The following is a 57,007-nucleotide window of genomic DNA, read 5'->3' on the forward strand; positions in this document are numbered from 1 at the left end:
TCCCGGTGGCCTCTGCGGCGGCCCAGTCGGCGGGGTCGGTCTCACGGGTGTCGCGCAGGTCGACGATGGTGCGGATGTCGCAGGCGCGCAGCTGGGCGACGGTGGCCTCGTCGGCGGCCGGGAACGGCTGGGCGGAGCGGTACAGCACGCCGGGGCGGATCCGCCGGCCCTCGGGGTCGCCGAGGACGGCGGAGTCGCGGAAGTTGACCAGGGACATGCGCGGGGCCTTTCGGTGGGGCCGTGGGGAGGGGCCGGGCATCCAGACGTGCATCAAGACATCTAGATGTCTAGTCCCTCCCCGGGGTGCGGGGCAAACCACGGCCGCCCGCACCCCTCCATCCCACCCCCGCCGACCGGTCCCGTCGACCGGAGGGAGGGGACGGGGCGGGCAGGCTGCGGGCCCGGCCGTGGGCGGGCTGCGCCCCCTGCCTTGGGCAGGCTGCGGGCGGCTGCGGGCTCGGGGTTCGTAGGATCGGGCGTGTGGCGACGAACCCTCCCAGCACCCCGCTCTACCGACGGCTGGCCCGGCGGCTCCAGGAACGGATCGACGCCGGCGCGTACCCGGCGGGCGCCCGGCTGCCGAGCGAGCCCGAGCTGAGCGCCGAGTTCGGGGTGAACCGGCTGACCGTCCGGCAGGCGGTGGCGGAGCTGGAGCGGGCCGCCGTGGTGGAGATCCGGCGGGGCGTGGGCACATTCGTCCGCCCGCCGGCCGTCCGCGTCTCGATCGCGGTGGACCCGCGCAGCCAGCGCTTCGACCTGGGCAGCGTGCACGCCGCGCTCCCCGACACCGGCGACGGCGAGTTCGTGCTGGGCACCCCGCCGGTGGCCGGGTCGGCGGAGGACGAGGAGGCGGCCCGGCAGCTGGGCCGGGCGCCGGCCGAGCTGTCCCGGGTGGACACGGTGATCCGGCTCGGCGGGCGGGCCCGGGCCGCGTGCAGCTACTGGGTGCCGTTCGGCCCGCTGCCGGACGCCCTGGTGCGGCCCGGCCGGCCCGGGAACCTGGTGCTGGACCTGGCCCGCGCGGCCGGGGTGGAGCTGGAGTACGACTGGCGGGCGTTCGGCGCGATCGGCGCGGATCTGGCCGACGCCGAGCTGCTGGGCGTCCCGCCGGGCACCCCGCTGCTGGTCCGCGAGGGGGTCAGCTGCACCCCGGACGGTGCCCCGGCGCTGTACGTCCGGCGGCGGATCGACGGCAGCAGCGCGCGCTTCGTCCTGAACTTCCGCGAGCCCCGGCCGGAGCCCCCTGCCGACCCTGCGGCCGACCTGCCGCCCGGACCTCCGTCCGGCCCGCGATAGCACCAGGTCAGCCGCCCACCCCGCACCGTTCGGCGTCGTATCGATCCTGCTAAAGTTCCGCGCCGGATCATCACGCGTCACGGGGGGCGGAGTACCGCGGTGTCCGAGGGGACCGAGCACGACATACCCACCGAACTCGCCGAGGCCTACCTCGGGCTGCTCGCCGACGCCTCCCGCACCGGGAGGCTGCTGCGCCGGGACGAACTGGAGTGCCTGCGCACGCTGGGCGAGCACTGCGCCGAGGCCGGGTACGGGCTGCGCGACGTCGTCGCGCACTGCCTGGCGGCCACCCGGCGGGCCTGGCAGACGCTGCCGGGCATCACGGCGGCGGGCGGCACCGGGGAACTGCGCCGGATCGGCGACGCCGTGCTCGCGGCGACCGAGGCCGCACTGGCCGCGCTCGGCGAGGGACACGAGCGCGCGCAGCGCATGGCCGTGCGCCAACAGGAGTCCGCGCGGCGCGAGTTCATCGACGACCTGCTGTACGGCCGCAGCGACCTGGGCCTGCTGGCGGAGCGCGCCGAGCGGTTCGGGCTGCGGCTGGCGGGCGCGTACGCGGTGGCGGTGGCCGTCGGCGACACGCCGTACGCGGACGTCCACCCGCTGGTGCACCGGGTGGAACGGGAGCTGGTCGGGCGGTTCGGCGAGCGGGACGTCCTGCTCGCCGGCAAGGACGGCCGGCTGGTGTGCATCGCCCCGGACACCGAACGCGCCCTCCTGGAGGCCTTCGCCGACCTGGCGCTGCGCCCCGGCCCCGGCTACCGCCCGGTGCTGCGGGTGGCCACCGGGCGCCGGCACTCGGGGGCCAGCGGGGTGCTGCGCAGCTACGAGGAGGCGCTGGGCGCGCTGGACTACGCGGACCGGCTGGACCTGCCGGCGCGGCAGCTGAAGGCCGAGGAACTGCTGGTCTTCCCCGTGCTGATGCGCGACCGGGCGGCGATGGCCGACCTGGTGCGCAGCGTGCTGGGCCCGCTGACCGAGGCGCGCGGCGGCGCCCGCCCCCTGCTGGACACCATCGCGGTGCAGGCGGAGGCCGCGTACGTGAACGCGGAGGCGGCCCGGCGGCTGGGGCTGAGCGTGCGCACGCTCGGCTACCGGCTGGAGCGGATCAAGGCGCTGACCGGCTACGACCCGTCGGACGCCCTGCAACGGTTCACCCTGGAGACGGCGGCGATGGGGGCCCGGTTGCTGAACTGGCCGGAGCAGCCGCTGTAGGCGGCGGCCAAACGCCCCCCGGGCGGTGCGTTCCAGGGTGTCAAAGGGCCGTAAAGATTGCCGGATCCTGGCAATGTGCGAACGGCCCCTCCGCTGTCACGATCTCCATGGCGCCGAGGTGCGGTGCCGTGGGAACAGCGGGGGAGCGTGGCCGGGATGGGGGGATTCGTCGCGGCCGCGCTGGCTTTTCCGACGGCGCTGTTCAGCTTCGCGCTGGTGGTGGTGGTCGGGTACTGGCTGCTGATGCTGGTCGGCGGCCTGGGGTTCGACGCCCTGCACGGGGGACACGGCGTCGGGCATGCCGGTCACGCCGGTCACGCGGGCGACCTGGGCCACGGTGCCGGGGGGCACGGGGCCCACGGGGGACACGGGGGGCACGGCGCCGACGGCGGGGGCGCCCACCACCACGGAGGCGTGCTGGGCGCGCTGGGGCTGGGCGGGGTGCCCGTGACGGTGGCGGTGTCGCTGCTGGTCGCGCTCGCCTGGTTCGTCAGCCTGGCCGGCACCGTCCTCACCTCGGGGGCACCGGCGCGCGGCGGTGTGTTCGCCGTCGCGCTGGTCGCCTCCTGGGCGGGCACCCGACTGCTGGTCCGGCCGCTGTCCCGGCTGTTCCCCGAGGACCGTCCGGCGACCCGGGGGGACTTCGTCGGCCGCGTCTGCGTGATCCGCACCGGCCGGGTGACGGCCGACTTCGGGCAGGCGGAGGTCACCGCCGAGGACGGCTCCACCGCGACCGTCCAGGTCCGCACGCTCACCGAGGAGCCCGGGCTGGCGGCCGGCCGCACCGCCCTGATCTTCGACTACGACGCCGACGGCGAGCACTTCCTGGTGGCGCCGTTCGACCCGGCGCTACCGGGCGGCTGACTCCCCCGGGCGTCCCCTTACCCCCTTTTCACCCTCTTTGTCCCGCTCGTTCCGCTTTCGTCCGCTCGACTTCGCACCATCTCGTCATCTCGTCAAAGGACTCCGTGATGGACACCATCGCCGTGGGTTTCGGCATTCTCGTCGCCGTCGTACTGCTCATCGTGCTCGCCATGCTGCTGTTCGTGGGCCGCTTGTTCCAGAAGGTCGAGCAGGGCAAGGCGCTGATCGTCTCCCGCACCAAGAAGGTGGACGTCACCTTCACCGGCGCGATCGTCCTCCCGGTGCTGCACAAGGCCGAGTTGATGGACATCTCGGTGAAGACGGTGGAGATCCACCGCGCCGGCCGGGACGGGCTGATCTGCCGGGACAACATCCGGGCGGACATCCGGATCTCCTTCTTCGTGCGGGTGAACAAGACCGTCGAGGACGTCATCAAGGTCGCGCAGGCCATCGGCACCGCCCGCGCCAGCGACCCGTCCGCGATCCAGGAGTTCTTCGCGGCCAAGTTCGCCGAGGCGCTGAAGACCGTCGGCAAGCAGCTCGACTTCACCGACCTCTACACGCACCGGCACGAGTTCCGGGACCAGATCATCGCGGTCATCGGCACCGACCTCAACGGCTACACCCTTGAGGACGCGGCCATCGACCACCTCGAACAGACCCCGATGAACCAGCTGGACTCCGACAACATCCTCGACGCCCAGGGCATCCGCAAGATCACCGAGCTGACGGCGATCGAGCACGTGCGCACCAACGAGTACCAGCGCACCGAGGAGAAGGAGATCACCCGGCAGAACGTGGACGCCCGGGAGGCCGTCCTCGAACTCCAGCGCCGCCAGGCCGACGCCGAGATCCGCCAGCGCCGCGAGATCGAGACCCTGCGGGCCACGGAGGACGCGGTGATCGCCCGGGTCCAGGAGGAGGAGCGGCTGAACGCCCAGACCGCCTTCCTCCGGACCGAGGAACTACTCGGCGTGCAGCGCGAGAACCAGGCCCGCGAGGTCGCGGTGGCGCAGAAGAATCGCGAGCGGGTGATCGCGGTGGAGAACGAGCGGATCGAGAAGGACCGCCTGCTGGAGGTCATCGGCCGCGACCGGGAGACCGAACTCGCCACCATGGCCAAGCAGAAGGAGGTCGAGTCCCGCCGGCGGGAGGTCGCCGACGTGGTCCGCGAGCGGGTGGCGGTGGAGCGGACCGTCGCCGAGCAGGAGGAGGCCGTCAAGACGCTGCGCGCCACCGAGGACGCCGAGCGCACCCGCCTCGCGGTGATCATCCAGGCCGAGGCGCAGGCGCAGGAGAAGCTCGTCAAGGACATCAAGGCCGCCGAGGCCGCCGAGCAGGCCGCCTCGCACAAGGCCCGCGAGTCGCTGGTGCTGGCCGAGGCCCGCCAGCAGGCCGCCGAACTGGACGCCACCGCCAAGATCCGGATGGCCGAGGGCATCCGGGCGGAGGCCGCCGCCGAGGGGCTGGCCCAGGTGCAGGTGCGCGAGCAGGAGGCCGCGGCGGTGGAGAAGGTCGGCCGCGCCGAGGCCGCCGTCCAGGCCGAGAAGGCGAAGGCCGCCGCGCTGGAGATCGGCGCCAAGCTGAAGGCCGAGGCCGAGGGCCTCACCGAGAAGGCCGCGGCGATGGCGAAGCTGGACGAGGCCTCGCGCGGGCACGAGGAGTACCGGCTGCGGCTGGCCGCCGAGAAGGACGTCCGGCTGGCCGGGCTGGACACCCAGCGACAGATCGCCGAGGCGCAGGCCGCGCTGGTCGCGGCCGGGTTGGAGAAGGCGAAGATCGACATCGTCGGCGGGGACGGGGTGTTCTTCGACCGCCTGGTGCAGTCGGTGACGGCCGCCAAGAGCGTCGATGCCTTCGTCGGGCACTCGCAGACCGCCCAGGCCCTGGCCGGGCCCTGGCTCGACGGCAGTGCCAGCTTCACCGAGGACCTGACCCGGGTGCTGTCCTCGGTGTCCACGGCGGACGTGCAGAACCTGACGGTGTCCGCGCTGCTGATGCGGATGATCGGCGCCGGAGGCGGCGAGCAGGCCGGGCAGTTGCGGCAACTGCTCACCTCAGCGCAGAAGTTGGGGATCGCCGAGACGTCGATCGGGGCACTGGCGTCGGTCAACGGCTCCAAGTGAGCGCCGAGTCGCCTGAGTCGTCTGAGTACCCGATCTCCTGAGCAGTCGAGAAACCGAGTAGTTGAGGAACTGACGTGGTGGACGCCCTCGACGCCCGGCTCGACGCCGGCACCTATGAGGTCCTGCGCGGCCGACTCGCCCGGTCCGCCGCCGAACTCGCCGACCGCGCGCAGGCGTTGAACGCCCGCCGGGTCGAGGAGTTCGGCGGCGGGGAGCTGCGGCTGGTCGGCACCGGCCGGCTCACCACCGGCCGGGCCTGCCTCCCGCAGGACCTCACCGCCGCCGGTGGGCTGCTGCTGCTCGGCACCCGCCCGGGCAGCGCGCCCGACACCGCCGTCTCCGCTTCCACCGTCTCCGCCACCATCTCCGCCTCCGGCTCCGTTTCCGCCGGCGCCCCGTCCGAGGGCTCCCCGGGTGCCGGGCCGCTCGGCGAGGTCCTGAGCGTCCACCACCCCGACCTCACCCCCGCCCCCACCGAGGGCACGCTGCTGGACGACCCGCGCGTGCGCCAGGACCTCGCCGACCTGCACCGCTACTTCCGCGACGCCCGACTGGAACGGCTGCGCCCCGTCGGCGGCCGCCTGCTCGCCGTCTTCCGCACCGGCCCCGCCGCCGCCGACGTCCGGGTGCTGCGCTGGCGCCCCGTCGACGACCTCGCCGACGACGGGCACCCCGCCTACCAGGACGGGCGCGGCGAACGCGACCACACCGCCGCCGACGGCCAGCAGCTCGCCTGGACCACCCTCACCCGGGACGACCAGCTGCCCGCCGCCCCCGGCAGCCCACCGCGCGCCGACCTCGGCGGCGAACTCCGGCTCGGCATCGACGGCGGCCGGTTGACCGTCACCGCCCCCGACGGCCGCGAGCTGCACCGCGAACCCCTCGCCGAGGCCCTGCAGACCCTCGCCGACGCCCAGATCGCCCACGCCCGGCTCGGCACCCTGCTGCTGGTGCGCGTGCGCCCGTACCAGGAGGAGACCGTCCGGCACCTGGTCTGCCACCTGCCCACCGGCCGGGTCACCCGGATCGACGCGCTCGGCCAGGCCTGCCTGCGGCTGCCCGCCGACCAGGGCGTGGCCTTCCCCGGCGGCTGCCACCTCGCCGACGGCACCGTGCGCAGCTACGACCAGCCGGTGGACGGCCTGGCCTACGAGCGCACCCTCGTCTCGCCCAACGGCGAGGACGTGCTGTACGAGTTCCGCTCCCCCGCCGACGGCCGCGCCCTGCTCCAGCCGTACAACAGCGTCCGCCAGGAGGCCGCCGCCCCGCTGCCCTGCCAGGGCTACGCGCTGCTCGCCGACGGCACCCTGATCGCCCTCCGCCCGGCCGAGGACGGGCCCACCCGGCTGCACCCCGTCCAGCTGTGGCAGACCCCGTTCACCAGCGAGCGCCACGCGGCCGCGCAGCCGCCCGGCACCGGCCCGCTCGCCCGGATCGGCAACGCCGACCTCGTCCGCGGCCTCGCCGACTGCCTCTCCCTGGCCCGGCTCGCCGCCGCCGGCGCCGACACCCCGGCCGGCCACCAGGCCGTCCTCGCCGCCTGCACCCGCACCGCCGACCGGCACCACTGGCTGGGCCAGCCCGGCCTCGGCGACCTCGCCGCCCCGCTCGCCGAGATCCGCGACAGCGCCCGGCAGGTCATCGCCGAGTACGAGGCCGTCGCCGAACTCACCGCGCACGCCGCCCGGCAGACCGAACAGGCCACCGAACACGTCGAAGGCCTGCTGCGCACCGCCCGCGGCGAGACCCTCGCCGACGCCGCCGAATGGGTCGACCGGCTCGCCGGGCTGCGCCGCGCCCAGGGCCGGATCGAGGCGCTGCGCGACCTGCCGCGCGCCGACCCCGCCCGGATCGACGCGCTCGCCGCCCACCTCGCCGAGGGCCTGACCGAGGCCGCCGCCCGCGCCGTCGGACACCTCGCCGAACCCGAGGCCTTCGCCCCGCACCGCCGGCGCGCAGGCGAACTCGCCGACCGCTGCGCCGCCCTCGCCACCGCCGCCGAAGCCGAGCCGCTGGGCCTCCAGATCTCCGAGCAGAGCGAGGCGTTGCAGACCGTCTCGGAGCTCGTCGGCACCCTCGACCTGGCCGACGCCACCACCCGCACCGCCATCCTCGACCGGCTCGCCGACGTCCTCGGGCTGCTCAACCGCGCCCGCGCCGCCCTCACCGTCCGCCGCCGCGACCTGCGCACCCGCGAGGCCGCCGCCGAGTTCGCCGCCGAAACCGCCCTGCTCGCCCAGGCCACCACCGCCGCGCTCGCCGCCGCCGACACCCCCGAGGCCTGCGACGACCAGCTCGGCCGACTCCTGCTGCGGATCGAGCAGTTGGAGACCCGCTTCGCCGACGCCGACCCGGCGCTGGGCGAACGACTCGCCGACCGGCGCACCGGAATCCACGACGCCCTCACCGCCCGCCGCCAGCACCTGCTGGAGGAACGGGCCCGCCGCGCCGACCGGATCGCCGCCTCCGCCGAACGCATCCTCGACACCCTGCACCGGCGGCTCACCGCCCTCGACACCGCGGCCGAGATCGACGCCGCCCTCGCCGCCGACCCGACCGCCGTCAAACTCCGCGACCTCGCCGCCCAGTTGACCTCACTCGGCGACCGGGTCCGGGCCGAGGAGCTGACCGGACGGCTGCGCGCCGCCCGCAGCCGCGCCCACCGGGCCCGGCGCGACCGCGCCGAACTCGCCGGCGACGGCCCCGGCACCCTGCGGCTGGGCCGCCACCTGTTCGCCGTCACCACCCAGCGGCCCGAACTCACCCTCGTCCCCTGGCGCGGCCGCCCCGCCTTCACCCTCACCGGCACCGACTACCGCTCCCCCGTCACCGACCCGGCGTTCGCCGCCACCGAGCGCTACTGGGGCCGGCCGCTGCCCTCCGAGACCCCCGCGCTCTACCGGTCCGAATACCTCGCCGCCAGCCTGCTGCTGGCCGCCGAACCGGACGGGCTGGACGCCCTGCGCGACACCCTGCGCACCGAGGACGACCTGCTGGAGTTCGTCCGCCGCGCCGCCGAACAGCGCCCGGACGAGGGCTACCAGCGCGGCGTCCACGACCACGACGCGGCGCTACTGCTCCGCGCCCTGCTCGAACTCCACGCCGAGGCAGGCCTGTTGCGCCACCCGGCGGCCGCCCGGGCGGCCGCGCAGCTGTACTGGGCGCACGGCGCCGACGAGCGGCAGCGACTGGTCTGGCACACCCGGGCCCGCTCGCTCGCCCTCGCCCTCACCCTCGCCCGGCAGGCCTTCGTCGCCGTGCCGAAGCCGACCGCACCGGACCCGACAGCATCGGACCCGACCGCGCCGGGCCCGACCGCTCCGAACCCGACCGCGCCGGCCCCGGCCGCACCCGCGGCCCTGGCCGCGCTTTCCGACCTGTCCGACGAACTGAGCTCCGCCGTCTCGGAGTTCACCTCGTACCCGCAGCCCGCCGGCCCGTACCTGGTGGCCGAACTCGCCGCCGCCACACCCACGTTCGCGTACGCGCCGGGGGCCGCCGCACTGCTCGACAAGTTCCACGCCGCACCCGAGTCCGCCGGCCTCACCGAAGCGCTGGCCGCACTGCCCGCCGAACCCGCCCTGCTGCCCGCCCGGCGCCAACTCGCCCAGGCCTGGCTGGAGTCGAGCGCCGCCGACGCCGACCCCGGCGACCTCGCCGAGGCCGCCGCCGCGCTCCTCTGCCCGTCCCTGCCACGCCGACCCGCCGAAGGCGCCGCCACCACCCGCCTCACCGGACTGCTCGGCGACCACCCCCGGCTCCCGGGCGGCGCACTCGACCTTCGCCTCGACGAACTCCTGACCCGCGTCGCCGAGTTCGCCGCCACCGAGGCCCCCGGACACCGCGCCTACCAGCGGCTGCGCGCCGACCTGCTGGCCGCCGAGCACACCCGGCTACGACTCGACCATTACCGGCCGGCCCCGCTCAACGGCTTCGTCCGCAACCAGCTCATCGACCAGGTCTACCTGCCGCTGGTCGGCGACAACCTCGCCAAACAGCTCGGCACCGCCGACGCCGGCGGACCGGTCGACCGCAGCGGCCTGCTGCTCCTGGTCTCCCCGCCCGGCTACGGCAAGACCACCCTCGTCGAGTACCTCGCCAAACAGCTCGGCCTGCTGCTGGTCACCGTCAGCGGCCCCGCGCTCGGCCACCGGGTCACCTCCCTCGACCCCGCCGAGGCCCCCGACGCCACCTCCCGCCGCGAGATCGAGAAGCTCAACTTCGCCCTGCACGCGGGCGACAACGTGCTGCTCTACCTCGACGACGTCCAGCACACCTCGCCCGAGCTCCTCCAGCGCTTCATCCCGCTCTGCGACGCCCAGCGCCGGATCGACGGGGTGTGGGACGGCGAGGCCCGCGAATGGGACCTGCGCGGCAAGCGCTTCGCCGTCGTCATGGCCGCCAACCCGTACACCGAGTCCGGCCGCCTCTTCCGGCTGCCCGATATGCTCGCCAACCGCGCCGACGTCTGGAACCTCGGCGACGTCATCGCCGGGCGCGAGGACCTCTTCGCGCTCAGCTTCGTCGAGAACGCGCTGCCCGCCAACCCGCACCTGGCCCCGCTCGCCACCGCCGACCGCGCCGACCTGGACACCCTGCTGGCCCGCGCCACCGGCACCCCGGGCGGCACCCTCGCGGGCGCCTGGCCCGCCGCCGAGGTCGAACGGATGACCGCCGTCCTCGCCGGACTGCTCCACCTGCGCGGCACCGTCCTCGCCGTCAACCGCGCCTACCTGGCCTCCGCCGCCCAGGACGACCGCACCCGCACCGAACCCCCGTTCCTCCTCCAGGGCTCCTACCGCAACATGGCCAAACTCGCCCAGCGCCTCGATCCGGCCCTCACCCGCCCCGAACTCGACGCCCTCCTCACCGACCACTACCGCGCCGAAGCCCAGCCCCTCGGCGCCGACGCCGAAGCACAGCTGCTGAAGCTGGCCGAACTCCGAGGCTGCCTCACCCCCGCCCAGGCCACCCGCTGGGACGAGCTCAAGCGCACGTGGCGGGGGTGACAGGCCCGGCGGCCGACCCGGATCCACCGGAGTCGGCCGCCGACGAGGACCGGCCGGCTACGCCCGGCCGAGGACGTCGTCCACGAGCTCCAGCCACAGGTCGAGTTCAGGCGCCGCGAGCTTGAAGATGTGCTTCGAGCCGCGCAGCCGCTCGTAGGAGGCGACCAGTTGGTGGGCGACCCGCTCGGTCTCGGCCGGTAGGACACCGTGGATCAGGTCGGTCCAGCGCGGCGCGTTCCTGCCGCCGTCGTAGAGCTTCTCCAGCGGAAGGGCCCGGCAGGCCGTCCAGGTCACCAGTTCGGGCGCGTACTCCAGCAGCTTGTAGCAGCCCGTGTTGTGGCGCTTTCGGATCCGGGCGATGGCCTTCTGCGTCTCGCGCCTGGCCTCCACCGCGACCTGGACGCTGGTCGCCCGCAGGTGCTCGTGCACGATGCTCCGGTAGGAGGCACCGGTGATGTCCGACCAGAGCGCGTCCAGGCCTTCGGGGGTGTGGAGTTGATGGCTCAGATAAGGGCGCGGCGCAGCCGAGAGCGCCGCGAGCGAACGGAACACGTCCGCGGGCGTGAATCCCACCGGGTGCGGCCCGGCCACGATGCCTCGCCGGGGGTCGAAGTAGCTCCCTTCCGCCTGGAACTCGGCCTGCACCGCAAGCAGGTGCGGACAACGGGCGAGGTTGTCCTGCGGCACGGCGGAGTTGACGTAGCGGTCGGTCTGGTCGCAGAGCTCGCGGACCCGGTGGCGGTCGTCGCCGGTCACGACGATGACCGACAGGACGGCCTTGGCCAGGTCTGCGGGCGGCAGTTCGCGGGAGATGTGGGCGATCGTGACGAGTCGCTGGAACCCGTCGAAGCACTGCACCCCCGCCAACCCGAGCCGCCCCGTCCCGGCCGCCCGGTCCGGTTCCCAGTGCAGGCTCTGCGCACCGAGGATGACGGGACCGACCAGCCCGAACTCCTCCGGCCGTTCGCGTAGCAGGGCCGCGAGGGCCTGGTTCCCCGGACTGTCCGCCAAGTAGCCGCGTCGGCTTCCGAGCACCACGGCCGCATCGGGCATGGCGGCCAGGCCCGCCAGCTCGGTCGCGCTGATCTGGGTGAACCACCGGTTGCCGAACGTCGTGGCATGAAGCGCCCTGAGGATGTGGCGGTCGGGAACCCAGGCGGTCTCTGCCGCCAACGAGAGTCCTCGCCAAGCACCGAACGGTGCGGCATTGTTGTCCATGGCCGGTTCAACGTCGTAGCAGCGACCAGGTTGCGGCGCAGGGCGCCCCCGCGCGGGAGAGTTTCGATCAAGCCGAACTGCGCCGGTTCGGCGTCCCGGCGAGTGAGGTGACTCAACCTCCGTTCCACGATGCACGCCGGCGGCGGGGGTCATTTTGCTCCCGGGAAAATATGTAGACCGGTCTACATTTGGCTGCTCGATGGAACCCGCGCACAGGAAGTCGGCCTGTCCGACTTCCTGTGCGCAACCCGTTCAGATTAAGTAGACCGACCGACATATTCTTCCCGCTCCGCCCTCACGCCCCGCCGACTGCCCGCCTACCGCCGACGGGCAGCCGCCAGCAGGGCGGGGACGGTGGCGAGCTTGACGCGGGGGCGGCCCTCGGCCTCGCCCCGGGCGCGCTCCGCCCGCTCCACGGCGCGCAGTCCCTTGAGCCCGACGGCGTCCGGGCGACGGTGGCGGACGAGGCGGTCGAAGTCCGCGCGGCTCGCCGCCGGGGCGGCCAGCGCGTGGGCCGCCGCGTCGTCCAGGAGCGCGTCCACGGTCTCGCGGGCGCACGCCCGGTTGGCGCCGATCCCGCCGGACGGCCCGCGCTTGGCCCACCCCACCACGTACGTCCCTGGCAGCGGCCGCCCCGTCTCCGGGTCCACGACCCGCCCGCCCCGGTGCGCGACCGTCGCCGCCCGCTCGTCGAAGGGCAGCCCGGGCACCGGTACGCCCCGGTGCCCTATGGAGCGCACCACCAGGCCGGCCAGCAGCGTGTCCGTCTCCCCGGTCGGCTCGGCTGCCCGGCCGCCCGCGAGGGTGGTCCGGGCGACGGTCAGGCCCGTCACCCGCCCGCCCCCGGTGGACGCGCCGGGCCCGCCGGGTTCACCGGGTTCGCCGGGTTCGCCGAGTTCGCCTGGCGGGGTGAACGCGGTGAGCGCGGTCGGCGCGGACAGGAAGCGCAGCACGATCCGCCGGCCCGGCGCCGGCCCGGCACCCCCGTCGAACGGCACCAGCGGCAGCCCGGCGAGCAGTGCGGCCCGCGCGTCCGACGCGGTCGGCGCAGCGGCCGTTCCGGCGGTCGGCGCAGCGGTGGTCCCGTCGGCCGTCCCGTCGGCCGGCGCGGCGATCGCCCTGGTGGCCGCCTCGATCGCCGCCCGCACCTCCGGGTGGTCCTCGACCACCACCTCGACGCCCGGCAGTTGCCGCAGCGCCAGGAACTCCGCCTTGGTCCAGGCGGCTTCGGCGGGCCCGCGCCGGGCGAGCAGCACGACTTCCCGCACCCTGCTGCGACGCAGTGCGGCGAGGGCGTGGTCGGCGATGTCGGTGGTGGCGAGCCGGTCGGGGTCGGTGAGCAGGATGCGCGCGATGTCGACGGCGACGTTGCCGTTGCCGATGACGACCACCCGTTCGGCGCCGGGCCCGGACAGCTCCACCGCGTCGGCGGGCACGGTCGGTTGGGCGTTGTACCAGCCGACGAAGGTGGTCGCGGGAAGGCTGCCTGGAAGGTCCTCGCCGGGGATGCCGAGCCGCCGGTCGGCGGCCGCGCCGACCGCGTACACGACGGCGTGGTGGTGGGCGGCGAGTTCCTCGTGGGTGAGGTCGGTACCGATGTCCACGTTGAGATACATCCGCAGCCTGGGGTCGTGGAAGACGCCGGCGAAGCTGTCCGCGATGCGCTTGGTGGACTGATGGTCGGGCGCGACCCCGTGCCGCAGCAGGCCGCCGGTGACGGGCAGCCGGTCGATCATGGTGATCTCGGCGCCGGTGCTGCGCAGCAGTTCCTGCGCGGTGTACCCGGCGGACGGGCCGGTGCCGATGATGGCGACGCGCAGCGTGCCGATCCCGCCGGGCAGGCTGCGCGGGAAGGTGGGAGCGCGCCAGGCGTGGTCGTTGGGGTGGTCGCGGTACCAGTCGCGGTTGAGGTCGCCGAACACGGTGTCGGGCCCGCGCAGCCGGTCGACGGGGAACACCGCGTCCACGGGGCAGGCATCGGCGCAGGCGCCGCAGTCGATGCAGGCGGCCGGGTCGATGTACAGCATGTCGGTGGTGCCGAACTCCGGTTCGTCCGGGGTCGGGTGGATGCAGTTGACCGGGCAGACGGACACGCACGAGGCGTCGCTGCAGCAGGTCCGGGTGATCGCGTAGGCCATGGCCGGGATGGGGTCCCTCGCTACAGGTGGTGAAGTGCGGGAGTCGGAGCCTTTGTTGACGTGCCGCGTTTGACGGGTCGCGCTAGACGTGCCGCATTTGACGCGCCGTCAGAGCATGTGGATACGCCGGTAGATGGCGGCCGATCGGCTGGTGAGCAATCCGGTCTCGGCGAGGAACGCGATCAGGTGCCGGGAGCTGGTGCGCATCATCGCCTTGCGGTGCTCGTTGGCCCGCACTTCGGCGATCGCCCGCTGGGTGTCGAGCCCGGCGGCCCGGTAGACCCCGGGGTGCACCATGCTGGAGACGATGACGTACGCGCCGACGGCGATGCCGGTGGCCGAGGTGCGGCGGCGGGCAGGGCCGGCGTGGCGCACCCGTTCGCGGATCTCCTGCCGGGCGAACTTCATGTGCCGCGACTCCTCGACGACGTGGATCCGGGAGGTGCCGCGGACGATGTCCAGGACGTTCTCGCCGCGCATCCAGTCACGCTGCATGACGTCGAGCACCTCTTCGGCCACCAGGATGCCGCCGTAGGCGAGTTCACCCTTCGCCAGGGCCTTGAACGCGCGCCCGGCCTGGGCGATGACCTTGTTCGGCCGGTACGCGGGGACGCCCATCTTCTCGCAGGCGCGGGCGAACATGATCGAGTGGCGGCACTCGTCGGCGATCTCGGTGAGCGCGAACTGGAACTCGGCGTTGGCGGGGTTCTTCAGGTACTGATCGCGCAGCACCATCTGCTGGAGGATCATCTCGAACCATATCCCGGTGTTCATGATCGAGCAGACCTCGTGCCGGGTGAGGGTGACCCGCTGGTGCTCGGTCATCTCGTCCCACAGCCGGGTGCCGTAGAGGGTGCTCCACTCCGGGTTGAGGCCGTAGTGGTCGGCTGGGAGCGGTGCGTCCCAGTCGATCTCGGTCGAGGGGTCGTAGGAGAGGGTCGCGGCGGACTCCAGCAGCCGCTTCGAGACGTCGTCGTCGGCCGCGGTGTGGCCGTGCGCACCCACCGCCCGCCCTGCCGCCGCGTTGGTGAGAGCCATGGCTGCCTCCAGATGCCTGCCCCTACGGGTGCCCGCTCACCCGCTTATTAGACGGACAGTACAATAAGAGCCCGCCGACGAGAACCCCCCGCGCAGCACCGGACGGGCGCACGACCACAACTCCCGCGTCCTTTCTCATCCATGGCCTCCCCCAGCCGCCCCCAGCCACCCCCTCCGCCCCCGGATACAGTGAGACGTGATCACCAACCAGCCCGAGGCGGGTCCGGAGCGCATCGCCCCCACCGGCGTACGGAACTTCCGCGACGCCGGCGGCGTCGGCTCCCTGCCGCGCGGCGTGCTGTACCGCTCCGCAGCCCTGCACAGCCTGCACGGCCTCGCGGCGGAGGGCGCGGACACGCTGCGGCGCCTCGGCCTGCGGACGGTCGTCGACCTGCGCAGCGACCCGGAGGTGGCGGAGCGCCCGGATGCCGTCGACCTCGTCGACGCCCGGTACCTGCACGCACCGGTCTTCACCGAACGACGCTGGCCAGCCGACCAGTTGGAGCTGTACCCGCTGATGGCCGAGCGCGCCGGCGCGGCGGCGGTGACCGTCCTGCGCCGACTGCTCGTCGGCGGGGGCGAGGCCGCGCCGGTCCTGGTCCACTGCGCCTCGGGCAAGGATCGCACGGGAGTCGTCGTCGCCGTCCTGCAGACGCTGCTGGGCGCCTCCGAGGCGGAGGTCCTCCAGGACTTCCTGCGCTCGAACGACGAACTGGGCCTGGCCAAACCGCCGCCGGCCGGGGCTGCGCACAACGCCCTGCCCGTACGCGAAGTGCATCTGCGGCGCGCGCTGCTGTCGATCCGGAGTCACCACGGATCGGTGGCGGAGTACCTCCTCGCGCACGGCGCGCAGGCGTCGGAGCTCGCCGAGGCACGGCGGATCCCAGCCTGAACGAGCTGCCGGGCAGGGGCCGTTGAGTCCTCCGAACGGGCCCCCGCCCGGTGCTGCGCCGAGCCGTACCGCCCCTGGTTGCGCGCTACGCGGCGCCCAGCGCCTGCCGCAACACCTCGGCCGCCTCCGCCGTCGCCTCCCGGAAGCGGCGGCCGATGCCGAGGTAGCTGGCGTAACCGTGGATGAGGTCCGGCTGGCGGCTCAGGCGCACCGTCACCCCGGCCGCTTTCAGCGCCTCGGCGTAGGCCTCGCCCTCGTCCCGCAGCGGGTCGAAGCCCGCGGTGCCGACGTACGTGGGCGGAAGCCCGGACAGGTCGGCGGCGAGCAGGGGCGACAGGCGCGGGTCCGTCCGGTCGGCCGGCGCGGGCGCGTAGCGGTCCAGGAACCAGTCCATGTCCGCGCTGGTCAGGAAGAACCCGTCGGTGAACAGGTCGCGCGAGGGCCGCCGGACGGAGGCGTCGACCGCCGGGTACAGAAGCAACTGGAACACCGGCGCCGGACCGCCCCGCCGCACCGCCGCCTGTGTGGTGACGGCCGCCAGGTTCCCGCCCGCGCTGTCGCCGCCGATCGCGATCCGCTCCGGATCCGCGCCCAGGTCCGCCGCCTTAGCGTACGCGAAGTCGAACGCGGCCAGCGCGTCGTCCGCAGCCGCCGGGAACGCGTGCTCGGGCGCGCGCCGGTACTCCACCGACAGCACCCGCACCTGCGCCCGCCGCGCCAGGAACCGCACCACGTGGTCGTGGCTGGCCCGACTGCCGACCACCCAGCCCCCGCCGTGCAGGTACACCAGCAACCCGGAACCCGCCGCCAGCCCGCCCGGCGTGTACAGCGTGGCCGCCAACTCGCCGTACTCCTGCGGGATTCCGACGTTCCGGACGGCTACCGGCTGGATCGTCGCCCCGCCCACCAGGTACCGCGCGTGCTCCATCGCCTCCCGCGACGGCCCGACCCCGGCGGGCAGCACCAGGGCGGCCTTCGACAGGCGCTGCAACTTGAGGATCAACTGCGCGTCCAGCGAGAGCACTTGACCGTCCCGCACCACCGGCGCGCCCGCGATCGCCCGCCGCAGCCCCTCCGGCAGCGCGTACGCACCCCGGACGACGGCGGACTGGATCCGGACAGGGAAGGGAATCGCCATCTCTACTTGCCTCCTGGAGCCTCGCCCGGAGCCCTCGACCGGGGGCTGGGGCCGGGAGCCCATGATGGGCCCGGCCCACCCCGGGCGGAAGCCCCTCTCGACGCCCCCTTCACCCACCCTCGACCACCGACGCCCTCTCCGGCAAGAAATATGTAGACCGGTCTACAGTTTCTCCATCGCCGCCACTTCCACCGCCTCCATCCGCGCAGGAAGTCGACCAGGCCGACTTCCTGCGCGCGCACCACCCGGGCGGCGGCAAGGAATCAGTAGACCGACCGACATATTCTTCCGGAACACCCCTCCCACCTCAACGCCCCACCCACCCTTGCGCTGTCACCCTTCGGTCGGAGCCGGCGACGGGCCCTCCGCATGGGCGGGCGACTTCCTTCAGGAATCCTTCCGCGCCCGACCGGCCTGACCAGCCCGACCGCTCAGCCCGTCAGCCCCTCGGCCCCTCGGCCCCTCAGCCCCTCAGCCCGTCAGCCCCGGCCCGGCTCGTCGGCGAGCGCCGGTCCTCGGCGTCGAACGCCGCCAGGGAGCGCGCTCCGGGCCCGAGGGCGGCTTCCAGCGCGCGCAGGACGTCACCGTCCAATCCCCCCACCGCCCCGGCGAGTTCCTCCGCCACGTCCCGGGTGAGCTCCGCCGCCACGACGTCCTCGGGCGCACGCGGACCGAGCTTGCTGACGGCGGCGGCGGCGCGAGTGGGGGTGAGGAGTGCCGCGGCCTGGACCAGGAGCCAGGCGGGGACCCCGGCCGCGCCCTGCGGCGGCGGCAGGTACGGGCGGGCACCGTCGTAGCGCTCGTCCTCGGCGAAGGCCTGCTGCTTCACCTTCACCACCGGACGCGCGCCGGCCCCCTCGGAACCCGTCTCCCGCCAGGTGCCGGCGGGTTTGAGGACGTAGCCCTCGGCGAGGTTGTCGGCGAGTTCGGGGAGCCCGAGGAGCGCGGGGACCAGGGTGGGAAAGGCGGCCGGCAGTTCCTGGAGCACGGTGAGCGCACCGTGCCCGATCGAGGGGGCGCAGGCGAGTCCGGCGGTGCCCGCGGCGTCACGCAGAGCACGGTCGGAGATCCAGGACCGGCCCTCGGCGGTGTCGACGGTGGCGTCGAAGAGCAGCCACTCCAACCCCGGCGCGTACCAGACGCCGGTCTGTACGGGCTCGACTCCGGCGACGGCGGGCACATCGGGGTGCGGGTAGCACCCGCCGGCCAGTTCACCGTAAACAGTCACCACAGCGCCCCCACCTGCGCCCCCGCCCGCACCCCCGCCCGCCGCCTCGCGCACCGCCGAGGCGAACCGGGCGGCCGCCACCGCCAGCGCCGGCCAGACCCGGCTGACGCCGAAGAAGCCGTCCAGCGCGTCCTCCCCCAGGAGCTCCCGCCGCTTGGCCGGACGGACCGCACCCCCCTCACAGACCACCGCGAAGTGCGCCCCGTGCACCTTCTCCACGGCAACCCACTCCCGGTTCCCGGACACGGAGAGCCGCCCCCTCGCCGAGATCTTGGGGTACGGCCGCAACGCGGAGCCTTCGAACCTGGTGTCAGCCACACCCGAAATCATCGCCGCGAGCCCCACCCCCGGACAACGGAGTTTCACCTCCCCCCACAACCCCCGCTACGCGCAGCCCCAGCCATCACAGAGCGCCCGCGCCGGGACAATCCTTGGAGCAAACGGCAACGTCAGCAGACGAATGCCGCACAAGGTGGCAGATTGACCACGCCCTCCCTACCAGCACGGGAATGAGCCGCCCTGGCCGCGCTGGAACCGTTACCCGGGTAGACAGCGCCAACGTAAGGCGATCCAGGAAGTGCGGTAGCCACCATCGAAACCCGAGGGTCGCTGAGCCCGGGCGAGGTTCAGGGTTCGTGTGTCTACAGCGTCGAGGGGACCGCCAGCAGGCGCCCGGGGTCGGAGGCGCGGCCGGTGGAAGCTCCGATGTGCCGCAGGACGGGTGGGACCGGTGGGGCGTCCAACTCCGCGCAAAGATGGGCGATTTACGCAAGGGCGGGCAGGTGGAGGTGGGGGTGTCCGGGTGGGGGGCGTGGGCGGCGTGGCGGGTGCGACCTGGGGTGGAGGGGGTTACGTCGCGGGCAGGACGCGGTGGGGGTGGGGGCGGGCCTAGCGTGGCGGTATGTCGACAACTTCTCGGTGGCGGAATGCTGTTCTGCTCGCCGCGCCTATTGCCGTCCTGGTTTCGCTGGCCGGTCCGCAGGCCGCGCTGGCGGCTTCCCCGACGGTCGGAACGCTCTCGTTGAGTGCGGCGGCCGAGGTGCCACAGGTACCGCAGGTGCCCGCGCCGACGACGCGACGGGCGATCGGTGCCACGTCCGTCCACTTGGTGGACAAGGCCCGGCACGACCCCTGGCGGGCGGACGCCGCCAGCCGTGAACTGATGGCCACCCTCTGGTACCCGGCGCAGTCCGCGCGCGGGGAGCACGGGGAGCAACTGCCTTACGTCTCGCCAGAGGTGTCGTCCGCCCTGTTCGGCACTCCGGCTGTCAGCGAGGTGCGGACGGGCGTGAAGGCCCGTACGGTGCCCGCGCCCGGGCGGCACCCCGTGGTGGTGCTCTCCCCCGGTTACGGCTACAGCCGCACCTCGCTCACCGCCCTCGCCGAGGACCTCGCGGCCCGGGGCTACGTGGTGGCCGCGCTGGACCACACGTACGAGACGGTCGTGCAGTTCCCCGACGGGCGGGTGGAGACCTGCCTGATCTGCGATCAGGTGGACGACCGGCGGGCGGCCGAGGTCACCCGCAGTCGGGCGAAGGACATCAGTTTCCTGATCGACAAACTGACCGCGCCCGGGCCGGGGCTGGTCCGCGGGTTGCAGGTCGACCGCTCCCGGATCGGCGCGGCCGGCCACTCGATCGGCGGCGCGAGCGCCATCGAGGCGATGAGCGAGGACCGGCGGATCCGCGCCGCCGCCAACCTGGACGGCGACTTCTTCGCCCCGCTGCCGGCCGACGGCCTCGCCCGCCCGGTGCTGCTGCTCGGCGCCCAGCGGCACGCCGGCAGGCCCGCGACGGCCAACTGGGACGAGACCTGGCAGCGCCTGACCGGCTGGAAGCGCTGGCTGGACCTGCCGGAGGCCGGCCACCTGTCGTTCTGCGACATGCACTGGCTGGTGGACTCCCTCGGCGTCCGTGACCAGTTGCCGCCCGACACCACCCCGGAGCAGTACGGCACCATCAAGGGTGACCGCGCGCTCGCCGCCACCCGGGCGTACCTCGGCGCGTTCTTCGATCGGCACCTGCTCAACCGCCCGAGCCGACTGCTGGACGGGCCCTCGACGGCCTTCCCGGAGGTTCGCTTCGCCAAGTAGCAAGTGGCGATTAGCGAGTGGCAAATGGCGGGTGGCGGGCGGCGGGTGGGCCGCAAACCGCGCGGCGGGCCGGGGCACCCGATCAGGTGATTCGGCCGCCGCAGGGCCGTGACCTGCGGCGAATCGGGGCAGTCCTCCGGCGCAGCCGCCATCCGCGGCGGTTCCCCGGACACTCTGGAGTGACGACATGCGACGGATCAGCAAGGCGCTCGGCGCGGTGGCCCTGGCCGCGGTGGTGGCAGTGGCGGTGCCCGGCTCGGCCCAGGCGGCCACCGGTCAGCTCCGGGTCGGCTTCAAGTCCTACAACAACCCCTCGGGTTGCTACGGCAGCGACATCTGGCCCCTCATCGTCGAGAACCGCACCGACAAGTCCGCCCAGGTCTACGACCAGCCGGGCTGCGCGGGGTCCGTCATCGCTGTAGTACCGCCGGGCGAGAGCGGGACGTTCGAATTCGGCGCGAGCGTGAAAATCGACTGACCCTTCCGGACACGCAACGAGGCCGGTCGACCCGACGTGATGTCGGGTCGACCGGCCTCCTCGGTTCGCTCCCGTCGTCGCCGGGGCGGCGACATCATGACGTGTTCATGCGAATGGGCCGATACGCAGGTGGGTCGCAGGGGAACTGTCTGCGGAGTCCCGTCCCCCACCCAGGAGGTCCCCTCATGAAACGACTGCTCCTCGCCGCCGGCATGGCCACCGCCGTCCTGAGCCTGACCGGTGTCGGCGCCGCCGGCGCGGCCGACGGGGCCGACGGGGGCGTGCACGGCGCCCCGGGCAAGCGGGTCGGTGGAGTGATCCGGTGCGATGAGGTGAGCAGCGAGCCGCCGAACGTGTTCGGCCGCTCCTGCGACAGCACCACCTGGGGCCCGCTGAGCGACTTCGTCGTCATGGACCGGACGACGCGCGCGGCGTACCAGTGTCAGACCGGCTGGGCCGAGGGCTCCCTGTGGGTGAACGGCCAGAACTGCCGCCCCATCCCCGCCTGATCGGCGGTCGGCTCCGGGTGTCGGCGCGATCGACACCCAGTCGCCACTGTGGAACCAGAACGGCCGGTCGGCTGTCGAGTCGACCGGCCGTTCTGGTGCGGCGAATCGGCACAATCCTTTGACCAGCAGCGATCCACCCCCGCGCCGGATCAGCCGCCCAGGGCGTCCTTCAGCCAGGGGGCGATCACGGCCATCGCCTCGCCGAAGCGCGAGATGGCGCAGTGGCCGGTGTCCGGGATCAGTTCGACCCGGGTGTCCCGGCGGCCCTGGAACACCAGGGTGTCGTCCAGGGGGACGTGGACGTCCTCGGTGCCGTTGACCACCAGCATCGGCCCGTTGGCGTCCTGGTCCAGCAGTGGGCGCAGGTCGAAGGCCGCGAAGGCCTCCTCGCGCTCGGCCGTGCTCGGCGCGGCGTCGAAGCCCAGGGCGTTGCCGACGATGCCGTCCATGCCGAAGGCGAAGCCGCGACCGGGAGCGAAAGAGCGCTCCACCGGGCCGCCGAGCACCACGGAGGCGTCCACCGCCCCCGTCAGTCCGGTCCGGGCGGAGTAGTAGCCGCCCATCGAGATGCCGAAGTGGCCGACCTTCCCGTTGCCGGCCGTGCGGGCGAAGGAGACCAGTCCGGCGATCACCTCGGCCCCGCCGTCCGGGGTCATCGGCAGGTGGGCGGTCTCGCCAGTGCCGGGGAGGTCGAACAGCAGCAGCCGCGCCGGCAGGGTGAACGCGAGCTGCTCCCACATGCCGTGCAGGTCGGTCTTCCAGGAGTCCACGCCGCCGCTGGCCAGCACGACCGGCGCGTCGGCGGGCAGGCCGGGGGCAGCCATCAGGTGGATCGGCAGGGTGGCGTCGCCGCCGCGGTACGGGACGGTGAGCGTGCGGCGCTCGAACTCCACCGGGAAGCCGGGGGCGGCGAGGACGTACTGCTCGACCTGGCGGGCAAGCGCGGTGCGCTTCGGCTCGTCGGCGAGCGAGGGGAACTTGGCCCAGCCGTATGCCTGCGCGGCCAGGCGGTGGCGCCCGGCCTCGGCGTGCCGGGCGGCGAGGGCGGACCACTCGTACACCCAGCCGCCGGGCCGGTCGGGCCACATCTCGGTGACGGCGGCGCGGACCGCGTCCACCTCGTCGGTGGGGAGGCCGAGGGTCATCTGCGGGTAGCGCTCGACGAACAGGTCCTGCGGGTCCAGGGGCCAGGTGAAGGACATAGTGGTGCCTCCTGCTGCGCTTAAAGCCGGGACGCTTGCATTAACGACTATGCGCCCGGGCGGCACCTAATGCAAGCACTCTTGCGTTAATGTGGTGGCCGAGGTGATCAACACATGACCGAAGAAGGGCCGGAGCCGACGTCGGAGCCGGAGCCGACGCCGGATACGATCCGCCGACGCCCGGGCGGCCGTGCCGCGCGCGTCCGCCAGGCCGTCCTGGCCGCCGCCACGGAGGTGCTGGCCGAGGAGGGCATCGACCGGCTCAGCATCGCCGGGGTCGCGGCCCGCGCAGGGGTCAACGAGACCACGGTGTACCGGCGTTGGGGCAGTCGGGAGAAGCTCGTGCTGGACGCCCTGCTCACCGGCAGCAACGAAGGCATCCTCGTCCCCGACACCGGAGCCGTCCGCACCGACCTGGCCGCCTTCGCCCGCGCGCTGGCCGGGTACCTCGCCACCCCGACCGGCCGGTCCGTCGCCCGGGCGGCCGCACTCAGCTCCGACGACCCCGACCTCGCCGAGGCCTGGCAGACCTTCTGGCAGTCCCGCCTCGACCAGGCCGGCGTCATCGTCAGCCGGGCCGTCGAACGCGGGGAACTCCCGACGGACACCGACACGGCCCTGGCACTGGAACTGCTCTGCGCCCCGCTCCAGACCCGCTGCCTGCTCGGCCACCGCCCGATCGAGCCGGATCTGCCGGAGCGCTTGACGGACATGGTGCTGGACGGCCTGCGGGGAGGAACCAAGGGCTGACCCTCAGCCCCCGGGAGCCGGCCCCGCCGGGGCAGCGCCATCCCCGAGGGCCCCACGAAACCACGAGGAGGCCCCCCGGAGCCTCCGGACAGCGAAGAGGCCGGTCGATCCGACGTCATGTCGGCTCGACCGGCCTCTTCATGGTCCGACGACCTGTGACTCGTCCGCTGCCGCATGCGGATCGACCCATCGCTGAGCCGTGAGGTCCTGGGCGAGGTCCGGCCCGCGGTGAAGTCGACAGAGCAATCGTCAATCTCCAACGGCAGTGGATACGGCGGTTCGAGCGTGGCACCCCTCAGTCCCGTACGCGGCGGTACGGCGAATGTCCAGGTCGGCAGGCGTACCTCAAGTGAGGCCCTCAGCAGGAGCCGGGTGGCGGTTCGGCGGTGGCGCAGCGACCGTGGCTCACGCAAGGACTCAAGGCCCGGGACAGGACAGGACAGGATTCAATCCTGTGAGGTCAGCAAGTCGAATGCGCCTCGGATGATGGCCTGGCCTTTCAGCGCCATGGCGACCTTGTCAGGGGCTGTACCGGCGTCCGAGACCATCAGGCTGGTGACCAGAGTGCGGTCGTCGCTCGTGCGTGCCAGGTAGTTCAGCGTGATGACGCCGGGTTCGCTGCCGCCTTTGTACCAGACGGTCGGGAATCGGGACGGGGCCAGATTCAGTCCGTCGTCGTTAAGGGTGAGTGCGTGCTCGATCTCGGGCTGGTCGAACCGCCACAGCGCCGCGTAGGCGTTGCAGATGTCGATCGGTGAGGCGAACCATTCGATCTGGTCGATCTTCCTCGGCTGGGGCCAGGTCTCGCGAACGTCGGGCAGGGGGAGTCGTTCAAGCTCCCGCAGCGCGGCGGAGCGGTGGCGTTCGGGCAGTGCCAGGTACTCGTCCGCGCGGGCCGGGTACTGGTTGGCCTTGAGTTGGAAGAACGCCTTGGTGGTCAGGCACGGAATGTTCGCTCGGGGCTGCTGGTGGCCGAACAGGTCCATTTGGTGCGCCACCGCGTCATGGCCGAGCCGGTGGATGAGGTGGTCGGTCGCGGTGTTGTCGCTGAGGGAGATCATGCAGTCGGCGGACTCGGCCATCGTGACCGCGGTGCCGGCCGGGTAGTCCTGCAGTCGGCCCGAGGGCAGGCTCTTGTGGTCATCGCGGATGACCAGCGATTCGTCCCAGGACGCTCGTTGTTCGCTGACGGCCTGCGCGAGCGCGCCCAGCACATACAGTTTGAACGCCGAGCCGATCGGCCGCTGGGTGTCGGCGCGCACACCGTGCACCAGCTCGCAGCGCCCATCCGGGCCGATCCGCGATGCTGCGAACGACACGCGGGCTCCCAACTCGGCCAGCATGTCGTCGACTTGGGTCCACGAAGAGAGCGGCGCCGCGTCGGGAGTGAGGCTCACATCATTCACCAGGCCCGAGGGAGCCACACACACCCGTAGAAGGTAGTCGCCGTCACGGCCGCTGACCGCCGCCTGCGCGTGATCCCGACCCGACTCGACGATCTTGTTCAGGGTGAGCGGACCCAGTTGGTGCAGCACTGCGTTGAAAGCGTTCGGACCACCGCTGGCAGCCAGGAGTGGCGCCGCTATGTGGTCGTGGATCTCGGTGTCCGTCATCGGCACCCGGGCCGAGGCGTCCACAAGCCAGCCCACCTGGGCCTGGGCGGTCGGCGGTGGCGCGTCCGCACCGGGTGTTTCGATCATTTTTGCCCCTCCGCAGGGTAAGGGCCGAGGGAGGCGGTCCCGCTCTCGGCGATCGATTCAACTCTGGTGCTGCGAACCATACTTGTTCACGCGAGACCACGGGTTCCGGGAACCTGCTGGTGGATGGTCCCCACCGCGTCGACGTCGAAGACGAGCCCCTGGCCGCCGGGCCGGTGCATCGCCAGGCCGGGCCGGGTTGCCGCCGATGTCGCCAATGTCGCCAATGTCGCCGATCTTCATATCAGCCCGCTGTCCGCGAGTGTCACACGCTTGTCGTCCCGCCCCGATCGCCCGGTGACGCCGTCGATTCCCGGCGCAGGGTGGTTCTTCCGGAAACGCTCCCTTCGACAGCGTCCCCTCCGACAAGGTCCCCTCCCGGGAATTCGCCGACCGCGCTGTCCTGCGCGGCAGAGGGTTATCTGATCTTCGTCAGCGTCGATGTCACGGGGAAGGATGTGGCGGCCCGGAGGTTCACCGTCTTCAACGTGTCGCCGATGAGCGTCTACTGGAAAGCGATCGGGGACATCACCTACCCCGGCAGGCTCGCGACGACCTCCAGCGATTCGGCCGCGACCCCCTTCCGCTTCGCCCGGCCCCTGTCACCGCTCACCTGCCAACACCCGTCCCTCACCGGCCCAGGCACGTCGGCCTCACGGCTGGACGGCCGCCCGAAGACCCGGACGCAGCAGGGGAACGGGCGTTCGGTCGATGTCGCTGCGTCATCCGGGTGGACGGCGGGCGGTGTTCGGATCTCGGTGTGCCGCGGCGCGGGCTCCTTGGAGGTAGGGATGGTCTGCGCTGCCGGGTGGCAGCGGTTCGAAGAACCATGAACGGAGTGCTGGCCACAGATGATCAGGAAGCGCAAGGAACGGACCGGTGGCGTGATCGCGCTGCCGCAGCTACCCGCCGTCTGCCCCGCAGGCGGGCTGTCGAAGAACGGACAGCGGGGGTGGGTGCGGGTCGGTGCCGCGCTGTCGCTGGGCGGCGTGCTGACCGCCGGGGCGATCGCGCCGACGCCCGCCCAGGCGACACCCCGGCAGAACCAGCAGGTCACCGACTTCTCGACGCCGGGTGACAGCTCGTACGTGATCACGCCGAACGTCACCTCCCTGCAGATCGAGGCATGGGGCGCGGGTGGCGGCGGCGCGGGCGGCGGCGGCGGGGCCGGTGGCGGCGGAGGAGGAGGCGGGGGTGGTACCGGCCTGTCCATCACCACCCGCACCGACGGCGGCGACGGGGGCCGCGGCGGCAATGCCGGGGGCGGCGGCGGGGGTGGGGCCGGCGGGGGCGGCGCCTACACCAAGTGCGTGTTCCCGCTGGACGAGACCCAGCCCCTCACCGTGACGGTGCACGTCGGATCCGGGCGGGTCGCCGCACGTGACGGCGCCGGCGGCCCCGGTGGGACGGGAGGCACCGGGGGGACAGAGGGAACCAACAACCTCGGCGTCAACGGCGGCAACGGCACTACCGGCGCCGGCGGCACGCAAGGCGTCTTCGGCGGGGACGGCGGCGAGTCACGCGTGTTCTTCCGGGGAGGTGTTCCGCCTCACACCCTGGAACTGGCGTTCGCCGGCCCTGGCGGCGGCGGCCACCAGGGCACCGGAGGGCGGCCCGGCGGCGCGGGCGGCGGCGGCGGTGGAGGCAGCATCCTGACCAGTTCGAACGGCACACCCGGCGCGAGCGGCGCCAACGGCAACGGTGGGACGGGCGGGACGGGCGGAGCACCCGCCACCCGGCCGGGAGCAGTGTGCCCCGAAGGTTCCGCGACGACGTTCTTCGGCGGCACCGCCGGTGGCGGCGGCACGGACGGCACGGGCGGAAACAACAGGGTGACAACCGGCGCGGGCGGGCCGGGCAGCACGGCCGGCGGGGTGCCGACCGGCCCCGCCGCTCCGGTACCGGGAGTCGGTATCGGCGGTAACGGCGGCACCGGCGGGACCGGCACCACAGGTGGATCAGCAGGTGCCGGTGGAACCTCCGGCATCGACCCCACAAAGGGTGGCGCCGCCGCGGCCGCCGGTGCGGGCGCGGCAGGCGCGCCGGGCGGCAACGGCTTCGTCAGGATCACCGCGATCCTGAGCTAGGACCGCGCGACAGGCCCACCGGTCCCGCACCGCGACGATCGCGCCGCGATGCGGACCCGGTTCCGGCACCCCAGGGTGTGGGCGGTCGTGTTCAGCACGACCGCCCACACCCGCGCACCAGGCCCCCGGGCGGGAGATGTCTTTCAATTCAGCAACCCTCGGCCCGCACACGGAACCTTTCGCGCACAACCCGCTCCCGAGGACGCGTCCGCCAGCCCGCGCTGTCGCTCACTCACGAACTCGGCCACGCCGCAGAGCGTGGGGGCAGGCGCACGGGGACGGCAGGCATCCGCTCGTGCCACCAACGGCCCAAACCCCATGACCCGCCTCCCCTGTATGGCCGGGGGCGCGTACCCGCGCCCCGGCCGGCTCGTTGAAACGCAGGTGAGCACAGCACTGCCGCCAGCGGGCCGTCACCGCCCCGCACCGGCACCCGGCCGGTACGACGCGACCGGGAAGTCGATCGCCGCCGGCGCACAGCCTGCGGCCGAAACGGCCCTGGCCCCGCCCGGCGAACCGATCTACGCGGAGCTGGCCGCCGCGTGGCGGGCGATGGACAGGACGGTGCCCGGCTAGCCCGACCCGCTCTGGGACACCCTGGTGGCGAGCGGTACGGGACGACACTCACGGGGGTGGCATCCACGTCCGTCGGGAGCGTGACCTGCGAGGCCACTACGGCTTGACGCGGGTTGTGCGTGCACGGTGCCCCGGCTGCGGCAGTGCCGTTCCCGGGTCGCCCGCCCGCTATGACCTCGACAAGCCGAACGGCCCGCCGGATGAGGTGAATTCGACGGGCCGTCACGAAGCTTGAGGCTAGTGGGAGGTGGAGCGGGCGGCATCCTCGATGAGGTGGGTGACGGCCGCGGGGTGGGAGATCATCGCGACGTGTGAGCTGTCGACCTCCACGGTGTGGGAGCCGGCGCGCTTGGCCTCGAAGCGCTCCACGTCCGCGCCCAGGGTCTTGTCCTGGGTGGCGATCATGGCCCACGAGGGGATGGTGTGCCAGGCGGCGGCGCTGGCGGTGGAGGCGAAGGTGGCGGCGGTGACGGGCCGCTGCTCGGCCGCCATGAGGTTGGTCTCGGAAGTGGGGACGTCGGCTGCGAAGACGTCGTGGAACCGGGCGGGATCGATGTACAGGTCGGTCCCGCCGGTGCCGTCGGCGTTGGCGTACGGGACGGGCTTGAGCGCGGGCTGCAACTGCGCCTGAGTGGACCTCGCGGTCAGCGCGCCGAGGACCTCTCCCTTCTCGGGCATCAGCGCGGCGATGTAGACCAGTGCCTTGACCTGGGGGTTGCCGGCGGCGGCCTGGGTGATGACGGCGCCCCCGTAGGAGTGGCCGACGAGCACGACCGGTCCCTGGACGCTCTTGAGGACGCTGGTGAGGTAAGCGGAGTCCTCGGGCAGTCCGCGCAGCGGGTTGGCGGGGGCGATGACGGTGTAGCCGTCGTGCTGAAGGCGCTTGGCCACGCCGTTCCAGCCGGAGGCGTCCGCGAACGCGCCGTGCTCCAGCACGACGGTCGGCTTCGCCTTGGCCGGGCCGGAGTCGGCCGACGCGAGGGGGGTCAGGGTGGCCCCGAGAAGGGCTGCCCCGACTGCTGCGAGGGCCACGGTACGTACACGGACACGGCGATTACGCATGATGTTCCTTAGGGAGGAGATGACCTGGCCGGGAAGGCGGCCGGGCGTAGGGGGAAAACGGCGGGTGCGCAGCGTGGCGCGCACCGCCGTCGGTCAACGGAAGCGGCTACGCGACGGCCGGAGGGGCCGGGATGTTGCCGTGGGCCGGCTTGGAGTGCGGGCGGCAGGCGTGGGTCTGCTCGACCGACCCCGGGAGGCGGTCCGGCGGTTCGACGCGTGGCGTCACCTTGATGCCGTTGCCCGTGGCACGCGGGGCAGGGCGCCGCACCTGGGGGTGGGCCGGCTGTTCAGCCGATGTGGTGCTGGTCGAGCCAGGTGAGGGTGTGGTCGGCGAGTTCGGTCCAGCCGTGGTCGACGGTGAGGGAGTGGCCGCGGTCGTCGAAGCGGTGGTAGTCGGTGACGGCGGGGGACTTGCGGTACTGCTTGTGGGTGGAGCGGGTCAGCACGTCGGGCACGGTGTGGTCGAGCTTGCCGGACAGGAGGAGGAGCGGTCCGCGGCTCTCGTTGCGGGTGTCGACCTTGGCGGGGGAGTGCGGGGCGAAGTTGCTCAGGGCGAGTTGGAAGAGCGGCCGGGCGGGGCTGGGGATGGTCCATTCGTCGAAGAGTTCGTCGGACTCCTGCTGGGAGACGGCGTTGGCGAACGCGTAGCGGAACTGGGCGGGGTTGAGCGAGACGGCGCGCTTGGTGTTGCCGGGGTTGCGCAGGAAGGCGAAGGCGGACTTGGCCTGGGCGGGGCCGACGGCCTTGACGCCCTTGATCTGGCCGGGGCAGATCGCGACGGCGGCCTGGGCGAGGTTCTGGCCGAGGAGGTGTTGGGCGATGAAGCCGCCGACGGAGTGGCCGACGAGGACGGGCGGGGTGTCGAGGTCGCGGATGATGCGGGCGTGGTGGGCGGAGATCTCGGCGAGGCCGATTCCGCCCTGGGGGTCGGGATTCCTGCGGGCCTGGGCGACGGTGGCGGGGACGCCGGGCCATTCGGGGAGGATCGGTTCGTAGCCGGCGTCGCGGAACCGGTCGGCCCAGCCCTGCCAGCTCGTGGAGTGCAGCCAGAGGCCGTGGATGAACATGACCGGGGTGCGGTTGCTGGGCATGGCGGGGTCTCTCCTGGCGAAGGGGGGTGCGGGGGTCCGGGGTGGTGGCCGACCGGGGCACGGCGGTCCAGCCCGTGAAGTAGAAGAAGCGTTCTCTCTGCCAACTCAAGGTAGAACGTTCCTTCTGTTAGCGTCAAGCCATGACGACGAAGGACTCCAGTCCGCCGCGGGAGCGCATCCTGGCCGCGGCGATGCGGCTCTTCTACGCGCAGGGCGTGCGCGGGGTGGGCATCGACCGGCTGATCCGCGAGTCGGCGGTCGCCAACGCGACCTTCTACCGGCACTTCCCGTCCAAGGACGACGTCGAGCTCGCCTACGTCCACGAGCACGACCGGGCGTTCCGCGAAGCCGCCGCGGCCACCGGGCGCTCCCCGCGGGAGACGGTCGAGGCCCTGTTCGCGGGGATCGCGGAGCAGTTCTGCGCACCGGGTTTCCGTGGCTGCCCGCTCATCAACGCCGCCGCCGACTACCCCGACCCGCACCATCCCGTCAGCCAGGCCATCCAGGAACACATGGACTGGTTCCGCGCGCGGCTGCTGGAACTCCTCACCGCCGTCGGCCACCCGGACCCGGAGAGCGCGGCCGACACGCTGCTGATCCTGCGCCACGGTGCGATGAACCACAGCCGCTTCACCACGCCCCAGGCCGCGCGGAGCGCGCTGTCCGGGGCGGTGTCCGCCGTCCTGGAGCAGGCCCGCGCGGGAGCCGGCGCGCCCCGGACTGGCCTGCCTCGACGTCGACTGCCCTCAATGCCGGGACAGGAGGCAGCCGGCCGGTTCCCGGACGATGGGTCGCCGGTCGCGACCCGGTGATGTCCGTGACTGTCGAGTTGTTCAACCGGCCCGAGGTCACACGGGTGTTCGGTGATTTCGTGCGTGCTTCGCCACACCACCACCTAACCCACCCCACCCCACAAACCCCACCTGACCAGCCAAAGCACCAACGGCCCCTCGCAACCAAGCGAGGGGCCGAACGCATGCACCGACAGCAAAACGGCCGGTCAACCCGACATACTGTCGAGTTGACCGGCCGCATTGGGTCGGTTGACCTATGTGCGCGAGGGGGGAGTTGAACCCCCACGCCCTTTCGGGCACTGGAACCTGAATCCAGCGCGTCTGCCTATTCCGCCACCCGCGCATCTGGGTGATGTGGAATAGCTTAGCCCATCCGCGGGGGTGCTCCGAACCAGGTGGGAGGCGTCAGCGGGCGAGCTGCTCGACGATCCAGTCGACCAGCACGCGGGAGACGTGGCTGTGCTCGGTGTTGGCGTCGTCGAACTTCACGGCGTCCAGGTGTGCGTTCTCCAGGGCGGCGTCGGTGATCGCGGCGGCCGGGTCGACGTCCCACTTCACCGGGTCGAAGTCCAGCGCCACCGCGCTGACGGCCGGGACGAAGGTGCCGCTGCGGTACTCCTCGGAGATCTTCGCCTTGAGGGCGGTCGCGACCTTGCCGAAGGAGTCCAGGGTGCCGCCGGGGACGGCGTCCAGCGCCGGGACCTCGGTGGTGGTGCTGCGGCGCACGGTGAGGGCGAGGTGCATGCCGCCGACCGGCTGCTTCTCCCCCTTGTTCGGCTGGAAGCGGGCCGTGGCACTGGCGAACAGGGCCTGCCAGTCGAACGCCACCTCGCCCGCCGGCAGCGGGAGGCCGACGCCGTCGCGCCGACCGTTGGAGACGCCGAGCTTGCGCGGGATCTGCGGGAAGTTGCCGACCCGGTCGAGGTCGGCGAGGAACTCCTTGCGCAGCTGGCTGGAGGTGGCCACCGGGCCCTCGTACTTCGAGTTCTCGACCCACGCCCAGAGCAGCTGCTGGGCGGCGGGGCTGCGGATCAGGTCGGCCTGCTTGACACCGTCCGGGCCGGCCGGGGTGAAGCCCTCGAAGAAGTAGGCCATCTGCTGGAGGATCAGCGGGATCCAGGCGCCGTTGTGCGGGGAGTCGAAGGAGAGGTACGTCGCCGTCTCGTGGTCCACGGTCGCCGTCTCCAGCTTGGCGAGCGCGTAGCGGGTGATGATGCCACCCATGCTCACCCCACCGACGGTCAGCCGCTCGTCGCCCTTGCGCTCGGCAATGGCCCGGAGGATGGCCGCGATCGCGACCTCGGCGTTGGCCTGGATGTGGGTGTGGCGCTCCGTGAAGCCGACCAGGACGATGTCGTAGCCCGCACTGAGAAGTTGGTCGAAGAGGCCCGGCCCGCCGTCGGCGACGGTGTTGAAGTAGGCGAAGAGGCCGGGGAGGTCGCTCGGGCCGTAGTTGAAGCCGTCCGCGAAGAGGAACGGCTTGCGGAGGCCGAACTTCGGGTTGGCGTAGTAGACCGCCGCCTGCCCGGTCGCCGTCTGCCCCTCGTAGGGCGAGCCGGTCAGCTCCCACGTCACGTCGGCGGCGCGACCGGCGACCTCGCCCGACAGCGCGCTGGTGAACCAGACGCCGGGCGTGAGCGAGTTGGCGATCTCCGCCAACTCGGCCTTGCTGGGCTCCGCCTGGCCTTCACTGAGGGCCGCCGGCGCTACGTCGATACGGGGTTCTGGTGCCATGACTGTTACCGCCTCTGTTGGGTCGAACAGGGACCACTCGTGCACTGCGGGTGACTGTAACTGCACAGTTACGCACCGCATCGACAGAACACGCAGAGTGGTCGAAGTTGTTCGAGAGGGGTTGCCAGGCGATCGGAACTGACCGGTCAGGCAGGGAAGTCCCCGGCCCGGACGGAGGCGATGAAGGAGTCCCAGGAGGCGGCGGGGAAGACGAGGGCCGGGCCGTCGGGATCCTTGGAGTCACGGACGGGGACCACGTCGGGAAGGAACCCGGGGGCCACCTCGATGCACTCGCCCCCGTGATCCGCGCTGTAGCTGCTCTTCCGCCAGGCGAGAGCGACCTCGATGCAGTCGCCGCCGTTGCCGCCGCTGTAGCTGCTCTTGCGCCAGGTCAACACAGCCGCCTCCTTGGAGACTTACGCCGGAAAGCCGCCCTCACGGACGGCCGACACAAAGGCTTCCCAGGCAGAGGCAGGGAAAACAAGAGCCGGGCCGTGCGGGTCCTTGGAGTCACGCACTGGGACGGCGCCGGGCAGGGATCCGAGGGCCACCTCGATGCACTCGCCCCCATTGCCCCCGCTGTAGCTGCTCTTACACCAGGCGAGGGCAACCTCGATGCAGTTGCCCCCGTTGTTGCCGCTGTAGCTGCTCTTGCGCCAGGTCAACACAGCCGCCTCCTTGGAGACTTACGCCGGAAAGCCGCCCTCACGAACGACCGACACGAAGGCTTCCCAGGCGACGGCAGAGAAAACGAGGACCGGGCCCTGCGGGTCCTTGGAGTCACGCACTGGGACGGCGCCGGGCAGGAATCCGGGGGCCACCTCGATGCAGTTGCCGCCGTTGGTGCCGCTGTAGCTGCTCTTCCGCCAGGCGGCTGCGGCGAGCTCGTTGCTCATCATCCCTGTAACCCTCCAGCGCCTCGGCGATCAGCCGAAGCGAGTCGCTCTCTGACAGGCATTCGCCACGGAGCCGATCATAGCGACGCTGATGCCTGGCCACGTTGGCGGAATCATCGCTCAGATGCCCTCGATCGAGGCTCTCCGAGTACACCAGGCGCTGGCCGTCCGGCAGCTCCAACAACACCATAGCCGTGTCGATGAGAGTCCGCTGATTCGAGAACGGCATCACGTGAATGACGACGTTCCGAAGCTGGGCCACCTTCAAGAGGTGCTCCATCTGGCGTCTCATCACGCCGGGTCCGCCCACAACCCTGCGGATGGCGCTCTCATCGAGAATAACCAGCAACAGCGGCCCGTCGGGCAGGAGAAAGCGGCTCTGCCGACTGAGTCGAGCCCTGGTCAGCTCCTCGATCTCCTCCGAGTTGCCAGCCGCATCGCCAGCGGCGAAGAGCGCACGCGCGTACGACCAGCACTGCAACAGACCGTACATCACGCCGTCCTGGTACACCCGCATCCCGACGACGATGGCCTCCAGGTCCACGTACTCCTGGAACCAATCCGGGTGCTCGATCGACGCGTTCCAGTCGACTCGCCCGTACAGCCGCGTCAGCAGGTCGCCGGAGTTCAACAGCCGCTCGATCTCCTCGACTTCCTCGACCGACGGCTTCCGCTTACCCCCTTCGGTCCGCGAGATCACCGTCCGGTCGCAGTGCAGGAGCTTGCTCAGCTCCTCCTGCGTGTAGCCCGCCGACTCACGCGCGTAGCGGATCTCCGCGCCGAACATGATCGCGGAGCTCGCCGTCGTCCCCCGCTTGACCTTCCGCTGTGTCATCGCTGCCCCCAGTTGTGCGTCACACGTCCCACACGCCGATTTGGCGTCACCGTACCTCCGCAGCCCCGACCATTGACACCAGAACGCAATCATTTGCATGCACAGCGTGATTGCGCACTACCCTCGCGCTCCCCCATTCGCCCCCCTGAGGTGCCCCGCCATGCTCAAAATCCGTACCGCGCCCCGCCCCCGAACGTTCGCCGCGCGCCTGGACTCCCGCACCGAATCCACCCCCGTCGCCCGGCAGTTGCTCCGCGCCTACCTCGCCGCCCTCCCCACCGGCGACCGCTACCGCGACACCGCCGAACTCCTCCTCGGCGAACTCTTCGCCAACGCCGTCCAGCACACCGACGCCCCCGCCGACCGGCTCATCGAGGTCCGCTTCGCCCTCGTCCGCGACCGCCTGCGCCTCGAAGTCCACGACGCCGGCACCGGCCGCCCCTCCCTCCACACCCCCACGCCCGAGGACGAACACGGACGCGGCGTCCTCCTCGTCAACGAACTCGCCGAGAAATGGGGCTGCTGCCCCCGCGCCGGCGGCGTCGGCAAATTCGTCTGGGCCCTCATCGCCCCCGCACCCTCCCCCACGTCCACCCTCCTCACCGTCTGAACAGGCACCCACCATGCGACTCCCCCTCACCGCCCGCCACCTGTTCGACACCGGCTCCACCCCCGCCGACACCTACGCCACCCTCGCCCGCCACACCCGCCAACCCCTGCGATCAGCCCGCGCCGTCTGCACCGCCCTCGGCATCCCCGCCGCCGAAACCCAACGCCGCCTCGACGACTGCTACGACGCCCTCCTCGCCAACCCCCGCCCCGGCACAGAGAACGACACCGGCGAACTCCTCGAAGCCCTCGGCGTCTTCGACATCCCCAAGACCCCCGACGACCGCGACCTCGCCGTCATCGACCTCTTCCTCACCGCCATCGACGCCCACGGCAGCATCCGCGCCGGCCACCAACACGGCCTCACCCGCTGGTTCACCACCGGCAACCTCACCACCGCCTACCTCTCCCTCGCCGCCACCCAGCCGCACCCCACCACCGGCGACCCCACCCACTACTGGACCACCCTCACCACCGCCGGCGAACTCCTCACCGCCACCCCCAACCCCGACCCCCGCCTCAAACCCGCCCTCACCCACTGCCGCACCCGCGCCAAGGCCGCCACGCCATGCTGACGCGCCGCCCCAACACCCACGACCCGCCAGCGCGTTACAGGAGCATCGGGCGTCGAACAGGCCGATCTCCGCCGTCCGTCCCGGCGCGGCCCCGCAACACACCGGACACACCGGACGGACACCGACACACCGAAACGGAGACGCCAGATGGCACACACCCTCGCCCCGCCGTGGGGCACGACCAGGATGCGCCCCTTCCCGGAGACCACCACGGTCCCCTCGGGCACCCCCGTCATCGACCCCGACACGCAGATCGCCGTGATCGTGGACGGCAGCGGCCGCACGGTCGAGTTCGGCGCTCACGGAACCAGCACCAGCGGCCTCACGCCCACCACGACCAGGCCCGGTGACGGGGCCGGACCGGGCGGGTCCACCGACTCGGACACCACCGAGTCCTACGACCAGGACCAGAGCGCCGGCTGATGACCCACCAACGCGGGTCGGTGCTGGTGCTGACCAACCCTCACGACGTGACCACCGACGTGGTCCTGCGCATCCTCGCGCAGCGCCGCGTTCGCGTGCTTCGCCTCGACCCCGGCACCGACCTGCACACGGGTGCCTCGCTGACCGCCGCGTACCGCACGGGCGGCCGGCGGGGCACCCTGCGCACCCCGAGCCGGGAACTCGACCTGACCCACGTGCGCTCGGTCTGGGTCCGACGTCCCTCCCCTTACGAGGGACCGCCCGAACTGCACGGCCAGGACCGGCGCTTCGCCGCCACGCAGTCCCTGTGGGGTGCCGGGGGCATCCTCGCCTCCCTTCCGGGGGCGCACTACGTCAACCACCCCTGGCACAATCGGGCCGCGGAGTACAAACCGGCGCAACTGGCCAGCGCGCAGCGGCTCGGGTTCACGCTCCCGGACACCCTGATCACGAACGACCCGGCGGAGGCGCGCGCCTTTGCTGCCCAGCACACCGGCGGGGTCGTCTACAAACCGCTGTGGAACACGTCGTACACCGTGAACGGAACGCCCCGGACGGTGTGGGTGCGGGAGGTGGAACCCCGCGAGATCACCGACGCGGTCGCCGTCTGCCCCCACCTGTTCCAGGCCACGGTGGTGAAGGCGTTCGACGCCCGGGTGACGGCCGTCGGCGACCGGCTGTTCGGGCTCCGGATCGCCAGCCCGGACCTCGACTGGCGGCGCCGGCAGAACCTGATGTCCTGCACGCCGGTCACGGTCCCCCCGCCCGTCGCGCGGTCCATCGCCGGCTACCTCGCCGACTTCCGCCTCGTGTACGGCGCATTCGACTTCGCCGTGACACCCGACGGCTCCTGGCAGTTCCTGGAGTGCAACCCGAACGGCCAATGGGCCTGGCAACCCGAGCAGGTGACGGACGCCATCGCCCAGGCCATCGCCAACCAGCTAGAGAAGGGACCCAACCCGTGAACCAGTCCACCGAGTTGCGCGCAGCCCTCGTCGACCGGCTCGCCTCGGACGGTGCGCTCACCGACCCGGCGTGGCGCGAGGCCGCCGAGGCCGTCCCGCGCGAGGCCTTCGCGGGCGCCTACTTCGAGGCCGTACCGGGCAGTTCACCGACCGGCTACCGGGCGGTGCTCGACACCTCGCCCGGGTGGCTCGCCGGGATCTACACCGACCGGACGTTGATCACCCAGCTGGACGGCCGGACCCGCCCCCGCGACGTCGACGGCGCCCCGGTCCCCGGCTCGCCCACCTCCTCGTCCACCCTCCCCTCCCTCGTCCTGCGCATGTGGCACCAGCTCGACACCAGGGCCGGGCACCGTGTCCTGGAGGTCGGCACCGGCACCGGCTATTCGACCGCCCTCGGCGCGCACCGCCTCGGGGACACCCACCTCACCAGCATCGAATACGACCCGGTGGTGGCCGAGGCCGCCGCATCCGCGCTCAAGGCCACCGGCTACGCCCCCCGGCTGATCGTCGGCGACGGCCTTCGGGGGGACCCCGACGGCGGCGACTACGACCGGCTCATCGCCACCTGCGCGGTCCGCTACCTCCCCCTGCCCTGGCTGCACCAGGTGAAGCCCGGCGGCAAGATCCTCGTCACGCTCTCCGGCTGGAGCTACGCCTCCGGCCTCGCCCTGCTCACCGTCACCAGCCCCGGCAGCGCCACCGGCCGGTTCCTGCCCGGCCACACCAGCTTCATGATCGCCCGCCCGCACGACCGGCCGCCCCGCCCGAGCCTGTCCCTGCTGCCCGGCGCCGAGCGGCCGACCCGCATCGACCCCGCGGTCATCGGCACCTGGACCGGCAGCTGGATCGCCCAACTCGCCGCCCCCTCCGCCGAACGCATGGGCGCGGACGGCCACCAGATCCTCTCCGACGTAGCCACCGGCTCCCAGGCCCGGACCACGCCGGACCCCGACGGCGGCGGATGGACCGTGATCCAACGCGGCCCACTGCCCCTCTGGGACCGGGTCGAACAGGCCGTCGAGACCTGGCGGGCAGCCGGCGAACCCCACCAGGAGGAGTTCGGCATCACCGTCTCCCCCTCCGGGCAGCGCGTCTGGATCGGCAGCGAGACCGGGCCGGGCTGGGACCTGCCGATCTGAACCCGGCCCCAGCAGCACGCTGACCAGCCCGCCACGCCGATCAGCCGGCGCCTGGCGGCCGACGGCGCCTCTACGATCCGAGGCACGTACCACCTGCGGCACGGATGCAGCAGTCCACTGCCGAAGTTGGCCGCTCCCGGAGACCAGCTGACTGTCCACCAGGAGCGGCCATGACCCTCACCGTGCCGTGGAACCCGACCGCGCTCGCCGAGTTGCGCGATTGCCTGGACCTGATGACCGCCGACACCACCGTCCCCGGCGGCGTCATCGCCCACGGCACCCACGACACCGAGCCCGGCTACCTGGCCTCCGGCGTCGTCGCCCCCGAGTGCGGCGACGCCCGACCGGGCCCGGACACGGTGTACGACGTGGCGTCGCTGACGAAGGTGCTGGCCACCTGGCCGCTGGGTTTCAGTGGCGGTCGCTGAGGCTGGTGACCAAGGCGGCCAGTCGATCCATCGCGTGGGCCACACCGAGCCCGTCCATGTAGTCGCGGACGTGCACGATCCGGCCGTTGCGGACCCGGATCACCAGGAGGCCGGGAATGCTGAAGGCCTGGCCGGTCGTGGTCACGGTCCCGGTGACGACCTGCTCGACGGTGATCACCTCGGGGTCGGTGCTCTCGTGTACGGCGACTTCGCGGATCTCCTGCGGTTGCGCCGGGCTGGCGCCCCAGGCCGCCCGGTAGCCCGCGCGGACCGCTTCGCGTCCCTCGTAGCGCGCCGGCATGCCGGGAGAGAGGAACGGGAACTCGTGGACGGCGTCGACCGTGTAGAGATCGGCCAGGTCGTCTGCGGACTTGTCGAGCATCGCCCGCTGGTAGCAGGCCAGGACCTCACGAGGGCCGGGGCTGGCGGAGGTTGTATCCGACATGGCGCTTGGGCTCCGTTCGGTCACCACGCGGCCGAGCTCTTTCGAGCGATGGGCCGGGACTTCGGGTGTGCGGATGTGGCCACGGCCTCCAAGATCCGCTTCTGAAGCCCGGCTTGGGGACCGCTTGATCGCACCCTACGTGAAGGTCGACAACGGGATCGGAGGAACGCGGCGGACGGGACGACCGCCCCGGTCGAGCGGCTCCGCACTCGGCGGCCGGCCCGAAGCCGGCGGGACAACAGGGGGACATCCGTCATCCCATCGCAGGGCCCGGGCGGGCGCCGGGCGGGAATTCACTCGCGCGCGGGCATGTCGCGGTCTACTGGTGACTCAACAGCCTTTTTTCACCGATTAGTTGGGGGATCCCCGTGTTCCGCAGTGGCGAGCCGCGCAAGTTCCACATCCCCACCGACCGTGAGACCGCCGAGGAGTGGGGCGGGCGGATCGCCGTCCTGCGCGACGCGCCGCCCGAGTGGTTCGTCCTTCTCGGGCGGATGGGCAGCGACGGCTACCTCTGCCACGTCGATCTGAACTACCACCTGAAACGCGAGTTCATCGCGATCGTCCAGACCTCCCGGCCCGTCCCCGACGGCTTCCGGGTGAAGTCCCTGACCACCCCCGGATCGCAGCTCTTCAACTTCCTCGGCAACTCCGGCCGCATCGACCCGCGCCACCACCTGGGCCCGCTCGACCCCGAATCCATCAGCGCCGGCGAGATCCGCCTGGACGGCGAGCCCGTCCCCGTCGAGATCCACCACAGCCACGGCTGCCGCAGCGCCCTGATCCCCCGCCTCCCCGGTCAGGAGGGCTACGTGATCGTCACCGCACCGAACGAGCACTGGGCGTCCGTCCTCGATCTGGCCCTTCAGCCCCCGTCGGCGTTCTGACGCTAACTCAACGCATTACCCCAAGGTGGGGTTTGGCTCAATGAACCCCACCTTCCGTGCCGAGAAGCGAACGGGGTGGCGGCGCTGAGGGCTGCCACCCCGCCGACCTTTCGACACTCCAAGGGATCACGCGGGCGGGATCGGACCGAGGAAGGTGCCGCCGGAGGCGTCGATGGTCTGGCCGGTCACCCAGCGGCCCTGCGGGCCCGCCAGGAAGCCCACCACGTCCGCAACGTCCTCCGGCTGGCCGATCCGGCCGAGTGCGGTGATCGATTCGAGCCCGGCCATCGCCTCGGGGACGCCCGTCCACTGGGACGTCATGTCGGTCAGGATCACCCCGGGGTTGACGGTGTTCACGGTGATCCCGCGCCGGCCGAGCTCGTTGGCGAGCGGTGCGGCGAGGGCCACCAGCGCCGTCTTGCTGACGGTGTAGCCGATCTGCACCGGGGAGCCGATCCGGGTGGCCGCCGAGGCCACGTTGACGATCCGCCCGCCGTCCCGCAGCAGCGGAATCGCCCGCTGGATCACGAAGATCGGCGTGCGCACGTTGATCGCCATCAACCGGTCGAACTCCTCCTCCGTGAGCTGCCCGATCGACCCGGCCAGGTGGATGCCCGCGTTGTTGACCAGGATGTCCAGGCCAGCCCCGCCGTCCCCACCGGGCTCGCCGTGCTCCGCCAGCCCGGCGGCGAGGCCCTCGAACAGCTGGTCCAGCGCGCCGCTCTCGCCGAACCGGGCCCGCACCGCGAACGCCCGGCCGCCGGCCTTGGCGATCAGCTCCACGGTCTCCGCGGCAGCCGCCTCGTTGCCGCCGTAGTGGACCGCGACCAGCGCCCCGTCGGCGGCGAGCCGCTGTGCCACCGCCCGCCCGATCCCGCGCGAGCCGCCCGTCACCAGTGCCGTCCTGCCGTCCAGTTCGCCCACGATCGCCTCTTTCCTCGTGCCGCCCCCGGTCGGATCCGGGGCCGGTCTCCCGCCGTCACGACCCGATGCCGGACAACCCTTCATGTATGCCCGGGGCCGGAGAGCTGATGCCACCCGCCCGCACGACCACCCGCACGACCACCCGCTCAGGCCCGGAACAACGGCTCGTACGCGCCGCCCTCCTCGGCGTTGAGCAGCACGTACGTAGGCCCGAGCCCGACCGCGACCTCCCGCAGCCGGGCCAACGCCGCCGCCACGCCCGGGACTTCGAGGCCGAGCGCGGCGGCGGCCGCGTCCCGCTCCGCGTACAGGCCGGGCTCGTCCTCCAGGTACTCCTCCGCGGCCTCCGCGCTCTCCTCCACCGTCAGCCGCGGGCAGTCCCGCCACCACGGCACGGCCAGCAGCAGCCGGACCAGCTCCGGCAGCCCGACGGCCAGCACCGCCGCGCCGCCCTCCGAGTCGGCGTACAGGACGGGACGCTCCTCGCCGCCCTCCCCGCACAGGAAGAAGGTGCCGCCCGCGCCGTCCTTGGCCACCGGCTCCAGGGCCTCGCCGGAGGCGAGCACCACCTCCTCGACGTGCGGGTAGTGGTCGAGGCTGAGGTCGCCCGGCCAGGCCAGGTAGTCGAGGGCGGCGGGGTTGGCGCGGATCGCGTCGAGCAGCGGGGTCGTCGGCATGGCGGCCAGCCTAGAACTCGGCGGTGACACCCACGACGGCAGCCGATCGGGGGTGTTCGCCAGCCCTCGCCTCCGACTCGCCCCGGGTGGGGAGTTGATCTCCACGGCGCAGCCGTTGTTGGGTGGCTCCTGTTGCTCTGACCCCCAGCGGCGAAGGAATGTGACACGGTGGACGAGAAATTACCTCCGGACGAGCGGGCCGCACTGTTCGAGGCGCAGCGGCCCCGGCTGCGGGCCGTGGCGTACCGGATGCTCGGCTCGGTGAGCGAGGCCGAGGACGCCGTCCACGAGGCCTGGCTGCGCTACGACCGCACCGACGCCTCCGACGTGCAGAACCTCCCGGGCTGGCTGACCACGGTGGTCTCGCGGGTCTGCCTCAACCTGCTGCGCGGCCGGGAGCTGCGCCGCGAGGAGCCGCCGGAGGCCGAGGCGGGTGAGCCGGGCCCGACGCGCATCCCGGACCCGCTGCTGCGGCGCGAGGGGGTGGCCGACCCCGGGCAGGGGGTGCTGCTCGGGGACTCGGTGGGCCTGGCGCTGATGGTGGTGCTGGAGTCGCTGGCCCCGGCCGAGCGGGTCGCCTTCGTGCTGCACGACCTGTTCGCGGTGCCGTTCGCCGAGATCGCCCCGCTGATCGAGCGGACGGCGGCCGCGACCCGCCAGCTGGCCGACCGGGCCCGCCACCGGGTTCAGGACCAGGCGCCGGCGCCCGACCCGGACCCGGGCCGTCAGCGGGCCGCCGTGGACGGCTTCTTCGCGGCCGCCCGCGCCGGCGACCTGGGCGCGCTGGTGGCCGTGCTCGCCCCGGGCGTGGTGCTGCGCTCGGACGGCGGCGCGGTGCGGTCCGGGCACCCGGTGGTGCTGGCGGGCGCGGCCGCCGTGGCCGACCAGCCGGTGCTGTGGGGCGGGCTGTCGCCGTTCGCCCGCCCGGCGCTGGTCAACGGCGCCGCGGGCGCGGTGGCGATCGGGGAGGGCGGGCGGCCGCTGTCGGTCATGGCGTTCACCGTGGTGGACGGCGCGATCGCGGCGATCGAGGTGCTCACCGATCCGGAGCGGCTGGCGGCGCTGGACCTCTCGGCGTTCCGCGGCTGAACGCGGCGGGCGAGAGGGAGGCCGACCGCCCTCTCACCCGCCCGCGCCGGTCGGCGCCGCGCGTCCCCGGGACGCGCCGTCACCAGCCCTGCGCGACGACCCAGTCGGCGAGGTGGCGGGCGCAGGCGTCGACCGACTCGCGCCAGGTGTGGCTCGCGCCCTCGCCGGCCTCGTCGCTGACGTGCTTGACCAGGCGCACCGGCACCCCGAAGCGGTGGGCGACGGCGGCGACGGCGTAACCCTCCATGTCGACCAGGTCGGCGTGCTCGGCGAGCCGGTCGCGGGCCGCCGGGTCGGAGACGAAGAGGTCGCCGGTGGCCAGCACCGGCCCGTCGCCCTTGCCGACCACCAGCGGGGCACCGTAGCTGCGGCCGGTGAGCGCCAGCAGGGCCGGGGTGTCGAGGTCGTGCTGGATGACCTGGACGACGTGGTGGGTGCCCTCCCAGCCGGGGCGCAGCGCGCCGGCCGTGCCGAGGTTGATCACCTCGGACGGCTTCTCGCCCTGGGCGAGGACGGTGGCCAGCGCGGCGGTGGCGTTGATCTTCCCTATTCCGGTGAGCAGGACGGGCAGCCGGTCGTCGAGGTGGGCGGCTTCCTCGCGCACGGCGACGACGAGCAGCGGGCGGTCGGGCGTGATCGTTCCAAGCAGGCGCATGCCGCCCATCGTACGGAGGGTGCCCGCCGAAACCGGGTGCACCGACCGAGCCGGGACCGGTGGCGTCACCGCGGGACCGCCCCCGCCGCCGGCCTTGGGGTCCGTCCTCGGCTCCCCGCGCGCCGACGCGGCAACCGGACCTCGCCGTTCCGGCCTGTCCGAGGAACCGCATAGGGTGCATCCCGCGTCGGACGGTTCACCGCCGGCCGCCGGGCGGCGGGGGCCCCGGAGGCGTGCGGGACCCATGCGGGGCACGTGCGGGGCAAGCTCAAGATCGGCGCAATTCGGGTGTGGCCACGGGGAGTCACGGCCATACTGCTGGCATCGGCCGGGCCCCGGACAGCGGGCCCGACCCCTGGGGAGGATGAGGCGGGTGGCAACACCAGTAGGTAACGGCGCACCGGGCGCCGTGGTCCCGGCACGGCCGAGCGGCCCGCCGGGCACGGCACCGGCCGTGCCGGGCGTCCGGGGCGTCCCGGCGTCCGGACCCGGCGCCGCGCCGGCCCGGCGGCCGTCGGCCGGGCCCGCGCCGCGCGGCCTGTCCGGCCTGCGGGCCCGGCTGGCGAACGCCACCCGGACGGCGCCGGGCCGGCTGCGACTGGCCGGGGCGGTGCTCGCGGTGCTGACCGTGGCCTTCGGCGCGCTGACCGCCTGGCAGTTGGAGACCAAGGCGGAGGCCGCCGACCGGGTGGTCCAGCACAGCCAGCCGCTGAGCAAGGACGCGGCCGACATCCACCGCCTGCTGGCCCGCGCCGACACCACGGCGGCCACCGGCTTCCTGCTCGCCGGGGCGGAGACGAAGACCGTGCGCGGCGACTACGAGGACGATCTGGCCTCGGCCACCGACCTGATCACCAAGGCCGCCGCGCAGACCACCATCGGCTCCCCCGCGTACCAGAAGCTCACCGAGCTGAGCAAGCAACTCCCCGTCTACGCCGGCCTGGTGGAGACCGCGCGGGCGAACAACCGGCTGGGCCTGCCGCTCGGCGGCGCCTACCTGCGGTACGCCTCCGAGCAGATGCAGGGCACCCTGCTGCCGCGCGCCGCCGAGCTGACCGCCATCGAGAACGACGAGCTGGACAAGGACTACGCCGAGGCGAAGTCCAGCCCGTGGGCCGCGTACGGCCTGGGGGTGCTCACCCTCGGCGCGCTGGTCTGGGTGCAGCTGACGCTGTTCCGCCGCACCAACCGGGTGTTCAACCCCGGCCTGCTCGGGGCCACCGCCGCCGTCCTGGCCGGGGCGCTCTGGCTGGCCGTCACCGGCCTGACCACCAACGCCGCGCTCCAGCAGAGCTGGAAGCAGGGCGCGCAGCCGCTGCGGGCCCTCAACACCGCCCGGGTGCAGGTGCTTTCCGCCCGGCTGGCGGAGAACCTGAACCTCGTCGCCCGCGGCTCCACCACCGCGTACGCGGACCAGTGGACGACGATCACCCGGCAGCTCGCCGGGGGCGAGCCCGCGAACGTCCCGATGGAGCAGCACTCCGGCTCGCTGCGCCAGGCCCTCGACCTGGCCCCCGCGGACGCCCGGCAGCAGATCGGCGAGGCCGACCGGCAGTACGGGACGTGGCGCACCCGGCACGACGCGGCGCACGCCCTGGAGACCCAGCAGGCCGACTACCAGGGCGCGCTGCAGGCGACCGTGACGGCGGACCCGGCCGCCGAGGCGAACACCGCGGACGGCGCCTTCAAGGCCACCGACAAGGCGCTCGACCAGGCCGCCACCACCGAACAGGACCACTTCGAGCGCTCCGCCAGGGGCACCGAGGGCGACCTCCGGCTCGCCGCCCTCGCGGCCGCGCTGCTCGGCGTGGTGGCCGCGGCCGCCGCGCTGCGCGGCCTGGGCCGCCGACTGGCCGAGTACCGGTAGAGGGGGAACGGACACATGCGCAGGAGAACCGCAGGCACCAGGTCGGCCGTCGTGCTGGCGCTGCTGGCCGCCGGCGCGGCCGTGCTCGGCGGGGGCGGGCCGTCCGGCGCCGCGCCCGCGTCCGCCACGGGCGCACCGCAGGCCGTCCGGTCGACCGGGCAGGAACAGGCCGGGCAGGACCAGGCCGAGTCCTGCGACCTGACCAGCACCGTGCCGCCGAGCACCGTGGACGGCCCGGCGGTGAAGGCCATCAAGGCCAAGGGCACCCTGATCATCGGCGTGGACCAGAACAGCTACCGCTGGGGCGCCCGCAACCCGAACACCGGTGAGCTCGAAGGCTTCGACATCGACCTCGCGAGGGCGATCGGCGCGGCCGTCATGGGCGACCCGGCCAAGGTGGTGCTCAAGCCGGTGTCGACCGCCGGCCGGGTCGACGCCCTCACGGGCAACCAGGTCGACCTGATCGTCCGCACCATGACGATCAGCTGCGCCAACCTGAAGAAGGTCGCCTTCTCCCGGTCGTACTTCAACATCAAGCAGCGGGTCCTGGTGCCCCGGTCGTCCACGGCCAGGAACCTCGACGAGGCGATCAGCGGCAGGACGGTCTGCGCCGCGGACGGCTCGGTGGCCAAGGACGTGCTGAACGCGAAGAAGAGCGCCAAGCAGCTCGTCCTGGTGACCAACCAGCTCGACTGCCTGGTCCGCATGCAGCTCGGCAAGGTCGACGCCACCATGACCGACGACGAACTGGCGGTCGGCCAGGCCGCGCAGGACCAGACGGTGAAGGTGGTGGACGGCTTCGAACAGCCGGAGACGATCGGTGTCGCGATGCGCCAGAACAGCACCGACCTCACCGCCCGGGTCAACCAGGTGATCTCCGACTACTACGCGGACAAGGACAAGGGCTGGCAGAAGTCGTTCGAGCAGTGGGTCCAGCCCTACCTGCCCGAGAACTCCAAGGACCCCGGCCTGTACTGGCCGGCCCGCTGACGCACCGGGCGGCGCACGGGCGTCAGCAGGCCGTTGACGCGGTCTTGACGCCCACCGCCCGCTCCGCCCGAACGGCCACCGGCTAGGGTTCGGGACGATCACCACGGGGAGACCGGTGGTGGGCACGGGGGATGTCGTGGGATCGCACGTCAGGTACGTCGGGATCGCACGCGAGGAAGGAAGGACACGGCGTTGGCGGCTTCGGCTGGCCCGGTACTGAGCCGGGAGGAGGTGGACCGCGCGCTGGCGCGCCTCGGCGCGGAGCGGGACGCGGTCGAGTCGGCGCTGCTCGCCCTCCAGGACCATCCGGGCCTGCGGCTGCTCGACGGCGCCGAACTGGCCGGGCGCACGCTGGAGCGCTGGTCCGTCGCCGGGAAGGGCCTGCCGCTGCTCTGGGCGCTGTTCGACCGCTACGCGGAGGCACTGGCCTCGGCGCGCGCGGTACGGGCCCGCAAGGCCAAGCCCGGCGCGCCCGAACTCGCCGAGCTGAGCGAACTGCTCACCGGCGACGCGGTGACCGTCCCCGGCGGCGCGCTGCCGGACGGCCCGCAGCTGCTCGGCGCGCCCGCCCGGCTGGTCGAGCGGATCAGCCTGGACACGCTGATGACCCGGATGAACTCCTGGTACGCCACCGTGCTGGAGGTGGTCAGCGCCGCCGACGCGGTCTGGTCGGCGCTGCCGGCCCGGATCGACCTGCTGCTGGCCGAACTCCACCGGGTGGGCAACCTCGCCGCCTCGCTCGGCGTGCGGGCCGGCGGCCACCCGCTCGCCGACGACCTGGCCGGGCTGGACGCCGACCTCACCGGGCTGCGCGCCGAGGTGCGCGAGGACCCGCTGGCGCTGTGGCGCCCGGCCCGGGTGCCCGCCCAGCGCGGCACCGTGCCGGAGGGCGGCGCCTTCGCCACCCCCGCCGGGGTGGTGGACACCGAGCGGTTCGACCGGGCCGGGCGGGCGCTGGACGGCGTCCGGCTGGAACTGGAGAACCTGCTGCGGCTGCGCGACGACGCCGAGGAGCGCCTCCAGGGCGTCGGCGACCTGCTCCAGCGGGCCGACGCCACCCTGGCCGAGGCCCGCCGGGCGCGCGGCGAGGTGCTGGCGAAGATAGCCTCCAGCGACGTCCCGGCGGTGCCCGGGCCGGCCTCGGCGCTGCGCGAACGGATCGTGACGGCACTGGAGTTGCGCCAGGGCGGGCAGTGGGGCCGGCTGGCGCCGCTGCTGGACACGCTGGAGGACGCCGCCGCCAAGGAGCTGGCCCGGGCCCGGCAGTCGCTCACCGAGGTGACCCAGCCGCTGGCCGTCCGCGCCGAACTGCGCGGCCGGCTGGACGCGTACAAGGCGATGGCCGCCCGGCTGCGGGTCTCCGAGGACCCGGAAGTGATCGAGCGGTACGAGAAGGCGCGCTGGCTGCTGTGGAGCGCGCCCTGCGACCTGCGGGCGGCGGCCGCCGCGGTGGCCCGCTTCCAGCAGTCGCTGCGGCCGGCGCAGGCCGAGGCCGCACAGGAGACGACCGGCCAGACGCCGGTCGACGGACAGGTCCAGGGGGGCTGAGGTTGATGGGCGGGACGTGCGTACGGCCGGAGTGCTCCGGCAACGGCAGGATCGACGCGGACGGCTACTGCGACGAGTGCGGGCTCGCCCCGGCCGCGGTGTCCTCCAAGGCTTCCGGGGCTTCCGGGGCCTCCAAGGCCACCGGGGCGCCGGCCGCCGGCCCCGGCGCGCCCTGCCCGAGGGACTGCTCCGGCACCATCGACGCCGACGGCTACTGCGACGAGTGCGGCCTCACCCCGCCCGGCGGCGACACCGGCGTCACCCAGCCCTACGTCCCGTCCTCCCGGCTCTCCACCGACTCGGCGCGCAGCGGCTCGATCCGCTCGACCCGCACCGGCTCGGCCCGCTCGATGTCCGGCCGCTCCCGCTCGCACCGCTCGACCCGCACCGGCAGCAGCCGCTCGGTCTCGGTGCGCAGCACCCGCGGCAGCGTCAGCGCGGGCACCCGCAACCGGCTGGGCGCCGGCCTGGTGACGGTGCCGACCGTCGAGACGGCCGATCCGTCGCTGGCGGTGCTGGAGAACCCGGAGGTCCCGGAGCGCAAGCGGTTCTGCTCCAAGTGCGAGACCCCGGTGGGCCGGGAGAAGAACGGCCGGCCGGGCCGCCCGGACGGCTTCTGCACCAAGTGCGGCACGCCGTACTCGTTCACGCCCAAGCTGCGCCGCGGCGACCTGGTCGGCGGGCAGTACGAGGTGGTGGGCTGCCTGGCGCACGGCGGCCTCGGCTGGATCTACCTGGCGATCGACCGGCGGGTCAACGACAAGTGGGTGGTCCTGAAGGGCCTGCTGGACACCGGGGACGAGGACGCGCTCGCCGTGGCCGTCGCCGAGCGCCGCTTCCTGGCCGAGGTGGACCACCCGAACATCGTCCGGATCATCAACTTCGCCGAGCACCTGGACCTCGGCTCCGGCTCCACCGACGGCTACATCGTGATGGAGTACGTCGGCGGCAAGTCGCTCAAGGACATCGCCAACGACCGCCGCACCCCGGACGGCCGGCGCGAGCCGCTGCCCGTCGAGCAGGCGATCGCGTACGCGCTGGAGGCACTGCCCGCGCTCGGGTACCTGCACAGCCGGGGCCTGATCTACTGCGACTTCAAGATCGACAACGTGATCCAGAGCGGCGACGCGCTCAAGATCATCGACATGGGCGCCGTCTGCCGCCTCGACCACGACGGCCCGATCTACGGCACCGTCGGCTACCAGGCCCCGGAGATCGCCACCCACGGCCCCTCCCCCGCCTCCGACCTCTACACCGTGGCCCGCACCCTCGCGGTGCTCACCTTCGACTTCCAGGGCTACAGCACCACCTACCGGGACACCCTGCCCGGCCCCGAGGACGTCGAGGTCTTCGCCCGCTACGAGTCGTACTACCGCTTCCTGGTCCGCGCCACCGACCCGGACCCGGCCCGCCGGTTCTCCTCCGCCGACGAGATGGCCGACCAGCTCACCGGCGTGCTGCGCGAGATCCTCGCCCTCCAGGACGGCCGGGCCCGGCCCGCCCTGTCCACCCTCTTCGGCCCCGAACTACGCGTCGTGGACACCGAGTTGGTCATGCCCACCGAGCAGCCCGGACAGCTCCTGGTGACCGCCCTCGACCCGGCCGCCGCCGCCCTGGCGCTGCCCGTCCCGCGCGTCGACCCCGGCGACCCCAACGCCGGCTTCCTCGCCACCCTGCTCGCCACCGACCCCGAGGAGGCGCTCGCCGCCCTGGCCGGCGCGCCCGCCCTCTCCATCGAACGGCGGCTGCGCGAACTGCGCGCCCACCTCGAACTCGGCCGCCGCGCCGCCGCCGAGGAGGCCCTCGACGCCCTGGAGCGGGAGTACCCGGACGACTGGCGGGTCGTCTGGTACCGCGGCCTGGTCGCCCTGGTCGGCGCCGCGCACGGGCCGGACGGCTCGGACGGTTCTGGCAGCTCGATCGCCCTCGTCGGCGCCGCGCACGGGCCGGACGGGCCGGACGGCCCGGCCTCGCCCGACGAGGCCGGGCTGCGCGCCGCCGCCGAGGCCTTCGACGCGGTCTACGACGCCTTCCCCGGCGAGGCCGCCCCCAAGCTGGCCCTCGCCATCTGCGCCGAGCTCCTCGGCGACGGCGGCGACGCCGCCGAGTTCTACCGACTGGTCTGGACCACCGACCCGGCCTACCTCAGCGCCGCCTTCGGGCTCGCCCGGGTCCGGCTGGCCGAGGACGACCGGCCCGGTGCCGTCCGCGTCCTGGAGTCCGTCCCGGCCACCTCCAACCAGTACACCGCCGCCCGGATCGCGGCCGTCCGCGCCCGGCTGCGCGAACGGCCCGCCACCGACCCGCTCGCCGCCGACCTCGGCGCCAGCTCCGACCAGCTGACCGCGCTGCGCCTGGACGACCGCCGCCGCGAGGAACTGGCCGTCGAACTGCTCGGCGCCGCCCTCGGCTGGGTCACCGCGGGCTCGACCGGCGCCCAGCAGGGCGGCGGCACCACGGTGCTGGGACGACCTGCGGTGGAGCGGGAACTGCGCTTCGCCCTGGAACAGTCCTACCGGGTACTCGCCCGGTTGGCCGACCGGGCCGAGACCAGGATCGAGATGGTGGAGCGGGCCAACCGCGCCCGCCCCAGGACGTGGGTGTAGCCGATGCCGCAGCAGACCGTGTGCCCGAGCTGTTCCGAACCGCTGGAGCCGGAGGACGCCTACTGCGGCGCCTGCGGCGCCAGCCGGGACGGCCGGACCGCCCCGGGCGCGATGCCCGCGAACTGGGCCACCGGCCGGGCCGAGGGCGTCCCGCCCCAGCACGGGCCGGTCTGCGCGCACTGCGGGCTGCCGCAGGTCACCGCGGACGGCTACTGCGAGGCGTGCGGCGGCGCCCAGCCGCGCCCGCGCGACCACATGGAGAAGTCCCTCGCGGGCGTCGCCGGGGTCAGCGACCGCGGCGTGCGCCACCACCGCAACGAGGACTCCTTCACCATCGCCGCCACCTCGCTGCCCGGCGGCGAGCCGGTCGTGGTCGCCGTGGTCTGCGACGGCGTCTCCTCCTCCGACCGGCCGGACGAGGCCTCCGAGACCGCCGTCGACGCCGCCTCCGAGTCGCTGCTGAGCGCCCTGGAGGCGGGCCGCGAACCCACCGCCGCCATGCGCCAGGCCATCGCCGACGCCGCCGGGGCCGTCGCCGACCTCGCCCAGGCCGGCCCCGGGCCCGCCCGGCCCGACCTCAACGCGCCCGCCTGCACCTACGTCAGCGCCATAGCCTCCGGCGGCCGGATCACCATCGGCTGGGTCGGCGACACCCGCGCCTACTGGATCCCGGACGACCGCGCCGGCGCCGAGCCCTTCCGGCTCACCCAGGACGACTCCTGGGCGGCCCGGATGGTCGAGGCCGGGCTGATGAGCGAGGCCGAGGCGTACGCCGACCCGCGCGCCCACGCGATCACCGGGTGGCTCGGCGCCGACGCCGAGGAGGTCGTCCCGCACACCCTCGACTTCACGCCGCACGTCCCCGGGGTGCTGCTGATCTGCACCGACGGGCTGTGGAACTACGCCGAGGCCGCCACCGACCTGGCGTACTTCGTCCGGCCGGACGCCCGCACCGAACCGCTCGGGGCGGCACAGACCCTGGTGAAGTTCGCGATCGCCGCCGGCGGCCACGACAACATCACCGTCGCCGTCCTGCCGATCGACCCGCCGGCCGCGGGCGCCGCTGCCGGCGTCGGTGCCGATGTCGATGCCGAGGACCAGGGCGAGGACGAGGACGACCCCCGGACCGCCACCGCGCTCGACCTGCCGCTGATCACCGCGGCGGGTGCCAGGCGCGCCGCCGAGGAGGACGAGGACTACGAGCCGACCCTGCCGGACCTCCCGGTGATCGGCTCCCCCGCCGCCCCGCTGCCCCCCGCCGCCCCGCCGGCGCCCCCCGCACCGCCCACCGCACCGCCCACCGCTCCCGCCGCACCCACCGTCCCCCCGCAGCCGCCGCACCCGCCGACGGCCTGACCGGACGCCGCCCGCCCGGGGCCGACCCCGGCGGTCACCCGGTCCGCCGGCCCGCCCCCGACGCGGCCGGCCCCCACCGACCGATCCGTACCGACGACCCTTCCGACGGGAGCCACCGGCCCATGGCAACACTGGCGAAGCCGAACCTGCCCAGGTTCGACGTGGAGATCTTCCAGAACGAGTACCTTGCCGACGGCGCCCGCGAGGTCAACGCCATCGTCACGGTCACCGCGACCGGCGGCGGCACCTCCGGCGGCCGCCCGCTCGGCATCGCCGACGCGGGCGGTCCGCAGAGCGCCGACACCGCCGCGGCCGTGGTGATCCTGGTGGACTGCTCGGGCTCGATGGACTACCCCAAGACCAAGATCAACGGCGCCCGCGAGGCCACCGCCGCCGCCATCGACGCGCTGCGCGACGGCACCGCCTTCGCCGTGGTCGCCGGCACCCACGAGGCCCGCGACATCTACCCCGGCGACGGCACCCTCGCCACCGCCTCCGCCACCACCCGCGGCCACGCCAAGGAGTCCCTGCGCCGCCTCACCGCAGCCGGCGGCACCGCGATGGGCACCTGGCTGGCCAAGGCCGACAAGCTCTTCCTGACCCGCCGCGACATCGCCATCCGGCACGCCGTCCTGCTCACCGACGGCAACAACGAGCACGAGTCGGCGGTCGACCTGGAACGCGCCATCGAGCGGGTCACCGGACACTTCACCGCCGACTGCCGCGGCGTCGGCACCGACTGGCGGATCGACGAGCTGCGCAAGATCTCCTCGGCGCTGCTCGGCACCGTCGACATCGTCGCCGAACCCTCCGGCCTGGCCGAGGACTTCCGCTCGATGATGGCCGGCGCCATGGGCAAGCAGGTCGCCGACGTCGCGCTGCGGATCTGGACCCCGGCCAACGCCGCGGTCAAGTTCGTCAAGCAGGTCGCCCCCGCGGTCGAGGACCTCACCGCCCGGCGCGCCGAGGCCGGCCCCCGGGCCGGCGACTACCCCACCGGCTCCTGGGGCGACGAGAGCCGCGACTACCACGTCTGCGTCGAGGTCCCGGCCGCCTCCATCGGCAACGAGATGCTCGCCGCCCGGATCAGCCTGGTGCTGCCCCCGCAGGTCGGCAGCGGCACCCCCGAGGTGCTCTCCCAGGGCCTGGTCAAGGCGGTGTGGACCGACGACCTGGCCTCCTCCACCCGGATCAGCCCGCAGGTCGCCCACTACACCGGGCAGGCCGAGCTGGCCTCCTCCATCCAGGAGGGCCTGGAGGCCCACCGGGCCGGGGACGTCGACACCGCCACGTCCAAGCTGGGCGCCGCCGTCCGGATCGCGCACGCGACCGGCAACGAGGGCACCTACAAACTGCTGCAGAAGGTGGTGGACGTGGTGGACCCGAAGGAGGGTACGGTTCGGTTCCGTAAGAACGTGAGCGAGGCCGACTCGATGACCCTTGAGACCCGGTCGACCAAGACGGTGCGTGTGAAGAAGTGACCGCTGAAGACGTGACCGGGCCGACGACCCGGTGCGACGCCGCCCCAAGCCGGCTCGATGTGAGGGGGAACTGATGCCGATCTGCCCGAGGGGCCACGAGTCGCAGGCCGAGGACTGGTGCGACTTCTGCGGCTTCCCGATGACTCCGCCGGCCCCTACGCCGCCCGGAGCCCACCCGGGAGCCCACGGGGCCCACGGGGCCCACCCGGGGGCGTACGGCTCCCACCCGGTGCCCGGGGCACCCGCCTCGCCCGAGGCACCCGACTCGTTCGAGCAGTCCAAGCACCCGGACCACCGCGGCACGCCCTACGGCGCGCCTCTGTCGCCTCCGCCGATGCCGCCGGGGAGCGTTCCGCCGCAGCCCGGCGCGATGCCGCCACCGGCCCAGGGCCACCCCAACCTGACCGAGGGCCTGACGGTCTGCCCGATCTGCCGCAGCCCGCAGACCGGACGGTTCTGCGAGGAGTGCGGGTACGACTACGAGCTCTCCACCCCCTCGCGCCGCCAGCCGCCGCTGAACATCCCGGCGGCGTACGGCGGCGCGCCGGCCGCCCAGCCGCCGTTCGGCCAACCGCCGTACGGCCAACCGCCCCTCCCGCAGCAGCCGCAGCCGCAGCACACCCAGCACCCGCAGCAGGCCCCCGCGCCCGCGCACACCTACGGCTACCCTCCCTCCCCGCCCGCCAACGGGCAGGAGGGGCCCACGCCGGAGGGCGCGTTCCCCGAGGCCCCCGTCCGCGAGGACTCCGGCCCGGTGTACGCCGAGCCCCCCGGCCCGAACAACCGCGGCGGCGACTTCGGCACCTCGTTCCACCTCGCCCCGCCGCATCAGCAGCAGCCGCCGCAGCAACCCCAGCAGCCGCAGCCGGCGGCCGCCCCCGCGGAGCCGCTCCGGGCCAACTGGATCGCGGTGGTCTCGGCCGACCGCGAGTACTTCACCGAGATGATGGCCCGCAGCGGCCCCGAGGCGGCCGGCCTGTTCTTCCCGCCGTACTGCCCCGAGCGGCGCATCCCGCTGACCGGCCGCGGCCAGCTGCGGATCGGGCGGCGCAGCCAGCACCGCGGCACCGTGCCGGAGATCGACCTGTCGGTGCCGCCGGAGGACCCGGGCGCCTCGCACCAGCACGCGATGCTCGCCGAACAGGCGGACGGCAGCTGGGTCCTGGTGGACCAGGACTCGACCAACGGCACCACCGTGAACGGCGGCGCGGAGCCGATCGCCCCGCACACCGCCGTGCCGCTGAACGACGGCGACCGGATCCACATCGGAGCCTGGACGACGATCACGGTGCACCGCGCCTGAAAGGCCGTCGGCAATAACTCCGGCCGGGCCGGGCGGAATTCAACTTCCGCCCGGCCCGGCTTGTTCCCGATTCCTCAAACGATCCACAAATTCGTCACCACCGACGTGCACAGGGACCTTCGCAAGCCCTAGGCTCAGGCCACATGACTGCAGCTATATCCGCCGACGGCATCCGTCAGCGGTACGGGGACGTGCAGGCCGTCGACGGGGTGTCCCTCACCGTCGAGGCCGGCGAATTCTATGGAATCCTGGGCCCCAACGGCGCCGGGAAGACCACCACGATGGAGATCCTGGAAGGCGTCCGCAAGCCGGACGAGGGCCGGGTCGAGTTGCTGGGGCTGGCGCCCTGGCCGCGCAATCCGAAACTGCTGCCGCGCATCGGCGTGCAGTTCCAGGCCTCCGCCTTCTTCCGGAAACTGACGGCCCGGGAGACCATCCGCACCTTCGCGTCGTTCTACGGGGTCGGCCCCAAGCGGGCCGACGCGATGCTGGAGCGGGTCGGCCTGACCGACAAGGCCGACGTCATGACCGACCAGATGTCGGGCGGTCAGGCGCAGCGCCTGTCGATCGCCTGCGCGCTGGCCCACGACCCGGAGATCGTCTTCCTGGACGAGCCCACCACCGGCCTCGACCCGCAGGCCCGGCGCAACCTCTGGGACCTCCTGCGGGACATCAACGGCGAGGGCCGCACGGTCGTCCTGACCACCCACTACCTGGACGAGGCCGAGGTCCTCTGCGACCGGGTCTCGATCATGGACCACGGGAAGATCCTGCACACCGGCGCCCCGGCGACGCTGATCCGCGAGATCGACGACACCGTCCGGATCAGCGTCGCGTCCGGCCAGCTGTCCGTCGAGCGCGCCCGTGACCTGCTCACTGCGGCCGGCGCCGACGTCGCCGCCCTGGAGGACGACAGCGTCTCGCTCTCCGTCTCCACCCGTCTCCCGGGCCCGGTCCTGAGCGTCCTGGCCGAGCAGAACGCGCTGCGCGGCCTCGAAGTGCGCGGCGCCACCCTGGAGGACGTCTTCCTCCAGCTGACCGGACGGGAGTACCGCGCATGACCGCCAGCACGTCCACCGAGCCGAAGACCCCCGCCCGGCGCGACGGGTCGAGCGGCGGCGCGAACGCCGAGCGGGAGCGGGTCAGCGCGTTCTGGAGCCTGTCCCGCGCGATGCTGCTCGGCATGAAGCGCGACCGCACCGCGACCTTCTTCATCCTGCTCTTCCCGCTGGTGTTCCTGGTGTTCTTCGGCACCGTGGGCAAGGGCTCCGGCAGCCCGCACGCCAAGGTGGCGCAGGTCGGCGCGGTGAAGCTGTTCGACTCGATCCAGGGCGAGGGCCGGGTCGACCTGGACAAGGTCCTCACCATCACCAGGACCGACGACGCGGCCGCCACACTGGAGAAGGTCCGCAAGGGCGACTTCGACGCGATGATCGAGCAGGGCCCGGACGGCAAGGTCGAGCTGCGCTTCAGCGCCGCCGACACCGTCCGCGCCGGCGCGCTCCAGGGCATCGTCAACTCGGTGGTCCAGAGCGCCAACCAGGCCGCCACCGGCCAGAAGCCGGCCTACGTGCTGGACGCCCAGCAGGTCGAGGACCAGTCGCTCAAGCCGATCCAGTTCCTCACCCCCGGCCTGCTCGGCTGGGCCGTCGCCACCGGCGCGGTGTTCGGTGCCGCGCTGACCCTGGTCGGGTGGCGCAAGAGCAAGGTGCTGCGCCGGCTGCGGCTGGCCCCGGTGAGTGCGGGCACGGTCATCAGCTCCAGGATCCTGGTCTCGCTGCTGACCTCGCTCCTCCAGACCACCGTCTTCCTGACGGTCGCCACCAACTTCTTCGGGCTCAAGCTCACCGGCAACTGGTGGCTGGTCATCCCGCTGGTGGCCTGCGCGACGCTCGCCTTCATGTCGATCGGCCTGCTGGCCGGTTCGGTCGCCAAGACCGAGGAGGCGGCCAACGGCATCTCGCAGATCATCGTGCTGCCGATGTCCTTCCTGTCCGGCGCGTTCATCCCGCTGGACAGCGCGCCCGGCTGGCTGGAGACCATCTCCAAGGTCATGCCGCTGCGCTACCTGGTGACGGCCGCCCAGTCGGTGCTGACCCGCGGCGGCGGCGTCATGGACGCCCTGCCCACCATGGGCGGGCTGCTGCTCTTCGCGGCCGTGCTGACCGGCGTCGCCTGGAAGCTGTTCAAGTGGGAGGACGTGTGACCGCCGCCCCGGTCGCCTGAGCCCCGACACACGCCCTGCGGGGTCGTACGCCTTTGGTCCCGGTGTACGACCCCGTCGGCGTCTGCGACCATGGTCGGGTGAAAGAGATCCGGCGAGGAACGTTCAGCGAGGAGACCTTCTTCGACCAGGTCGGCGGCGAACCGACCTTCCGGCGACTGGTCCACCGGTTCTACCAGGGCGTCGCCGAGGACGAGTTGCTCCGGCCGATGTACCCCGAGGAGGACCTCGGCCCGGCCGAGGAGCGGATGGCCCTGTTCCTGATGCAGTACTGGGGCGGCCCGCGCACCTACAGCGAGCAGCGCGGCCACCCCCGGCTGCGGATGCGGCACGTGCCGTTCAAGGTCGACCGCGCCGCGCACGACGCCTGGCTCAGGAACATGCGGGCCGCCGTGGACGACCTGGCCCTGCCGGCCGAGGCCGAGCAGCAGCTCTGGGACTACCTCACCTACGCCGCCGCCTCGATGATCAACACCCCGGGCTGAGCCCCGGGCCGGGTTACCGGAGCGCGCTGAGCCCCAGCCCCGCGCCGGGCGCGGCCGCCGTCCGGACCGCCACCGAACCGGCCGGGGCGCTCAGCCGCAGCCAGCCGCCCGCCCGGTGCACGGTGAGCGGGGCCCCGGGCTTCAGGAAGCCGATCACGTACGCCGCGTGCACCGCCCGCAGCGGCAGCTCCGGCAGCACGGAGACCGGGCGGGACCAGATCTCGTCGGCCAGCGCGTCCAGCACCGCACGGCCGCGGTGGTGCGCCGGGACGGCCTCGCTGCGCTCACGGAACTCCCGCACCCCGGCCATCAGTTCCGGGTACACCTCGGCCGCCGGCGGCGCCCCGACCGGCCGCCAGCCGG

At 73.1% G+C, this 57,007-nt stretch carries 51 protein-coding genes and 1 tRNA gene (2 of these 52 cut by a window edge); 31 read left to right on the forward strand and 21 right to left on the reverse strand.

Annotation, left to right across the window (positions count from 1 at the left end):
- On the reverse strand, positions 1-217 hold the start of the coding sequence (locus tag ACIO9K_RS23355) for a tyrosine-protein phosphatase (protein ID WP_400332641.1). It extends 551 nt beyond the left edge of the window; 217 of the gene's 768 nt are visible here — the first part of the coding sequence; the start codon lies at positions 215-217; the stop codon falls past the left edge of the window.
- 263 nt (positions 218-480) lie between these two features.
- Here ACIO9K_RS23355 and ACIO9K_RS23360 point away from each other — a divergent pair, with 263 nt between their 5' ends.
- The 5 genes from ACIO9K_RS23360 (at position 481) to ACIO9K_RS23380 (ending at position 10,510) form a co-directional block, all read left to right on the forward strand.
- Entirely contained in the window at positions 481-1,296 is an 816-nt protein-coding gene (locus ACIO9K_RS23360; protein ID WP_363618768.1) for a GntR family transcriptional regulator, read from the forward strand.
- Positions 1,297-1,395: 99 nt separating this feature from the next.
- Complete coding sequence (locus ACIO9K_RS23365) at positions 1,396-2,511, forward strand: helix-turn-helix domain-containing protein (RefSeq protein WP_363618769.1); 1,116 nt, start codon at positions 1,396-1,398, stop codon at positions 2,509-2,511.
- Between the two features lie 156 nt (positions 2,512-2,667).
- Positions 2,668-3,375: a hypothetical protein gene (locus ACIO9K_RS23370; RefSeq protein WP_400332645.1), complete on the forward strand. Its 708-nt coding sequence runs from the start codon at positions 2,668-2,670 to the stop codon at positions 3,373-3,375.
- Positions 3,376-3,482: 107 nt separating this feature from the next.
- Positions 3,483-5,501 carry a flotillin family protein gene (locus ACIO9K_RS23375; RefSeq protein WP_400332648.1) on the forward strand — a complete coding sequence of 673 codons (2,019 nt, stop codon included), beginning with the start codon at positions 3,483-3,485 and terminating at the stop codon, positions 5,499-5,501.
- Between the two features lie 74 nt (positions 5,502-5,575).
- A complete protein-coding gene (locus ACIO9K_RS23380; RefSeq protein WP_400332651.1) occupies positions 5,576-10,510 on the forward strand; it encodes a DNA repair ATPase in 4,935 nt (1,644 codons plus the stop codon).
- Positions 10,511-10,567: 57 nt separating this feature from the next.
- On the opposite strand, the gene ACIO9K_RS23385 is transcribed toward ACIO9K_RS23380, so the two are convergent.
- The 3 genes from ACIO9K_RS23385 to ACIO9K_RS23395 form a co-directional block, all read right to left on the reverse strand.
- On the reverse strand, positions 10,568-11,683 hold the full coding sequence (locus ACIO9K_RS23385; protein WP_400332654.1) for a hypothetical protein: 1,116 nt from the start codon (positions 11,681-11,683) through the stop codon (positions 10,568-10,570).
- Between the two features lie 362 nt (positions 11,684-12,045).
- Positions 12,046-13,866 (reverse strand): FAD-dependent oxidoreductase, encoded by a 1,821-nt coding sequence (locus ACIO9K_RS23390; protein WP_400332657.1) that lies wholly within the window; start codon positions 13,864-13,866, stop codon positions 12,046-12,048.
- A gap of 108 nt (positions 13,867-13,974) precedes the next feature.
- Positions 13,975-14,904, reverse strand: coding sequence for a diiron oxygenase (locus tag ACIO9K_RS23395; protein WP_363618774.1), 930 nt, complete (start codon positions 14,902-14,904; stop codon positions 13,975-13,977).
- A gap of 196 nt (positions 14,905-15,100) precedes the next feature.
- Between ACIO9K_RS23395 and ACIO9K_RS23400 the strand changes: the two genes are divergently transcribed.
- Entirely contained in the window at positions 15,101-15,796 is a 696-nt protein-coding gene (locus tag ACIO9K_RS23400; RefSeq protein WP_400332660.1) for a tyrosine-protein phosphatase, read from the forward strand.
- An 85-nt stretch (positions 15,797-15,881) separates the two neighbouring features.
- Here ACIO9K_RS23400 and ACIO9K_RS23405 read toward each other — a convergent pair whose 3' ends face one another.
- Both ACIO9K_RS23405 and ACIO9K_RS23410 read right to left on the reverse strand, forming a co-directional pair.
- A complete protein-coding gene (locus tag ACIO9K_RS23405; protein WP_400332663.1) occupies positions 15,882-16,934 on the reverse strand; it encodes an alpha/beta hydrolase in 1,053 nt (350 codons plus the stop codon).
- 463 nt (positions 16,935-17,397) lie between these two features.
- A complete protein-coding gene (locus ACIO9K_RS23410) occupies positions 17,398-18,480 on the reverse strand; it encodes an RNA ligase family protein (RefSeq protein WP_400332666.1) in 1,083 nt (360 codons plus the stop codon).
- 583 nt (positions 18,481-19,063) lie between these two features.
- Here ACIO9K_RS23410 and ACIO9K_RS23415 point away from each other — a divergent pair.
- From ACIO9K_RS23415 to ACIO9K_RS23425, 3 genes are all read left to right on the forward strand, one after another.
- Positions 19,064-20,254, forward strand: coding sequence for an alpha/beta hydrolase family protein (locus tag ACIO9K_RS23415; RefSeq protein WP_400332669.1), 1,191 nt, complete (start codon positions 19,064-19,066; stop codon positions 20,252-20,254).
- A 187-nt stretch (positions 20,255-20,441) separates the two neighbouring features.
- Positions 20,442-20,732: a hypothetical protein gene (locus ACIO9K_RS23420; RefSeq protein WP_363618786.1), complete on the forward strand. Its 291-nt coding sequence runs from the start codon at positions 20,442-20,444 to the stop codon at positions 20,730-20,732.
- Between the two features lie 185 nt (positions 20,733-20,917).
- Positions 20,918-21,241 (forward strand): hypothetical protein, encoded by a 324-nt coding sequence (locus ACIO9K_RS23425; RefSeq protein ID WP_363589160.1) that lies wholly within the window; start codon positions 20,918-20,920, stop codon positions 21,239-21,241.
- Positions 21,242-21,390: 149 nt separating this feature from the next.
- Here ACIO9K_RS23425 and ACIO9K_RS23430 read toward each other — a convergent pair whose 3' ends face one another.
- A complete protein-coding gene (locus ACIO9K_RS23430) occupies positions 21,391-22,443 on the reverse strand; it encodes an alpha/beta hydrolase (protein WP_400332674.1) in 1,053 nt (350 codons plus the stop codon).
- 114 nt (positions 22,444-22,557) lie between these two features.
- Here ACIO9K_RS23430 and ACIO9K_RS23435 point away from each other — a divergent pair, with 114 nt between their 5' ends.
- Positions 22,558-23,193 (forward strand): TetR/AcrR family transcriptional regulator, encoded by a 636-nt coding sequence (locus tag ACIO9K_RS23435; protein WP_400332677.1) that lies wholly within the window; start codon positions 22,558-22,560, stop codon positions 23,191-23,193.
- 446 nt (positions 23,194-23,639) lie between these two features.
- Here ACIO9K_RS23435 and ACIO9K_RS23440 read toward each other — a convergent pair whose 3' ends face one another.
- Positions 23,640-24,893 (reverse strand): serine hydrolase, encoded by a 1,254-nt coding sequence (locus tag ACIO9K_RS23440; RefSeq protein ID WP_400332680.1) that lies wholly within the window; start codon positions 24,891-24,893, stop codon positions 23,640-23,642.
- 848 nt (positions 24,894-25,741) lie between these two features.
- On the opposite strand from ACIO9K_RS23440, the gene ACIO9K_RS23445 reads away from it, so the two are divergent.
- Both ACIO9K_RS23445 and ACIO9K_RS23450 read left to right on the forward strand, forming a co-directional pair.
- Positions 25,742-26,977 (forward strand): hypothetical protein, encoded by a 1,236-nt coding sequence (locus ACIO9K_RS23445; protein ID WP_400332683.1) that lies wholly within the window; start codon positions 25,742-25,744, stop codon positions 26,975-26,977.
- 384 nt (positions 26,978-27,361) lie between these two features.
- Positions 27,362-27,553, forward strand: a complete 192-nt coding sequence (locus ACIO9K_RS23450) for a hypothetical protein (RefSeq protein ID WP_400332686.1) — start codon at positions 27,362-27,364, stop codon at positions 27,551-27,553.
- Positions 27,554-27,790: 237 nt separating this feature from the next.
- Here ACIO9K_RS23450 and ACIO9K_RS23455 read toward each other — a convergent pair whose 3' ends face one another.
- On the reverse strand, positions 27,791-28,585 hold the full coding sequence (locus ACIO9K_RS23455; RefSeq protein WP_363618792.1) for an alpha/beta hydrolase: 795 nt from the start codon (positions 28,583-28,585) through the stop codon (positions 27,791-27,793).
- Between the two features lie 317 nt (positions 28,586-28,902).
- Positions 28,903-29,706: an alpha/beta hydrolase gene (locus ACIO9K_RS23460; RefSeq protein ID WP_363618793.1), complete on the reverse strand. Its 804-nt coding sequence runs from the start codon at positions 29,704-29,706 to the stop codon at positions 28,903-28,905.
- 140 nt (positions 29,707-29,846) lie between these two features.
- Here ACIO9K_RS23460 and ACIO9K_RS23465 point away from each other — a divergent pair, with 140 nt between their 5' ends.
- Positions 29,847-30,518, forward strand: coding sequence for a TetR/AcrR family transcriptional regulator (locus ACIO9K_RS23465; RefSeq protein ID WP_400332691.1), 672 nt, complete (start codon positions 29,847-29,849; stop codon positions 30,516-30,518).
- 241 nt (positions 30,519-30,759) lie between these two features.
- On the opposite strand, the gene ACIO9K_RS23470 is transcribed toward ACIO9K_RS23465, so the two are convergent.
- The 6 genes from ACIO9K_RS23470 to ACIO9K_RS23495 all read right to left on the reverse strand — a co-directional run bounded on the left by ACIO9K_RS23470 (position 30,760) and on the right by ACIO9K_RS23495 (position 33,965).
- A tRNA-Leu gene (locus tag ACIO9K_RS23470) sits at positions 30,760-30,843 on the reverse strand.
- A gap of 62 nt (positions 30,844-30,905) precedes the next feature.
- Positions 30,906-32,234 carry a hypothetical protein gene (locus ACIO9K_RS23475; protein ID WP_363618795.1) on the reverse strand — a complete coding sequence of 443 codons (1,329 nt, stop codon included), beginning with the start codon at positions 32,232-32,234 and terminating at the stop codon, positions 30,906-30,908.
- 146 nt (positions 32,235-32,380) lie between these two features.
- Entirely contained in the window at positions 32,381-32,629 is a 249-nt protein-coding gene (locus tag ACIO9K_RS23480) for a DUF397 domain-containing protein (protein ID WP_363618796.1), read from the reverse strand.
- A gap of 21 nt (positions 32,630-32,650) precedes the next feature.
- Positions 32,651-32,902, reverse strand: a complete 252-nt coding sequence (locus ACIO9K_RS23485) for a DUF397 domain-containing protein (RefSeq protein ID WP_363618797.1) — start codon at positions 32,900-32,902, stop codon at positions 32,651-32,653.
- 18 nt (positions 32,903-32,920) lie between these two features.
- The gene (locus tag ACIO9K_RS23490; protein ID WP_363618798.1) at positions 32,921-33,055 is read right to left on the reverse strand and encodes a DUF397 domain-containing protein; all 135 of its coding nucleotides are present in this window, start codon (positions 33,053-33,055) and stop codon (positions 32,921-32,923) included.
- Positions 33,015-33,965: a helix-turn-helix transcriptional regulator gene (locus ACIO9K_RS23495; RefSeq protein WP_363618799.1), complete on the reverse strand. Its 951-nt coding sequence runs from the start codon at positions 33,963-33,965 to the stop codon at positions 33,015-33,017. The genes ACIO9K_RS23490 and ACIO9K_RS23495 overlap by 41 nt, the downstream gene beginning before the upstream one ends.
- A gap of 160 nt (positions 33,966-34,125) precedes the next feature.
- On the opposite strand from ACIO9K_RS23495, the gene ACIO9K_RS23500 reads away from it, so the two are divergent.
- The 6 genes from ACIO9K_RS23500 to ACIO9K_RS23525 all read left to right on the forward strand — a co-directional run bounded on the left by ACIO9K_RS23500 (position 34,126) and on the right by ACIO9K_RS23525 (position 38,107).
- Positions 34,126-34,575 (forward strand): ATP-binding protein, encoded by a 450-nt coding sequence (locus ACIO9K_RS23500; RefSeq protein WP_400332696.1) that lies wholly within the window; start codon positions 34,126-34,128, stop codon positions 34,573-34,575.
- Between the two features lie 13 nt (positions 34,576-34,588).
- Complete coding sequence (locus ACIO9K_RS23505; protein ID WP_400332699.1) at positions 34,589-35,149, forward strand: hypothetical protein; 561 nt, start codon at positions 34,589-34,591, stop codon at positions 35,147-35,149.
- A 147-nt stretch (positions 35,150-35,296) separates the two neighbouring features.
- Entirely contained in the window at positions 35,297-35,572 is a 276-nt protein-coding gene (gene tgmA / locus ACIO9K_RS23510) for a putative ATP-grasp-modified RiPP (protein WP_363588642.1), read from the forward strand.
- A complete protein-coding gene (tgmB, locus tag ACIO9K_RS23515) occupies positions 35,572-36,537 on the forward strand; it encodes an ATP-grasp ribosomal peptide maturase (protein ID WP_363632537.1) in 966 nt (321 codons plus the stop codon). The genes tgmA and tgmB overlap by 1 nt, the downstream gene beginning before the upstream one ends.
- Positions 36,534-37,679, forward strand: a complete 1,146-nt coding sequence (gene tgmC, locus ACIO9K_RS23520) for an ATP-grasp peptide maturase system methyltransferase (RefSeq protein ID WP_363618803.1) — start codon at positions 36,534-36,536, stop codon at positions 37,677-37,679. The genes tgmB and tgmC overlap by 4 nt, the downstream gene beginning before the upstream one ends.
- A gap of 170 nt (positions 37,680-37,849) precedes the next feature.
- Positions 37,850-38,107, forward strand: a complete 258-nt coding sequence (locus ACIO9K_RS23525; protein ID WP_363588636.1) for a hypothetical protein — start codon at positions 37,850-37,852, stop codon at positions 38,105-38,107.
- Here ACIO9K_RS23525 and ACIO9K_RS23530 read toward each other — a convergent pair.
- Complete coding sequence (locus ACIO9K_RS23530) at positions 38,091-38,552, reverse strand: nuclear transport factor 2 family protein (RefSeq protein WP_363618804.1); 462 nt, start codon at positions 38,550-38,552, stop codon at positions 38,091-38,093. The genes ACIO9K_RS23525 and ACIO9K_RS23530 overlap by 17 nt on opposite strands.
- 368 nt (positions 38,553-38,920) lie before the next feature.
- Between ACIO9K_RS23530 and ACIO9K_RS23535 the strand changes: the two genes are divergently transcribed.
- Complete coding sequence (locus ACIO9K_RS23535) at positions 38,921-39,439, forward strand: hypothetical protein (RefSeq protein ID WP_363618805.1); 519 nt, start codon at positions 38,921-38,923, stop codon at positions 39,437-39,439.
- A gap of 126 nt (positions 39,440-39,565) precedes the next feature.
- Here ACIO9K_RS23535 and ACIO9K_RS23540 read toward each other — a convergent pair whose 3' ends face one another.
- Positions 39,566-40,363 (reverse strand): SDR family oxidoreductase, encoded by a 798-nt coding sequence (locus ACIO9K_RS23540; RefSeq protein WP_400332705.1) that lies wholly within the window; start codon positions 40,361-40,363, stop codon positions 39,566-39,568.
- 146 nt (positions 40,364-40,509) lie between these two features.
- On the reverse strand, positions 40,510-41,040 hold the full coding sequence (locus ACIO9K_RS23545; protein ID WP_400332708.1) for a hypothetical protein: 531 nt from the start codon (positions 41,038-41,040) through the stop codon (positions 40,510-40,512).
- 168 nt (positions 41,041-41,208) lie between these two features.
- Between ACIO9K_RS23545 and ACIO9K_RS23550 the strand changes: the two genes are divergently transcribed.
- Positions 41,209-42,129, forward strand: a complete 921-nt coding sequence (locus tag ACIO9K_RS23550; RefSeq protein ID WP_400332711.1) for a sigma factor — start codon at positions 41,209-41,211, stop codon at positions 42,127-42,129.
- Between the two features lie 79 nt (positions 42,130-42,208).
- Here ACIO9K_RS23550 and ACIO9K_RS23555 read toward each other — a convergent pair whose 3' ends face one another.
- A complete protein-coding gene (locus tag ACIO9K_RS23555) occupies positions 42,209-42,784 on the reverse strand; it encodes a nucleosidase (protein WP_244293463.1) in 576 nt (191 codons plus the stop codon).
- Positions 42,785-43,157: 373 nt separating this feature from the next.
- Between ACIO9K_RS23555 and ACIO9K_RS23560 the strand changes: the two genes are divergently transcribed.
- From ACIO9K_RS23560 to ACIO9K_RS23605, 10 genes are all read left to right on the forward strand, one after another.
- A complete protein-coding gene (locus ACIO9K_RS23560; protein ID WP_400332714.1) occupies positions 43,158-44,651 on the forward strand; it encodes a hypothetical protein in 1,494 nt (497 codons plus the stop codon).
- A 15-nt stretch (positions 44,652-44,666) separates the two neighbouring features.
- Complete coding sequence (locus ACIO9K_RS23565) at positions 44,667-45,641, forward strand: transporter substrate-binding domain-containing protein (RefSeq protein ID WP_363618811.1); 975 nt, start codon at positions 44,667-44,669, stop codon at positions 45,639-45,641.
- A 192-nt stretch (positions 45,642-45,833) separates the two neighbouring features.
- Positions 45,834-47,189 carry a hypothetical protein gene (locus ACIO9K_RS23570; RefSeq protein WP_371519113.1) on the forward strand — a complete coding sequence of 452 codons (1,356 nt, stop codon included), beginning with the start codon at positions 45,834-45,836 and terminating at the stop codon, positions 47,187-47,189.
- A gap of 5 nt (positions 47,190-47,194) precedes the next feature.
- Positions 47,195-49,795: a tetratricopeptide repeat protein gene (locus ACIO9K_RS23575; protein WP_400332719.1), complete on the forward strand. Its 2,601-nt coding sequence runs from the start codon at positions 47,195-47,197 to the stop codon at positions 49,793-49,795.
- A gap of 3 nt (positions 49,796-49,798) precedes the next feature.
- A complete protein-coding gene (locus ACIO9K_RS23580) occupies positions 49,799-51,151 on the forward strand; it encodes a protein phosphatase 2C domain-containing protein (RefSeq protein ID WP_400332722.1) in 1,353 nt (450 codons plus the stop codon).
- Positions 51,152-51,273: 122 nt separating this feature from the next.
- On the forward strand, positions 51,274-52,632 hold the full coding sequence (locus tag ACIO9K_RS23585; RefSeq protein WP_063349411.1) for a VWA domain-containing protein: 1,359 nt from the start codon (positions 51,274-51,276) through the stop codon (positions 52,630-52,632).
- A 73-nt stretch (positions 52,633-52,705) separates the two neighbouring features.
- Entirely contained in the window at positions 52,706-53,935 is a 1,230-nt protein-coding gene (locus ACIO9K_RS23590; protein ID WP_400332725.1) for an FHA domain-containing protein, read from the forward strand.
- Between the two features lie 143 nt (positions 53,936-54,078).
- The gene (locus ACIO9K_RS23595; RefSeq protein ID WP_363618816.1) at positions 54,079-54,996 is read left to right on the forward strand and encodes an ABC transporter ATP-binding protein; all 918 of its coding nucleotides are present in this window, start codon (positions 54,079-54,081) and stop codon (positions 54,994-54,996) included.
- A complete protein-coding gene (locus ACIO9K_RS23600) occupies positions 54,993-56,141 on the forward strand; it encodes an ABC transporter permease (protein ID WP_363618817.1) in 1,149 nt (382 codons plus the stop codon). The genes ACIO9K_RS23595 and ACIO9K_RS23600 overlap by 4 nt, the downstream gene beginning before the upstream one ends.
- Before the next feature lie 98 nt (positions 56,142-56,239).
- A complete protein-coding gene (locus ACIO9K_RS23605) occupies positions 56,240-56,644 on the forward strand; it encodes a globin (protein WP_363618818.1) in 405 nt (134 codons plus the stop codon).
- Positions 56,645-56,657: 13 nt separating this feature from the next.
- Here the strand turns inward: ACIO9K_RS23605 and ACIO9K_RS23610 are convergent, their stop codons facing one another.
- Positions 56,658-57,007, reverse strand: the 3' portion of a protein-coding gene (locus tag ACIO9K_RS23610) for a hypothetical protein (protein ID WP_363588613.1). The gene runs 343 nt beyond the window's last position; only the last 350 of its 693 coding nucleotides appear in the window; the start codon falls outside the window, past its right edge; the stop codon is at positions 56,658-56,660.

The organism is Kitasatospora sp. NPDC087271, assembly GCF_044744605.1.
GTDB lineage: Bacteria > Actinomycetota > Actinomycetes > Streptomycetales > Streptomycetaceae > Kitasatospora.

Bases quoted from the DNA above. Each gene is read 5' to 3' on its own strand.
- ACIO9K_RS23415 (WP_400332669.1), top strand. From the start codon at position 19,064: ATGTCGACAACTTCTCGGTGGCGGAATGCTGTTCTGCTCGCCGCGCCT.
- ACIO9K_RS23440 (WP_400332680.1), bottom strand. From the start codon at position 24,893: ATGATCGAAACACCCGGTGCGGACGCGCCACCGCCGACCGCCCAGGCC.
- ACIO9K_RS23375 (WP_400332648.1), top strand. From the start codon at position 3,483: ATGGACACCATCGCCGTGGGTTTCGGCATTCTCGTCGCCGTCGTACTG.
- ACIO9K_RS23505 (WP_400332699.1), top strand. From the start codon at position 34,589: ATGCGACTCCCCCTCACCGCCCGCCACCTGTTCGACACCGGCTCCACC.
- ACIO9K_RS23565 (WP_363618811.1), top strand. From the start codon at position 44,667: ATGCGCAGGAGAACCGCAGGCACCAGGTCGGCCGTCGTGCTGGCGCTG.
- ACIO9K_RS23405 (WP_400332663.1), bottom strand. From the start codon at position 16,934: ATGGCGATTCCCTTCCCTGTCCGGATCCAGTCCGCCGTCGTCCGGGGT.
- ACIO9K_RS23495 (WP_363618799.1), bottom strand. From the start codon at position 33,965: ATGACACAGCGGAAGGTCAAGCGGGGGACGACGGCGAGCTCCGCGATC.
- ACIO9K_RS23370 (WP_400332645.1), top strand. From the start codon at position 2,668: ATGGGGGGATTCGTCGCGGCCGCGCTGGCTTTTCCGACGGCGCTGTTC.
- ACIO9K_RS23445 (WP_400332683.1), top strand. From the start codon at position 25,742: ATGATCAGGAAGCGCAAGGAACGGACCGGTGGCGTGATCGCGCTGCCG.
- ACIO9K_RS23465 (WP_400332691.1), top strand. From the start codon at position 29,847: ATGACGACGAAGGACTCCAGTCCGCCGCGGGAGCGCATCCTGGCCGCG.
- tgmB (WP_363632537.1), top strand. From the start codon at position 35,572: ATGACCCACCAACGCGGGTCGGTGCTGGTGCTGACCAACCCTCACGAC.
- ACIO9K_RS23545 (WP_400332708.1), bottom strand. From the start codon at position 41,040: ATGCCGACGACCCCGCTGCTCGACGCGATCCGCGCCAACCCCGCCGCC.
- ACIO9K_RS23420 (WP_363618786.1), top strand. From the start codon at position 20,442: ATGCGACGGATCAGCAAGGCGCTCGGCGCGGTGGCCCTGGCCGCGGTG.
- ACIO9K_RS23530 (WP_363618804.1), bottom strand. From the start codon at position 38,552: ATGTCGGATACAACCTCCGCCAGCCCCGGCCCTCGTGAGGTCCTGGCC.
- ACIO9K_RS23525 (WP_363588636.1), top strand. From the start codon at position 37,850: ATGACCCTCACCGTGCCGTGGAACCCGACCGCGCTCGCCGAGTTGCGC.
- ACIO9K_RS23475 (WP_363618795.1), bottom strand. From the start codon at position 32,234: ATGGCACCAGAACCCCGTATCGACGTAGCGCCGGCGGCCCTCAGTGAA.
- ACIO9K_RS23590 (WP_400332725.1), top strand. From the start codon at position 52,706: ATGCCGATCTGCCCGAGGGGCCACGAGTCGCAGGCCGAGGACTGGTGC.
- ACIO9K_RS23555 (WP_244293463.1), bottom strand. From the start codon at position 42,784: ATGCGCCTGCTTGGAACGATCACGCCCGACCGCCCGCTGCTCGTCGTC.
- ACIO9K_RS23500 (WP_400332696.1), top strand. From the start codon at position 34,126: ATGCTCAAAATCCGTACCGCGCCCCGCCCCCGAACGTTCGCCGCGCGC.
- ACIO9K_RS23395 (WP_363618774.1), bottom strand. From the start codon at position 14,904: ATGGCTCTCACCAACGCGGCGGCAGGGCGGGCGGTGGGTGCGCACGGC.
- ACIO9K_RS23390 (WP_400332657.1), bottom strand. From the start codon at position 13,866: ATGGCCTACGCGATCACCCGGACCTGCTGCAGCGACGCCTCGTGCGTG.
- ACIO9K_RS23580 (WP_400332722.1), top strand. From the start codon at position 49,799: ATGCCGCAGCAGACCGTGTGCCCGAGCTGTTCCGAACCGCTGGAGCCG.
- ACIO9K_RS23600 (WP_363618817.1), top strand. From the start codon at position 54,993: ATGACCGCCAGCACGTCCACCGAGCCGAAGACCCCCGCCCGGCGCGAC.
- tgmA (WP_363588642.1), top strand. From the start codon at position 35,297: ATGGCACACACCCTCGCCCCGCCGTGGGGCACGACCAGGATGCGCCCC.
- ACIO9K_RS23460 (WP_363618793.1), bottom strand. From the start codon at position 29,706: ATGCCCAGCAACCGCACCCCGGTCATGTTCATCCACGGCCTCTGGCTG.
- ACIO9K_RS23575 (WP_400332719.1), top strand. From the start codon at position 47,195: ATGGGCGGGACGTGCGTACGGCCGGAGTGCTCCGGCAACGGCAGGATC.
- ACIO9K_RS23425 (WP_363589160.1), top strand. From the start codon at position 20,918: ATGAAACGACTGCTCCTCGCCGCCGGCATGGCCACCGCCGTCCTGAGC.
- ACIO9K_RS23595 (WP_363618816.1), top strand. From the start codon at position 54,079: ATGACTGCAGCTATATCCGCCGACGGCATCCGTCAGCGGTACGGGGAC.
- ACIO9K_RS23435 (WP_400332677.1), top strand. From the start codon at position 22,558: ATGACCGAAGAAGGGCCGGAGCCGACGTCGGAGCCGGAGCCGACGCCG.
- ACIO9K_RS23430 (WP_400332674.1), bottom strand. From the start codon at position 22,443: ATGTCCTTCACCTGGCCCCTGGACCCGCAGGACCTGTTCGTCGAGCGC.
- ACIO9K_RS23585 (WP_063349411.1), top strand. From the start codon at position 51,274: ATGGCAACACTGGCGAAGCCGAACCTGCCCAGGTTCGACGTGGAGATC.